The 53,746-nt window shown below is 61.7% G+C and carries 69 protein-coding genes and 1 riboswitch; of the genes, 19 read left to right on the top strand and 50 right to left on the bottom strand.

Annotation, left to right across the window (positions count from 1 at the left end; all coding sequences use genetic code 11):
* Positions 1-55: 55 nt before the first annotated feature.
* From folE2 to metZ, 3 genes are all read right to left on the bottom strand, one after another.
* The gene (folE2, locus tag BMY38_RS15445) at positions 56-1,096 is read right to left on the bottom strand and encodes a GTP cyclohydrolase FolE2 (protein ID WP_092764518.1); all 1,041 of its coding nucleotides are present in this window, start codon (positions 1,094-1,096) and stop codon (positions 56-58) included.
* Between the two features lie 96 nt (positions 1,097-1,192).
* Positions 1,193-1,672: a GNAT family N-acetyltransferase gene (locus BMY38_RS15440; RefSeq protein WP_092764493.1), complete on the bottom strand. Its 480-nt coding sequence runs from the start codon at positions 1,670-1,672 to the stop codon at positions 1,193-1,195.
* Complete coding sequence (gene metZ / locus BMY38_RS15435; RefSeq protein WP_092764491.1) at positions 1,669-2,874, bottom strand: O-succinylhomoserine sulfhydrylase; 1,206 nt, start codon at positions 2,872-2,874, stop codon at positions 1,669-1,671. Before metZ ends, BMY38_RS15440 begins: the two co-directional genes overlap by 4 nt.
* A 59-nt stretch (positions 2,875-2,933) precedes the next feature.
* Positions 2,934-3,010: riboswitch (SAM riboswitch) on the bottom strand.
* Between the two features lie 103 nt (positions 3,011-3,113).
* Between metZ and BMY38_RS15430 the strand changes: the two genes are divergently transcribed.
* The 9 genes from BMY38_RS15430 (at position 3,114) to dtd (ending at position 11,499) form a co-directional block, all read left to right on the top strand.
* Positions 3,114-3,821 carry a glutathione S-transferase N-terminal domain-containing protein gene (locus BMY38_RS15430; RefSeq protein WP_092764489.1) on the top strand — a complete coding sequence of 236 codons (708 nt, stop codon included), beginning with the start codon at positions 3,114-3,116 and terminating at the stop codon, positions 3,819-3,821.
* A gap of 199 nt (positions 3,822-4,020) precedes the next feature.
* Complete coding sequence (locus BMY38_RS15425; RefSeq protein WP_092764487.1) at positions 4,021-4,920, top strand: 5-bromo-4-chloroindolyl phosphate hydrolysis family protein; 900 nt, start codon at positions 4,021-4,023, stop codon at positions 4,918-4,920.
* A 3-nt stretch (positions 4,921-4,923) separates the two neighbouring features.
* The gene (locus BMY38_RS15420) at positions 4,924-6,117 is read left to right on the top strand and encodes a toxic anion resistance protein (RefSeq protein WP_092764484.1); all 1,194 of its coding nucleotides are present in this window, start codon (positions 4,924-4,926) and stop codon (positions 6,115-6,117) included.
* Positions 6,117-7,073, top strand: coding sequence for a DUF2927 domain-containing protein (locus BMY38_RS15415; protein WP_092764482.1), 957 nt, complete (start codon positions 6,117-6,119; stop codon positions 7,071-7,073). Before BMY38_RS15420 ends, BMY38_RS15415 begins: the two co-directional genes overlap by 1 nt.
* 164 nt (positions 7,074-7,237) lie before the next feature.
* A complete protein-coding gene (locus tag BMY38_RS15410) occupies positions 7,238-8,347 on the top strand; it encodes an SPFH domain-containing protein (RefSeq protein WP_092764480.1) in 1,110 nt (369 codons plus the stop codon).
* A gap of 129 nt (positions 8,348-8,476) precedes the next feature.
* Positions 8,477-9,022, top strand: a complete 546-nt coding sequence (locus BMY38_RS15405) for a cytochrome b/b6 domain-containing protein (protein ID WP_092764477.1) — start codon at positions 8,477-8,479, stop codon at positions 9,020-9,022.
* Complete coding sequence (locus BMY38_RS15400; protein ID WP_424337805.1) at positions 9,019-10,143, top strand: TFIIB-type zinc ribbon-containing protein; 1,125 nt, start codon at positions 9,019-9,021, stop codon at positions 10,141-10,143. Before BMY38_RS15405 ends, BMY38_RS15400 begins: the two co-directional genes overlap by 4 nt.
* 26 nt (positions 10,144-10,169) lie before the next feature.
* Positions 10,170-11,051 carry a carbohydrate kinase family protein gene (locus tag BMY38_RS15395; protein ID WP_092764475.1) on the top strand — a complete coding sequence of 294 codons (882 nt, stop codon included), beginning with the start codon at positions 10,170-10,172 and terminating at the stop codon, positions 11,049-11,051.
* 10 nt (positions 11,052-11,061) lie between these two features.
* On the top strand, positions 11,062-11,499 hold the full coding sequence (gene dtd / locus BMY38_RS15390) for a D-aminoacyl-tRNA deacylase (RefSeq protein ID WP_092764473.1): 438 nt from the start codon (positions 11,062-11,064) through the stop codon (positions 11,497-11,499).
* A gap of 128 nt (positions 11,500-11,627) precedes the next feature.
* Here dtd and otnK read toward each other — a convergent pair whose 3' ends face one another.
* Entirely contained in the window at positions 11,628-12,899 is a 1,272-nt protein-coding gene (gene otnK / locus BMY38_RS15385; RefSeq protein WP_092764470.1) for a 3-oxo-tetronate kinase, read from the bottom strand.
* A 207-nt stretch (positions 12,900-13,106) separates the two neighbouring features.
* Between otnK and BMY38_RS15380 the strand changes: the two genes are divergently transcribed.
* Both BMY38_RS15380 and BMY38_RS15375 read left to right on the top strand, forming a co-directional pair.
* Entirely contained in the window at positions 13,107-14,477 is a 1,371-nt protein-coding gene (locus BMY38_RS15380; protein ID WP_092764468.1) for an aminotransferase, read from the top strand.
* Positions 14,478-14,543: 66 nt separating this feature from the next.
* A complete protein-coding gene (locus BMY38_RS15375) occupies positions 14,544-15,773 on the top strand; it encodes a hypothetical protein (protein ID WP_092764465.1) in 1,230 nt (409 codons plus the stop codon).
* 62 nt (positions 15,774-15,835) lie between these two features.
* On the opposite strand, the gene phaR is transcribed toward BMY38_RS15375, so the two are convergent.
* The 3 genes from phaR to BMY38_RS15360 form a co-directional block, all read right to left on the bottom strand.
* Positions 15,836-16,408 carry a polyhydroxyalkanoate synthesis repressor PhaR gene (phaR, locus tag BMY38_RS15370; protein WP_092764463.1) on the bottom strand — a complete coding sequence of 191 codons (573 nt, stop codon included), beginning with the start codon at positions 16,406-16,408 and terminating at the stop codon, positions 15,836-15,838.
* 124 nt (positions 16,409-16,532) lie between these two features.
* A complete protein-coding gene (locus tag BMY38_RS15365) occupies positions 16,533-16,976 on the bottom strand; it encodes a phasin family protein (RefSeq protein ID WP_092764461.1) in 444 nt (147 codons plus the stop codon).
* Between the two features lie 152 nt (positions 16,977-17,128).
* The gene (locus BMY38_RS15360; RefSeq protein WP_092764459.1) at positions 17,129-18,970 is read right to left on the bottom strand and encodes a PHA/PHB synthase family protein; all 1,842 of its coding nucleotides are present in this window, start codon (positions 18,968-18,970) and stop codon (positions 17,129-17,131) included.
* Between the two features lie 124 nt (positions 18,971-19,094).
* On the opposite strand from BMY38_RS15360, the gene phaZ reads away from it, so the two are divergent.
* Together phaZ and BMY38_RS15350 are read left to right on the top strand one after the other, a co-directional pair.
* The gene (gene phaZ / locus BMY38_RS15355; protein WP_092764457.1) at positions 19,095-20,426 is read left to right on the top strand and encodes a polyhydroxyalkanoate depolymerase; all 1,332 of its coding nucleotides are present in this window, start codon (positions 19,095-19,097) and stop codon (positions 20,424-20,426) included.
* Positions 20,426-21,010: a DUF6151 family protein gene (locus BMY38_RS15350; protein ID WP_092764455.1), complete on the top strand. Its 585-nt coding sequence runs from the start codon at positions 20,426-20,428 to the stop codon at positions 21,008-21,010. The genes phaZ and BMY38_RS15350 overlap by 1 nt, the downstream gene beginning before the upstream one ends.
* 479 nt (positions 21,011-21,489) lie before the next feature.
* Here BMY38_RS15350 and BMY38_RS15340 read toward each other — a convergent pair whose 3' ends face one another.
* The 11 genes from BMY38_RS15340 to BMY38_RS15290 form a co-directional block, all read right to left on the bottom strand.
* Positions 21,490-22,239 (bottom strand): amino acid ABC transporter ATP-binding protein, encoded by a 750-nt coding sequence (locus tag BMY38_RS15340; protein ID WP_092764740.1) that lies wholly within the window; start codon positions 22,237-22,239, stop codon positions 21,490-21,492.
* Between the two features lie 41 nt (positions 22,240-22,280).
* Positions 22,281-23,579 (bottom strand): amino acid ABC transporter permease, encoded by a 1,299-nt coding sequence (locus BMY38_RS15335; RefSeq protein ID WP_092764450.1) that lies wholly within the window; start codon positions 23,577-23,579, stop codon positions 22,281-22,283.
* A 1-nt stretch (position 23,580) separates the two neighbouring features.
* Positions 23,581-24,801, bottom strand: coding sequence for an amino acid ABC transporter permease (locus BMY38_RS15330; RefSeq protein ID WP_092764448.1), 1,221 nt, complete (start codon positions 24,799-24,801; stop codon positions 23,581-23,583).
* A gap of 150 nt (positions 24,802-24,951) precedes the next feature.
* Positions 24,952-25,971, bottom strand: coding sequence for an amino acid ABC transporter substrate-binding protein (locus tag BMY38_RS15325; RefSeq protein ID WP_092764446.1), 1,020 nt, complete (start codon positions 25,969-25,971; stop codon positions 24,952-24,954).
* A 225-nt stretch (positions 25,972-26,196) separates the two neighbouring features.
* Positions 26,197-26,907: an ATP12 family chaperone protein gene (locus BMY38_RS15320; RefSeq protein WP_092764444.1), complete on the bottom strand. Its 711-nt coding sequence runs from the start codon at positions 26,905-26,907 to the stop codon at positions 26,197-26,199.
* A complete protein-coding gene (locus BMY38_RS15315) occupies positions 26,904-27,569 on the bottom strand; it encodes an HAD-IA family hydrolase (protein WP_175495912.1) in 666 nt (221 codons plus the stop codon). The genes BMY38_RS15320 and BMY38_RS15315 overlap by 4 nt, the downstream gene beginning before the upstream one ends.
* A 1-nt stretch (position 27,570) precedes the next feature.
* Complete coding sequence (locus tag BMY38_RS15310; protein ID WP_092764440.1) at positions 27,571-28,611, bottom strand: RluA family pseudouridine synthase; 1,041 nt, start codon at positions 28,609-28,611, stop codon at positions 27,571-27,573.
* Complete coding sequence (gene crcB, locus BMY38_RS15305; protein WP_092764438.1) at positions 28,608-28,973, bottom strand: fluoride efflux transporter CrcB; 366 nt, start codon at positions 28,971-28,973, stop codon at positions 28,608-28,610. The genes BMY38_RS15310 and crcB overlap by 4 nt, the downstream gene beginning before the upstream one ends.
* Positions 28,974-29,004: 31 nt before the next feature.
* Complete coding sequence (locus tag BMY38_RS15300) at positions 29,005-30,333, bottom strand: replication-associated recombination protein A (RefSeq protein ID WP_092764436.1); 1,329 nt, start codon at positions 30,331-30,333, stop codon at positions 29,005-29,007.
* Positions 30,334-30,405: 72 nt separating this feature from the next.
* Positions 30,406-30,993, bottom strand: coding sequence for an acyl-homoserine-lactone synthase (locus BMY38_RS15295; protein WP_092764434.1), 588 nt, complete (start codon positions 30,991-30,993; stop codon positions 30,406-30,408).
* Between the two features lie 74 nt (positions 30,994-31,067).
* The gene (locus BMY38_RS15290) at positions 31,068-31,661 is read right to left on the bottom strand and encodes an autoinducer binding domain-containing protein (RefSeq protein ID WP_092764432.1); all 594 of its coding nucleotides are present in this window, start codon (positions 31,659-31,661) and stop codon (positions 31,068-31,070) included.
* Between the two features lie 111 nt (positions 31,662-31,772).
* Here BMY38_RS15290 and BMY38_RS18220 point away from each other — a divergent pair, with 111 nt between their 5' ends.
* Positions 31,773-31,946 (top strand): hypothetical protein, encoded by a 174-nt coding sequence (locus BMY38_RS18220; protein WP_175495911.1) that lies wholly within the window; start codon positions 31,773-31,775, stop codon positions 31,944-31,946.
* A gap of 68 nt (positions 31,947-32,014) precedes the next feature.
* On the opposite strand, the gene rplQ is transcribed toward BMY38_RS18220, so the two are convergent.
* The 7 genes from rplQ to rplO all read right to left on the bottom strand — a co-directional run bounded on the left by rplQ (position 32,015) and on the right by rplO (position 37,268).
* The gene (gene rplQ / locus BMY38_RS15280) at positions 32,015-32,434 is read right to left on the bottom strand and encodes a 50S ribosomal protein L17 (RefSeq protein ID WP_092764428.1); all 420 of its coding nucleotides are present in this window, start codon (positions 32,432-32,434) and stop codon (positions 32,015-32,017) included.
* A gap of 138 nt (positions 32,435-32,572) precedes the next feature.
* Positions 32,573-33,589, bottom strand: a complete 1,017-nt coding sequence (locus tag BMY38_RS15275) for a DNA-directed RNA polymerase subunit alpha (RefSeq protein WP_092764426.1) — start codon at positions 33,587-33,589, stop codon at positions 32,573-32,575.
* Between the two features lie 118 nt (positions 33,590-33,707).
* Entirely contained in the window at positions 33,708-34,103 is a 396-nt protein-coding gene (rpsK, locus tag BMY38_RS15270) for a 30S ribosomal protein S11 (protein ID WP_092764424.1), read from the bottom strand.
* Positions 34,104-34,118: 15 nt separating this feature from the next.
* A complete protein-coding gene (rpsM, locus tag BMY38_RS15265; protein ID WP_092764421.1) occupies positions 34,119-34,487 on the bottom strand; it encodes a 30S ribosomal protein S13 in 369 nt (122 codons plus the stop codon).
* Between the two features lie 166 nt (positions 34,488-34,653).
* On the bottom strand, positions 34,654-35,328 hold the full coding sequence (locus BMY38_RS15260) for an adenylate kinase (protein ID WP_092764419.1): 675 nt from the start codon (positions 35,326-35,328) through the stop codon (positions 34,654-34,656).
* Positions 35,325-36,683, bottom strand: a complete 1,359-nt coding sequence (secY, locus tag BMY38_RS15255) for a preprotein translocase subunit SecY (protein ID WP_092764417.1) — start codon at positions 36,681-36,683, stop codon at positions 35,325-35,327. The genes BMY38_RS15260 and secY overlap by 4 nt, the downstream gene beginning before the upstream one ends.
* Before the next feature lie 117 nt (positions 36,684-36,800).
* Complete coding sequence (gene rplO, locus BMY38_RS15250; protein WP_092764414.1) at positions 36,801-37,268, bottom strand: 50S ribosomal protein L15; 468 nt, start codon at positions 37,266-37,268, stop codon at positions 36,801-36,803.
* A 129-nt stretch (positions 37,269-37,397) separates the two neighbouring features.
* Here rplO and BMY38_RS15245 point away from each other — a divergent pair, with 129 nt between their 5' ends.
* On the top strand, positions 37,398-38,186 hold the full coding sequence (locus BMY38_RS15245) for a vWA domain-containing protein (protein ID WP_245737644.1): 789 nt from the start codon (positions 37,398-37,400) through the stop codon (positions 38,184-38,186).
* Here the strand turns inward: BMY38_RS15245 and BMY38_RS15240 are convergent.
* A complete protein-coding gene (locus tag BMY38_RS15240; protein WP_092764410.1) occupies positions 38,183-38,629 on the bottom strand; it encodes an RrF2 family transcriptional regulator in 447 nt (148 codons plus the stop codon). The genes BMY38_RS15245 and BMY38_RS15240 overlap by 4 nt on opposite strands.
* An 81-nt stretch (positions 38,630-38,710) precedes the next feature.
* On the opposite strand from BMY38_RS15240, the gene BMY38_RS18215 reads away from it, so the two are divergent.
* The 3 genes from BMY38_RS18215 to BMY38_RS15230 all read left to right on the top strand — a co-directional run bounded on the left by BMY38_RS18215 (position 38,711) and on the right by BMY38_RS15230 (position 40,120).
* Positions 38,711-38,866 (top strand): hypothetical protein, encoded by a 156-nt coding sequence (locus BMY38_RS18215; RefSeq protein WP_175495910.1) that lies wholly within the window; start codon positions 38,711-38,713, stop codon positions 38,864-38,866.
* A complete protein-coding gene (locus tag BMY38_RS15235; RefSeq protein WP_092764408.1) occupies positions 38,863-39,255 on the top strand; it encodes a group III truncated hemoglobin in 393 nt (130 codons plus the stop codon). The genes BMY38_RS18215 and BMY38_RS15235 overlap by 4 nt, the downstream gene beginning before the upstream one ends.
* Positions 39,256-39,454: 199 nt before the next feature.
* On the top strand, positions 39,455-40,120 hold the full coding sequence (locus BMY38_RS15230; RefSeq protein WP_092764406.1) for a hypothetical protein: 666 nt from the start codon (positions 39,455-39,457) through the stop codon (positions 40,118-40,120).
* Between the two features lie 104 nt (positions 40,121-40,224).
* On the opposite strand, the gene rpmD is transcribed toward BMY38_RS15230, so the two are convergent.
* The 11 genes from rpmD to rpmC all read right to left on the bottom strand — a co-directional run bounded on the left by rpmD (position 40,225) and on the right by rpmC (position 44,563).
* Positions 40,225-40,413: a 50S ribosomal protein L30 gene (gene rpmD, locus BMY38_RS15225; RefSeq protein ID WP_092764404.1), complete on the bottom strand. Its 189-nt coding sequence runs from the start codon at positions 40,411-40,413 to the stop codon at positions 40,225-40,227.
* A 3-nt stretch (positions 40,414-40,416) separates the two neighbouring features.
* Positions 40,417-41,013, bottom strand: a complete 597-nt coding sequence (gene rpsE / locus BMY38_RS15220; RefSeq protein ID WP_092764402.1) for a 30S ribosomal protein S5 — start codon at positions 41,011-41,013, stop codon at positions 40,417-40,419.
* 105 nt (positions 41,014-41,118) lie between these two features.
* Positions 41,119-41,478, bottom strand: coding sequence for a 50S ribosomal protein L18 (gene rplR, locus BMY38_RS15215; protein ID WP_092764400.1), 360 nt, complete (start codon positions 41,476-41,478; stop codon positions 41,119-41,121).
* 11 nt (positions 41,479-41,489) lie between these two features.
* Positions 41,490-42,023, bottom strand: a complete 534-nt coding sequence (rplF, locus tag BMY38_RS15210) for a 50S ribosomal protein L6 (RefSeq protein WP_092764398.1) — start codon at positions 42,021-42,023, stop codon at positions 41,490-41,492.
* 10 nt (positions 42,024-42,033) lie between these two features.
* Positions 42,034-42,426 (bottom strand): 30S ribosomal protein S8, encoded by a 393-nt coding sequence (gene rpsH, locus BMY38_RS15205; protein WP_092764396.1) that lies wholly within the window; start codon positions 42,424-42,426, stop codon positions 42,034-42,036.
* A 12-nt stretch (positions 42,427-42,438) separates the two neighbouring features.
* Positions 42,439-42,744: a 30S ribosomal protein S14 gene (gene rpsN / locus BMY38_RS15200; RefSeq protein WP_092764394.1), complete on the bottom strand. Its 306-nt coding sequence runs from the start codon at positions 42,742-42,744 to the stop codon at positions 42,439-42,441.
* 10 nt (positions 42,745-42,754) lie between these two features.
* Positions 42,755-43,318 carry a 50S ribosomal protein L5 gene (gene rplE, locus BMY38_RS15195; protein ID WP_092764392.1) on the bottom strand — a complete coding sequence of 188 codons (564 nt, stop codon included), beginning with the start codon at positions 43,316-43,318 and terminating at the stop codon, positions 42,755-42,757.
* On the bottom strand, positions 43,318-43,623 hold the full coding sequence (gene rplX / locus BMY38_RS15190) for a 50S ribosomal protein L24 (protein WP_092764390.1): 306 nt from the start codon (positions 43,621-43,623) through the stop codon (positions 43,318-43,320). The genes rplE and rplX overlap by 1 nt, the downstream gene beginning before the upstream one ends.
* On the bottom strand, positions 43,623-43,991 hold the full coding sequence (gene rplN, locus BMY38_RS15185) for a 50S ribosomal protein L14 (protein ID WP_092764388.1): 369 nt from the start codon (positions 43,989-43,991) through the stop codon (positions 43,623-43,625). The genes rplX and rplN overlap by 1 nt, the downstream gene beginning before the upstream one ends.
* 127 nt (positions 43,992-44,118) lie before the next feature.
* Positions 44,119-44,349: a 30S ribosomal protein S17 gene (gene rpsQ / locus BMY38_RS15180; RefSeq protein ID WP_092764386.1), complete on the bottom strand. Its 231-nt coding sequence runs from the start codon at positions 44,347-44,349 to the stop codon at positions 44,119-44,121.
* A 4-nt stretch (positions 44,350-44,353) separates the two neighbouring features.
* Positions 44,354-44,563: a 50S ribosomal protein L29 gene (gene rpmC, locus BMY38_RS15175; protein ID WP_092764384.1), complete on the bottom strand. Its 210-nt coding sequence runs from the start codon at positions 44,561-44,563 to the stop codon at positions 44,354-44,356.
* A gap of 168 nt (positions 44,564-44,731) precedes the next feature.
* On the opposite strand from rpmC, the gene BMY38_RS15170 reads away from it, so the two are divergent.
* The gene (locus BMY38_RS15170; protein ID WP_092764381.1) at positions 44,732-44,959 is read left to right on the top strand and encodes a hypothetical protein; all 228 of its coding nucleotides are present in this window, start codon (positions 44,732-44,734) and stop codon (positions 44,957-44,959) included.
* Positions 44,960-45,020: 61 nt separating this feature from the next.
* Here BMY38_RS15170 and BMY38_RS15165 read toward each other — a convergent pair whose 3' ends face one another.
* The 13 genes from BMY38_RS15165 to BMY38_RS15105 form a co-directional block, all read right to left on the bottom strand.
* On the bottom strand, positions 45,021-45,641 hold the full coding sequence (locus tag BMY38_RS15165) for a TIGR02466 family protein (RefSeq protein ID WP_092764379.1): 621 nt from the start codon (positions 45,639-45,641) through the stop codon (positions 45,021-45,023).
* A 158-nt stretch (positions 45,642-45,799) separates the two neighbouring features.
* The gene (gene rplP, locus BMY38_RS15160) at positions 45,800-46,213 is read right to left on the bottom strand and encodes a 50S ribosomal protein L16 (protein ID WP_092764377.1); all 414 of its coding nucleotides are present in this window, start codon (positions 46,211-46,213) and stop codon (positions 45,800-45,802) included.
* A gap of 12 nt (positions 46,214-46,225) precedes the next feature.
* Positions 46,226-46,963 carry a 30S ribosomal protein S3 gene (gene rpsC, locus BMY38_RS15155; protein WP_092764374.1) on the bottom strand — a complete coding sequence of 246 codons (738 nt, stop codon included), beginning with the start codon at positions 46,961-46,963 and terminating at the stop codon, positions 46,226-46,228.
* A complete protein-coding gene (gene rplV, locus BMY38_RS15150; RefSeq protein WP_092764372.1) occupies positions 46,963-47,343 on the bottom strand; it encodes a 50S ribosomal protein L22 in 381 nt (126 codons plus the stop codon). The genes rpsC and rplV overlap by 1 nt, the downstream gene beginning before the upstream one ends.
* Positions 47,344-47,346: 3 nt before the next feature.
* Positions 47,347-47,625 (bottom strand): 30S ribosomal protein S19, encoded by a 279-nt coding sequence (gene rpsS / locus BMY38_RS15145; protein ID WP_092764370.1) that lies wholly within the window; start codon positions 47,623-47,625, stop codon positions 47,347-47,349.
* Position 47,626: 1 nt separating this feature from the next.
* The gene (gene rplB, locus BMY38_RS15140; RefSeq protein ID WP_092764367.1) at positions 47,627-48,469 is read right to left on the bottom strand and encodes a 50S ribosomal protein L2; all 843 of its coding nucleotides are present in this window, start codon (positions 48,467-48,469) and stop codon (positions 47,627-47,629) included.
* 305 nt (positions 48,470-48,774) lie between these two features.
* A complete protein-coding gene (locus tag BMY38_RS15135; protein WP_175495909.1) occupies positions 48,775-49,422 on the bottom strand; it encodes a DUF2059 domain-containing protein in 648 nt (215 codons plus the stop codon).
* Positions 49,423-49,759: 337 nt separating this feature from the next.
* Positions 49,760-50,044, bottom strand: coding sequence for a 50S ribosomal protein L23 (locus BMY38_RS15130; protein ID WP_092764363.1), 285 nt, complete (start codon positions 50,042-50,044; stop codon positions 49,760-49,762).
* Positions 50,041-50,661 carry a 50S ribosomal protein L4 gene (gene rplD, locus BMY38_RS15125; protein ID WP_092764361.1) on the bottom strand — a complete coding sequence of 207 codons (621 nt, stop codon included), beginning with the start codon at positions 50,659-50,661 and terminating at the stop codon, positions 50,041-50,043. The genes BMY38_RS15130 and rplD overlap by 4 nt, the downstream gene beginning before the upstream one ends.
* Entirely contained in the window at positions 50,658-51,530 is an 873-nt protein-coding gene (gene rplC / locus BMY38_RS15120) for a 50S ribosomal protein L3 (protein ID WP_092764359.1), read from the bottom strand. The genes rplD and rplC overlap by 4 nt, the downstream gene beginning before the upstream one ends.
* A gap of 13 nt (positions 51,531-51,543) precedes the next feature.
* Positions 51,544-51,852, bottom strand: coding sequence for a 30S ribosomal protein S10 (gene rpsJ, locus BMY38_RS15115; protein WP_055681395.1), 309 nt, complete (start codon positions 51,850-51,852; stop codon positions 51,544-51,546).
* A 191-nt stretch (positions 51,853-52,043) separates the two neighbouring features.
* Positions 52,044-53,015, bottom strand: coding sequence for a CorA family divalent cation transporter (locus tag BMY38_RS15110; RefSeq protein ID WP_092764357.1), 972 nt, complete (start codon positions 53,013-53,015; stop codon positions 52,044-52,046).
* Between the two features lie 131 nt (positions 53,016-53,146).
* The coding region (locus BMY38_RS15105; protein WP_245737643.1) for an EF-Tu C-terminal domain-related protein at positions 53,147-53,746 on the bottom strand (600 nt) is incomplete at its 5' end.

The raw sequence follows: 53,746 nt of genomic DNA, 5'->3' as shown, positions 1-53,746 counted from the left end.
TGCGCGGCCCCTGTCTGGATTCAAACCATGCACAGGGCGCGTGCGTCAAGCGGGGCTAACCCGCGTGGATCAGCGTTCCGAACAGGTGCGGGTCCAGGGTATCGGCGGCGAACATTTCACCCTGGGTCAGAACCGACACGGCGTCATGGCTGTGAAGGCTCTCCTGATGGCTGGCGGCAATGCGGAAGTCTCCGACGCCAGGCAGCTCGGTCAGCCCTTCGGAAAACAGCCGGACCGCGTCTTCGACGAAAATCGGGTTGGCGGCGTTCAGTTCGGCAAAGGCCTGTTCGTCCTCGCGCTTGACCATCACCTGCGTTTCAGTGGGCACCTGACGACGGCACATCTCGATAAGGTCTTCGACGCTTGTATCGCCTGTGACTTCGACGGAAAGCCGGGCGACGGAGCGTTGCGAATGCGGCGTCGCAAGCTGATTGCGGGTGCGGCGGGCGTGTTCCGACAACTCCAGCGAACAGGGGCAAGTCGAGGAATAAACGTAATCGAGGTGCAGCACACGACGACGGGTCCCGCCCGTCTGAGCGACTTCCATGGATACATTGTAATACTGCCAACCGGTCAAGCCGGACCGCAGACTTTCGACCTTCAGCGGCAGGTCGAACGTCAGCAACAGGCGGGCATCGAGGCTGTCCAGATCGTCGCGGTAGCCGGCCAGCACCGCGTCCACGACATCGAACCCTACCTGCGTTTCCGCATGGGCATAGAACGACCGCATGATGCGCGACATATTGATGCCCTTGCGCCCTGCCTCCAGCGACACCGTGCCGGTGACCGAGACCTGCGCCAGATGTGGGCCGTCGCGAGTCGCGATCTGCATCGGCAGGCGGAAGTTCGAGATGCCGACATGCTGTATCCGGCGATCCGAACCCCGGATCAGCGTGGCGGGACCATTCTGCAAATCCGGCAAGGTCGCGCGATAGGCGTCATCCGTTACAATCTGCGGATAGCTGGTCGAGAGATGCGGATGATCGTCGATATCGGGCTTCTGCCCGCTTGCAGCGTATCGTTTCAGCAAGGCCATTGCGGCCTGGGCTTCAGCTTCGGTCGGCTGGCGTTCAATATCCGGTGCGTGGACAGTCATATGCCCCTCCCTTCGGTTCGCGCTCAGACGGCTATGTGGGTATTTTATGCAGGATAGCAAGGCTTGTCTGCCCTGAGGAAGCCACCCTGCGGGCGATCATGCCGCAAGTGGCAGGGTCATATCGGTCGCGGGGGTCATCACGCCATCGCGCACCTGAGGGGCAGATGCGATGGCCGTCCAGCCGTGGCGCGCAAAGAACGGGCGGGCCATGTCGCTTGCACGCGCCGTCAGTGTGCCGATGCCACTGATGCGCGCATGGTTCACCAGCATCGCCAAAAGCGCGTCGGCGGTGCCTGTTCCCCGCGCCTCGGGCACGACATAGGCAAAGTCGACGCAGCCATCCCCGCGCAACGTCATGAACCCGGTCGGCACGCCGTCCAGTTCGGCCACGAATACCGCCTGCCCGGCCAGCCGGATGGCATAGCTTTCGGGCGTCTGCCGAACCGGCATCCAGGCTCTGCACTGTTGCGCTGAATACCGAGGCACGGCACCCTCGTGCATGCCGCGCCAGAGGATGTCGATCAGCGCGGGGATGTCGTCCGCCCGGCCCCGGCGAATTTCGCGCACGGCCATCATGCCGCGTCCAATGCGTCCAGAATGTCGGCAATCAGGTCGCCGCTGTCCTCCAGCCCACACGACAGGCGGATCAGGCCGGGCGTGATGCCCAGCGCGGCCTTCTGGTCGTCGGGCAATCGTTGGTGCGTGGTCGTCGCGGGCGGTGTAGCGATGGATTTCGCATCGCCCAGATTGTTCGAAATGATGATGATATCGAGCGCGTTCAGAAACCGGTAGGCCGCATCCTTGCCGCCGGTCAGATCGAACGCCACCATGGTGCCGCCTTCGTCCATCTGGCGCAGGGCGACGTCGTATTGCGGATGCGACGGCAGGTGCGGATAGATCACACGGGACAATTTGGGATGACCCTCCAGCGCTGTGGCGATTTGCGTCGCCGTCCCGGTCTGGGCGCGGACCCGCAGGTCAAGGTGCTCCAGCCCCTTCAGCATCACCCAGGCGGTGAAGGGCGACATGCTTCCGCCCGTATGCTTCATATAGGGTTCGGCCACACCGCGCACGAAATCGCGCGTGCCGCAGATCACTCCGCCCAGACAACGGCCCTGCCCGTCGATATGCTTTGTGGTTGAATACACGATCACGTCGGCACCCAGCTCCATCGCCCGCGAATAGGTCGGCGTGGCAAACACGTTGTCGACCACGACCAGCGCGCCGACGGCATGGGCCAGGTCGGCGACGGCGGCGATGTCGATGACCTCCAGCGTCGGGTTGGAAATGGTCTCGAAGAAAGCGACCCTTGTGTCCGGGCGGATGGCCGCAGCCCAGGCGTCAATATCGGTGCCGTCGATCAGCGTCACCTCCACCCCGAAGCGCCGCAGCACATCGTCGAGGATATACAGGCAAGATCCGAACAAGGCGCGGGCCGCGACGACATGGTCGCCCGCCTTCAGAATAGCCATCATCGCACCGTTTACGGCGGCCATGCCGGAGGCGCAGGCGAAAGCATCTTCCGTTCCTTCCAGAGCGGCGATCCGGTCCTCGAACATGGCGACGGTCGGGTTTCCATAGCGCGCGTAGATGAACTCCTCACGCCCGGCGTCCAGAAAACGCGCTTCGGCATCTTCGGCTGTGTCGTAGACAAACCCCTGGGTCAGGAAGATCGCTTCGGAGACCTCTCCATACTGGCTGCGACGGGTCCCGGCGTGGACGGCATTGGTGCGTGATTTGCGCTTGCGCGTATTTGGCACGGGCGGAGTATCTTTCATGGCGGCCTCCTTCGGGGGCGTGGACAGGCACCAGATATTCGGAGGGGGGCGCTTCGCACGCGCATGCGCCCCGGACCTCTTTAGCGGAATATTTCGCGAGGGCCGCAAGCTGGTTCAAATCCCCTCCGGGACGGATTACCGCAATATCGCCGATGGTTTCAAGACGGCTTGGCACAGGGAGGGCTTGCAAACACCGTATATCGGACAGAACCTGTCACGAACCGTTGAAGGACGCGCCAATGACCGCACCCATCGAATTGTATTTCTGGCCGACGCCCAACGGCTGGAAAGTATCTATCGCGCTGCACGAATTCGACCTGCCGTATATTCTGAACCTCGTGAATATCGGTGCGGGCGACCAGTTCAAGCCGGAATTCCTTGCCATAAGCCCGAACAACCGGATGCCCGCCATCATCGACCCGGATGGCCCGGATGGCGCGCCGATCCCGATCTTCGAGAGTGGCGCGATCCTGCAGTATCTGGCCCGCAAGCACGGCAGGTTCTGCGGCGAGACGGAGCGCGAGCGCATCGCCGTCGATCAGTGGCTGATGTGGCAGATGGGCGGCGTCGGCCCGATGGCCGGTCAGGCGCATCACTTCCTGAAATACGCGCCCGCGATGGACCCGCCAAATGACCTGCCCTATGCCAAGGACCGGTATCGCAGCGAAGTCGCGCGATTGTATCGGGTGCTGGATACGCAGTTATCGGACAACCGCTATGTCGCCGGAGATTTCTACTCCATTGCCGACATGAGCCTCTGGGGCTGGGTCTCGCTTTGGGAGGGTCAACAACAGACGCTGGACGACAAGCCGCATCTGGCGCGCTGGCTGGCCGAGGTCGGCGACCGCCCCGCGGTACAGGCCGGTCGCGCGCTTCGTGCCGATCTGAGGAGCGATCTGCGCAAGCACAGGGCATCTCACGATGTTCTTTTCAGACAAAAAGGCTGACGGCGGACATTCGCCGGATGTGGCACTGGCACAGGTGGGGTCACTTGTCATACTGTGATACTGCCTCATTTTTTGTCGGCAGGGGTTGGGGGAAGACGCGAATGGGTTCGCCGGGACTGCAGAAGATTGCCTTCGCCGCGCTTGCGGTTCTGGTCGCCCTGGCGGGCGTCGGGATGCTCGACGGCGGGGGGCTTTAGGTATGGCGCAACGGTTTGGCGGTGAATTCAGTCCCACGGGGCAAAAGACGGATGCACGTGGCAAAATCACGACGTCACCCGCACCGACCCTGAAATCGCCGCTGAGGGGACGTGCCCGCACGACCATTTTGATGGCCTTGTCCGTGATACCCGTGATTTTTGCGTTTGGACAACCCGGACCGGTTGGCCTGGCGATGAACCTTGCCGCGGCCGCCGCGATCTTCGGCGGTGCCGTGCTGACCCGCGAAGGCCTGAAGGCCGAGGCCGCCTGGGCCGAACGCCGCATCGCCCGCCGCCCCGCGGTGCCACGCAAGATTTTCGGCGCAGTGGTCTTGGGCATCGGCGTCGCATTGGCCACCGCGTCCGGCCTGTCGGGGCTGTTGTCCGGACTGGTGTATGGCGTCGTGGCGGGTGTCTTGCACATCGTATCGTTCGGTTTGGACCCGATGTCCGACAAGGGGATGGAAGGCGTCGATACGTTCCAGACTGAACGGGTCGCCCGTTCCATTGCCGAGGCGGAAAAGCACCTGACCGCGATGAACGACGCCGTGTTGCGCGCCCGCGACCGCGAGGCGACGGCGCGTGTCGCCAGCCTGTCGGCCAAGGCCCGCGAGATGTTCCGCACGGTCGAGGACGACCCCCGCGATCTGACCTCGGCACGCAAATTCCTGGGCGTCTACCTGATGGGTGCGCGTGACGCGACGGTGAAGTTCGCCGACCTTTATGCCGCCCGCAAGGATGCCGATGTGAAAGCGGATTATTTCAACCTGCTCGACGACCTGGAGCGCGGGATCGAGGCCAAGCGCGAAACGCTGCTGATCTCGGATCGCACCGATCTGGATGTCGAGATCGAAGTTCTGCGGGACCGTCTGAAAGCGGACGGCCTGCCAACCGGAGACTGATACATGGATACCGTTACGCGCCAGAAGGCCGCTGAAATCACAGCCGAAATCGATCAGGTTGCTGCCGTCGCCCTGCCCGAGCCGGGTACGGAGATCGTGCCGCTGGAGAAGGCCGACGCGCCGGTTGCCGCCGAAATCCGTCGTCGCATGGACGAGTTGGACATGACCAACACCCAGTCGATCATCAGCTTCGGGTCGAACGCGCAGGCCGAGTTGCAGCAGATTTCGCAGGCCATGCTGACGGATGTGAAGAACAAGGACGTCGGCCCGGCGGGCGACAGTCTGCGCAACATCGTGTCCACAATTCGCGGATTTTCCGTGTCGGAGCTGGACGTGCGCCGCAAGCGGTCGTGGTGGGAGAAGCTGTTGGGCCGGGCTGCACCGTTCTCGAATTTCATCGCCAAGTTCGAGAACGTGCAAGGCCAGATCGACAAGGTGACCGATGACCTGCTCAAGCACGAGCATGTACTGCTCAAGGACATCAAATCCCTGGACAAGCTCTATGAAAAGACGCTCGATTTCTATGAGGAGCTGGGGCTGTATATCAGCGCGGGCGAAGCCAAGCTCGCCGATCTGGACGCCACAACCATCCCGGCAAAGGAAACCCAGGTCGAGGCCCTGCACGAGGATGACAAGATGATCGGGTCGCAGGAACTGCGCGACCTGCGTGCCGCGCGCGACGATCTCGAACGCCGGGTGCACGACCTGAAACTGACCCGGCAGGTGACGATGCAATCGCTGCCGTCGATCCGGCTGGTGCAGGAAAACGACAAAAGCCTTGTCACCAAGATCAATTCCACCCTCGTGAATACCGTGCCGCTTTGGGAAACTCAGCTGGCGCAGGCGGTCACGATCCAACGCTCCCGCGAGGCGGCCGAAGCCGTCCGCGATGCAAACGACCTTACCAACGAGTTGCTGACCGCGAACGCCCGGAACCTGCGCGATGCCAACAAGGTCGTCCGCACCGAGATGGAGCGCGGCGTCTTCGACATTGCCGCCGTCCGTCAGGCCAACGAGGATCTGGTCGCTACCATCGAGGAAAGCCTGCAGATTGCCGACGAAGGCAAGGCCCGCCGCGCCGAGGCCGAAAAAGAGCTGGAGCAGATGGAAAAGGAACTTCGCACGACGCTCGCTTCTGCCAGCGCGCGCAAGGACAAGGTCGGCGACACCGCAGGCTCTGCGGTTCCGAACTCCTGATGAACGGTCTTCGCCTCTTGCCGGCCCTGATGATGGTCCTTGCAGTGACCGCCTGCGAGTCTTCGCTCGATACATCCGCCGGGCCGGAAACGTCGATCCGACCGCCCGCGGCACCTGTTGCGGTCGCTGCAATGACTGTTGGCCAATCGGAAGAAAGCAGGGCACTGTCCCTGTTTTATGCGCGGCTGGAACAGCGGCTCGTTGCACAAGGCCTGCTGCGTCAGGACGGCGGTGCCGGGACCGCGTTCAGTGCTGCGGACCTGGCCCGCAACTTCGAACGGATCGCCCTGTTTTCCGAATATACCCAGATGGGCGGGCGGTATGTGGCGCAGCAAAGCCGCGCGCAATTGCGACGGTGGGAAAAGCCCGTTCGCATTGAACTGCACTTCGGAGCCTCGGTTCCGGACGCCGTGAAAGAGGCGGATCGCAGACGGATCGAAGCCTATGTCCGCCGCTTGCGCCGGGCGGCCGGGCACCCCATCGATGTCGTGGCCAGCAACGGGAACTTTCACGTCTTCGTCGCCTCGATCGACGAACAGCGCAAGCTCGGGCCGCAGATCATGGCCGCAGAACCGGGCCTGTCGCGACAGACCGTGCGGGACATCACATCGCTGAACCGCAATACCTATTGCGCGGTCTATGCCTCGTCGTCCTCAGATCAGCCGAATGCATATGTCTCGGCCATTGCCCTGGTGCGATCCGAACATCCCAACCTGTTCCGGCAGTCGTGCTATCAGGAGGAAATCGTCCAGGGCCTGGGCCTCGCAAACGACAACCCACAGGTGCGCCCGTCGATCTTCAACGACGACGAGGAATTTGCGCTTCTCACACGGCACGACGAACTGCTGCTCAAGATTTTGTATGATCGTCGGTTGCGCGTCGGCATGACGGCCGAGGAAGCACGCCCCATCGTCCAGCGAATCGCGGCGCAGCTTGTCGGCTCGGACCCGGTCTGATGTCCGGAAGGCTTTTCGCATACCTCCCGGTTTCGGTCATGCGGTCGGGTCATATGGTCCTGTCGCGGATTTTATCGCGCCGCTCTGCCCGAAGTCGGGTATGGAACCAGAGACCATAATCCCCATCTGGATCATACAGACCGACCCTTCCGAAGGAACACTTCATGTCCATCCTCGATTTCCTCTCCGGCCAGTTCATCGACGTCATCGAATGGACGGACGACACCCGTGACACCCTCGTCTATCGGTTCGAGCGGCAGGGCAATGAAATCAAGTACGGTGCCAAACTGACGGTCCGCGAAGGTCAGGCCGCCGTCTTTGTCCACGAAGGTCAGCTGGCCGACGTGTTCCTGCCCGGTCTGTATATGTTGGAAACCAACAACATGCCGGTCATGACGTCGTTGCAGCATTGGGATCACGGTTTCAAATCGCCCTTCAAATCCGAGATCTATTTCGTCTCGACCACGCGGATGACGGACCTGAAATGGGGCACCAAGAACCCGATTACCCTGCGCGACCCGGAATTCGGTCCCGTCCGCCTGCGCGCCTTCGGCACCTATGCAATCAAGATCGCCGATCCGGGCCGCTTCCTGACCGAAATCGTCGGCACTGACGGTGAGTTCACCCGCGACGAGATCCAGTTCCAGATCCGCAACATGATCGTACAGTCCGCATCGCGCGCGCTGGCCGGCAGTCGCATTCCCGTCCTCGACATGGCGGCGAACACCGACGATCTGGGCCGCATCATCGCCGAACAGATCAGCGCGACCACAGCAGAATACGGATTGGTCGTGCCGGAACTCTATGTCGAGAACATCTCGCTTCCGCCCGCGGTCGAGGAGGCCCTGGACAAGCGCACCTCGATGGGCGTGCTGGGCGATCTGAACAAGTATCAGCAATATGCCACCGCCGAGGCGATGCAGGACGCCGCGACGACGCCGAATTCGGGGATGGGCATGGGTCTTGGTGCCGGAATGGGCATGGCGATGGGTAATATGATGCAATCGGGCCCCTGGGGCGCGCGACCGGCGCAGGCCCCGGCCGCTCCGCCGCCGCCACCGCCGCCCGTAGAACATGTCTGGCATATCGCCGAAGGCGGAAAGAGCAAGGGCCCGTTCAGCAAGGCACGACTGGGCCGCATGGTCGCCGAGGGTGAGGTCAAGCGCGAAACGATGGTCTGGACCCAGGGTCAGGACGGCTGGAAAACGGCCGATGACGTGGACGAGCTGGCGCAGCTTTTCACGGTCATGCCCCCACCCCCGCCCGGTGCGTGATGACGATACAGGACCGACGTTCTCGCTTCACTGTCATACAGAACCTGTCTCCAGTCTTTGCTCTGAAAATATTCCGGGGAGCGCGAGGGGCTGGCCCCTCGCCCCTCTGAAGTCAGTGCGGCAACCGCGATGAAACGCATATCCCTCCCCGCCCGGCGCACATGGCTGAAGGTTCTTCATTGGTCCGTTCTGCCGTTCTTGATTTGGTTCTTGCTGGTGCAACCTCGCGATGTGGCGCGGTGGGGCGATTGGGCCGTGACCCTGCATTCCGTATTCGGGCTGGTGTTCGTGACGATATGCCTGATCTGGACTGCGTCTTTTCTGGTACAGGGTCTCGCCTCCCGTCCCGGACCCAAACTACGGGGGGCAGCGCGGCGGATTCATAGACCATTGCATCTGACTCTCATATGGGGCCTGTTCGGGGTTGCCTTCACCGGGTTTCTGCTGGGCCTGACCGCCAGTCGTGTATTGTTCGCCGGGACCATTCTGCCGATTGCGCCGCCTTTGGGCCTGCCGGACGCGAATGCCTGGGTCGGAACGCTGCATTCGCTGGAATTCTACGCGCTCGCTGTCGTTGTCGGCTTCCACGCGCTCTATCATATCTGGCGCCACTATGCGCTGCACGACAATGCGCTGCGGATCATGGTGCCCAAAATGATGCAGAGGTTTCTGTGAAAATCCCGACCGTTCGTCGCGACACCCCACCGCGGCCGCCCGAAGTTCCAAAGACCGAGGAACATCGCTTCCCCTGCGATAATTGCGGCAGCGACATGCGGTTCGATCCCGGTAACAACCAGATGATCTGCGACTATTGTGGCAACACGACACCCCTGCCCCAGTTACGAGACACGATCCGCGAGATCGCCATCGAACGCGGTCTGAATGCGGACGGTGCCGAACAGGAGGAGACGCGCGTCCTCGATTGTCCCAACTGCGGCGCGCAGATCGAATTCGACCCCGCCATCCATGCCGCCGAGTGTCCGTTCTGCGCAACTCCCATAGTGACCGGCACAGGGATCAACCGCCATATCAAACCCGCCGCCGTGATCCCCTTTGCATTCGAGGAACGACAGGCGCATGTCGCGATGAATGACTGGCTGGGCAGCCTGTGGTTTGCGCCCAACGGTTTGCAGAAATACGCCCGCAAGGGACGCAGGATGACAGGCGTCTATGTCCCCTTCTGGACGTTCGATGCCCAGACCGAGAGCAGCTATTCCGGGCAACGCGGCGACACCTATTACGTCACGCAGACGGTGATGCGGGATGGCAAGCCGACCCGCGTTCAGGTGCCCAGGATCCGTTGGAGCCCGCGCCGGGGACGGGTTGCACGGTTTTTCGACGACGTCGTCATCCTCGCCTCATCATCGCTGCCAAAGAGTCATACCGACGGCCTGCAGCCCTGGGACATGTCCGCCCTCTCGCCCTATGCGCCGCAATACCTGGCCGGGTTCCGGGCCGAAGCCTATCGCATAACGCTGGAAGACGGATTGACCGAGGCCCGCGCCCATATGGATGCTGTCATCGCCCGTGACGTAAGAATGGACATCGGCGGCGACCAGCAGCGAATTGACCGGATTGACACACGCATGTCGGACGTCACCTTCAAGCATGTCCTGCTGCCGGTCTGGGTCGCAGCCTATAAATACAGCGGCCAATCCTATCGCTTCGTGGTCAACGGCCAGACCGGGCGGGTGCAGGGCGAACGGCCCTATTCCAAATGGAAGATCGCATTCGCCACCATTGCCGCGTTGATCGTGGCGGCAATCGTGGGCTACATCGCGGCCCAGTCCAAGTAGGCAACCCCAACAGGAAGACCAAGCCGATGATCCTTTGTGCGGGCGAAGCCCTGATCGACATGCTGCCCCGCGAAACCTCCGATGGACCGGGGTTCTACCCTGCGACCGGGGGCGCGGTCTTCAATACCGCGATCGCATTGGGTCGTCTTGGTGCGCCGGTCGCCCTGCACACCGGCCTGTCGTCGGACCTGTTCGGCGTGCGTCTGTCTGACGCGCTGTCGGCGTCCAACGTCCAAAACCGCGCCGCGATCAGCGACCGGCCCACGACACTGGCTTTCGTGACGCTGACCGATGGCCACGCCGAATACGCGTTCTATGACGAAGGCACTGCGGGCCGCATGCTATCGCCCGAGAATGCGCCGGACATGGGCGGCATCACCGCGCTGTTCATCGGCGGCATCAGCCTTGCGGTGGAACCCTGCGCGCGGGCGTATGAAGCGTTGACCCTCACGAATGCGCATCTTCCGGTCATGATCGACCCGAACATCCGCCCCGGCTTCATCCGCGATGCCCAGGTCTTCCGCGCCCGTCTCGACCGGCTTCTGGCCGTGGCGGATGTGGTCAAGCTGTCGGATGTCGACATCGACTGGCTGGGCATGACGCCCGACGAGGTTCTGGACGCGGGGGCACGCATCCTGTGCCTGACAGAAGGCGCGGCGGGCGTGCGTGCGATCACCCGCGAGGCAGAGGTCCGTGTCCCCGCCCACAGGGTGGAGGTCGTCGATACCGTCGGTGCGGGTGATACGTTCAATGCGGGCTTCCTCGCCGGGCTGCATCGTGCGGGTGTTTTGGGCAAGCAGGCCCCGTCGGACGGCGACCTGCGCGCCGCGCTGGAACTGGGCGTCGCCGCCGCCGCGATTACCGTGTCTCGGGCCGGGGCCAACCCGCCCTGGGCATCGGAATTGTGAAGCCGCCCCGATGAAAGCAATCGTCCAGCGTGTCACCGAAGCCCGCGTCGACATTGCAGGTGACACCGTTGGTCGCATCGGACCGGGCGTGTTGGTTCTGGTCTGCGCAATGCAGGGCGATGCCGAGCCAAATGCCAAGGCTCTGGCCGATCGTGTCGCCAAACTGCGGATCTTTCGTGACGACAACGGCCGCATGAACCGCTCGCTGCTCGAAACCGGCGGCGGCGCGCTGGTTGTCAGTCAGTTCACTCTGGCCGCCGATACCTCACGCGGCAATCGCCCCGGTTTCTCCGCCGCAGCCCCGCCGGACGAAGGTGAACGGCTCTACGAGCATTTCGTTTCCGCCCTGCGCGCCACGGGCATTCATGTCGAGACCGGACGTTTCGGGGCGGATATGGCGGTGCATCTGGTCAATGACGGTCCCGTTACCGTTCCGATGGAACGCTAGAATGCCCGGCGCCGCCACGCCCTGAATTTCGAAGCGATCGGAGGCGCAGGCGGTCAAACACAGAACTGACGCGGCATCACCGGCATTCTGTGGCGCGTGGAATCGCATATCGTATGGGAAGCTTCTCGTCAGCCCGTCGCAGACGCAACTCCATGCTCCAGCATTTCGAAGGCGTCGTTGAAAAACGTCTCGGCCCCGAAGTTTCCGGACTTCAGTGCCAGTGCCAGTCCATTGCCGGTAAAGCACCAGGGCACGCCCGGCGCGACCTCTGGCCCGATGGTCAGGCGGTCGACATTCAGCGCGCGCGTCACCGCACCGCTTGTTTCACCGCCTGCGACCACGATCCGGGACACGCCCATATTGCGGGCGTCGATAGCCAGTTGCGCCAGTGCGTCCTCGACCAAGGCCCCCGCCCTCGCCACGCCCAGCCGGTCTTGCGCCGCCGCCACGGATTTTGGCTCGGCCGTGGCGAAGACGATCTTGGGCGCATTCGGGTCCTGCATCTTGAGCCAGGCACGTGCATCGGCCAGATTGCCCTGGGCCAATTCCAGCGGGTCCAGACGATACCCGGCCGCGCCCTTCAGATAAACGCCGACCTGCGCCCGCGTCATCGCCGAACATGACCCCGACAGCACGATCTGCCCACCTGTCACTTTGGGCAATGGCGCGGTCGCCGTCTGTCCAATGGTTCCGGTGTTTCGCCACAGGGCTGGCAGCGGCTGCGCGATGGCAGATCCACCGCAGATCAACGGAATATCGTGAAGCGCCTCGGCCAGAGTGGCCAAATCGCAATCCTCCACCGCATCCAGAACGACATGGCCGGACAGCGTCGCCATGGCATCGCGAACGGCTTCGGCGCCCCGGCGGACGGTCGGAAAGGTCACCAGTCCGGTTTGGCGTTTTATCTGCGGCGCAAGCAGACGCATCAGATTTGAGTCGCGCATCGGCGTCAGCGGATGATCCTTCATCGGGCTTTCGCTCAACAGCATGTCATTCACGAACAGATTGCCCATGAATACCCGCCTCCCGTTTTCCGGAAAGGCAGGACAGTGCACCGTCCGGTCGATTTTCAAATCCGACATCAGCGCATCGGCAACCGGACCGATGTTGCCGCGTGGCGTGCTGTCGAAGGTCGAACAGTACTTCCAGAAAATGCGCTTCGCCCCCCGCGCCCGCAGCCAGCGCAATGCGGCGCGCGCCTCGGCCACGGCATCCTCGGGCGGCACGGTGCGAATCTTGAGGGCGATGACTTCGAATGCGGTCGCGGTCTCGTTTGCCACGGGACCCTCTGGCAAGCCGATCCGCAGGGTGACCGGAACACCGGCACGCGACAGCATCGCGGCCAGATCGGTGGCCCCGGTGAAATCGTCCGCAATTGCGCCGAAAAACGTGTTGCTCATGATCGGATCGCCCCCTGCGTGCACAGTGCCCCGCAGGGACAAGGTATTGAAAGGACGGGGCAGGACCGCCCGGTATTTTTGCCCGGCATGTGATGCAGGAAGGTCGCGCCCGTTCGTCGCGACACACCCTGCGGTCGCGGCCCAAGTCCCCGATGGACGGCGCATCGGGACAAGCGTAGCGTCGCCGCGACACGCACGAGGTTTATCATGTCCGATACCACACGCCCCAATTCCTGGGACGCCCGCGCCAAGCAGAACAGCTTCTTCGGGTTTACCGACCTGCCGTCCATCGAAGCGCGCGGCACCACAGTTCTGACCCATGGCGAAGGGCCGTATGTCTTCGATACCCAAGGCCGGCGATATCTGGATGCGAATTCCGGTCTGTGGAACATGATCGCGGGCTTCGACGACCCCGGATTGATCAAGGCCGCGCAGGACCAGTACGCCCGGTTTCCCGGATACCATGCATTTTTCGGACGGATATCCGACCAGGCGGTGATGCTTTCGGAAACGCTGGTCGAGGTTTCACCCTTCGAGAGCGGCAAGGTATTCTATACCAATTCCGGATCCGAGGCGAACGACACCATGGTCAAGATGCTGTGGTTCATGCATGCCAGCGAAGGCCGCCCGAACGCGCGCAAGATCATCACCCGCGTCAACGCCTATCACGGCGTAACGGCGGTCAGCGCGTCGATGACCGGCAAGCCCTATAACTCCGTTTTCGGCCTGCCCATGCCCGGCTTCCTGCACCTGACCTGCCCGCACTACTGGCGCGAAGGTCAGTCGGGTGAGAGCGAGGCCGACTTCCTCGCCCGGCTGGTGGCCGAACTGGAAGAACTGATCGCGAACGAAGGGGCCGATACCATCGCCGGGTTCTTTGCCGAACCCGTGCAGGGTGCAGGCGGCGTGATCCCCCCGGTGGAGGGCTATTTCGACGCGATCCTGCCGGTGCTGCGGACGCACAATATTCCCATCATCGCGGACGAGGTCATTACCGGATTCGGGCGCACCGGGTCGGTCTGGGGCTGCGAAAGCTACGGGTTTGTGCCAGATGCCATCATATCCTCCAAGGCGCTGACGGCAGGTTATTTTCCGATGGGGGCCGTGATCCTTGGCCCTGACCTGTCCGACCGTCTGCAACGCGCGACCGACATCATTGAGGAGTTTCCGCACGGCTTCACCGCATCGGGCCATCCGGTCGGCTGCGCCATTGCGCTAGCGTCCATCGACCTCGTGCTGAACGGCGGGCTACTCGAAAACGTCCAGCGCCTGATCCCCCGGTTCGAGACCGGGTTGGCCAGGCTGGCGCAACACGATCACATCGGCGAATGGCGGGGCCGCGGGTTGATGGGCGCACTGGAAGCGGTGCGCGACAAGTCCAGCAAGACGCCGTTTGAATCGGAACTGTCGGTGTCGGAACGCATCGCCAATACCTGCGGCGATCACGGCCTGTTGTGCCGTCCACTGGGTCAATCCATCGTGCTGTGCCCGCCCTTCATCATGACCGACGCGCAGATGGACGAAATGTTCGACAAGCTCTCTGCCGCGCTGGATCAGGTGTTCGCCGACGTGGCGTGATCGCCGTTGCCCTTGTGGCAGCGGCCCCCTACCGTTGCGGAACGTCATAATTTTCGGAGGGATTTCATGAAACGCATTCTCGCAGGCATCACCCTTCTGATTGTCTTCTCCGGACCCGCGCTGGCCCAGTCGCCGATCTGCGGCGGGATATCACTGGTGGGCGAATGGGTCGGCGGAGAGGAAGCCGCGTCTGACCTGGCCACCGCGGACGACATTTTCGATACCGAAGGTCAGGTGCCCATTGCGGGCCATCTGGTGCGGATGTTCACCCTCTCGCAGGACACCGACGTGCGGATCGATGTCAGCGCCATCCCGGCAGGCGATCCCTATATCTCGGTCTATGATGCCGCCGGGGTCGAAGTCGCCGCCGACGACGATTCCGCCGGCGATTTCGGCGCATCGGTGCAGACAACACTTGCCGAGGGCACCTATTGCCTTGCCGCGCGCAGCTATGAATCGGGCGTCACGGATGTTTCGGTCAAACTGGGCCGCGGCGATCAGGACTTTGGCACGCCCGCCATTCCTTCAGCCGCTGCGCCGATCGATTCCGGCGGCACCGGTGCGGGGTGCTTCGAACCCGACACTGCATCGTTGGGCACTGATCTCGACATCCCAGGCCTGACGGAAGGCCTGTCCGCATCGAACACGGCAGGGTCCACACCCGCCTATGGCTTCACCTTGGCTGAGGCGACGCCGATATCTGTCACCGCAAGCAGCGAATACGGCGACCCCCTGATCCGCCTGCTTGATGCCCGGCACAACGTCTTGGCCGAGAACGACGATTTCGATGGACTGAACTCCCGAATCGACCTGACCCAGAGGCTGGAGCCTGGTGACTATTGCATCGAAATCGAGGATCTGAACGGCAACGAAAACCTGATCACTGTCGGGCTGGAAACCTTTGATCCCGCCGCCGATCGCCTGCGCCGTCTGAACGCCGCCGAATTCGCACCGACGGCGGGTGACAGCGTGACGATCACAGATCTGGGCACGCTCGACACAGCTATCCTGCAAGAGGTCCAGACTTCGTCTGACGCGACGTGGTACCGGCTCGAGCTGCCTGCAGGCGGCCTTCTGCTGACCGAAGTCATCGGCAACGGCCTCGACCCCGAAGTCGTTCTGTTCGACCGTGTCGGGAGGCGCATCGGAGAAAACGACGACGGGCCGGACGGTCTGGACAGCTTCCTCGTCTCGCGGCTTTTGCCCGGCAGCTATACCGTGGCGATCCGACTGGTCGGCGACGGCGAGACCGGCCCAGTGCGGTTGCTGATGGAACGCTACGTCCTGGCGCAATAAAGCCCGCTGTCAGGCACGAACAAGGGGGCGCCAGCCCCCTTCCGATACTGTCAGGTATCCGGTTACTTGTTCATCTTGGCCAGCGTCGCCTGCATGTCAGCCAACTGCTTTCGGATGGCGTCCAGCTCTTCCTTGGATTGACTTTCCGCATCCGCATCGGGGGCAGCGGCTGCCTGATCGGTCGGGCCTTCGCCTTCAGCCCAGCGTCCGGTCATCGCCTTGAAGAAGGCTGCCTGCTGTTCCTGCATGGCCTTGAAGCCCGGCATCTGTGCCATCGGATTGATCGTGGTCATATTCTCGATCAGCTTGGACTGACCGGACCGCAACATCTCGAAACTGGAAGCCAGAAACTCGGGCACAACGCTTTGGGCGGTGCCGGTATAACTGCGCACGAGATCGGTCAGAACGCCCAGTGGCAACACCGATTCGCCCTTGCTCTCATGTTCCGCAATGATCTGGAGCAGATAGGATCGCGTTAGTTCTGCGCCCGATTTCAGGTCAACGATCTTGACCTCGCGCCCCGCCCGGATGAACCCGGCGATGTCTTCAAGCGTCACATAGTCGCTGGTCTCGGTGTTATACAGCCGACGGCTGGCGTAGCGCTTGATCAGCAGCGGCTTCGATTCGTCCGCCATGTCCGACCCCCCATTGTTGCAGTGCAGAACAGCCTACGCCGCACCACGCCGAAAGGGCAAACAAAAAGGGGGAAGCCCTATGGCTCCCCCCTAATATCGTCCAGTTTCCCGGTCGATCGACCTCTTACTTCGAGGTGGCTTTCTTCGTGGCAGTCGTCACGTCGGCCGAGGCCTTCTTGACGGCGGCGGTCGCGTCTTCCTGGGCTTCCTTACCGGCGGCCATCATCAGTTCGACGGTTTCCATCTGAACCTTCTTGGCGATCTCGGCGAAGGCAGCCATGTTCTCGGCAGCGACTTCAGCAGAGGCAGAAGCGAAGTCGGTGACCGACTTGGCGTAATCGGCAGGCTCGTCCTTGATCGAAGCGACGGGCGCCATCTTGTTCAGGGTCTCGCGGGTCCACTTGTGGCTGATCTCGGCGGACTGCTCGGCAGCCTGAAGTGCAACCTTGGACATTTTCTCGGCGAAAGCGGCCTGGGTCTTGAAGGCTTCGCTCATGGCCGAAGTGTCAACGGGGAACGACCCCATCATGTCAGTCATGTACTTGGTGAAATCTTGCGTCTTGGTCATGATATAATCCTCATCCCTATGTCGAGAGGTCTGCCCGACCATCGGGCCGGTTCCTCATCGGCTGAGAGACAGATAGATGCTGCAGTGCGGCATTGCAAGTTTTTTTCTGCACCGCAGCATGATTTTTTCACGCCTGCGCCAATTTCCGCTGATTAAGCAGATTTGCGTTCGGGCAGAACGTATTTTCCGGGGGCCGCGTCCAGCACCGGGTGATCCTCGCCACCGGGGGCACGGGCCGCGATCTTCTTGCCGGACCTGCCTCGCAGCCACTTCTCCCAGCGCGGCCACCAGCTGCCTTCGTGGAAGGTCGCGCCCTCTAGCCATTCGTCGGGGGTATCGGCCGCAACTTCGTTCACGTAATGGCCATATTTGTTACGCGCAGGCGGGTTCACGATGCCTGCGATATGCCCCGATTGCGACAGGATGAATGTCTTGTCCTCGGACCCGAACTGCGCCGCCGTCTGCCAGGCACCACGCCAATGCGCGATGTGATCCGTTTCGCAGGCAATGTCGCACAGCGGCACCGATACGTCGCCCAGCGTCAGGCCGGTCTGGCCCAGCAGGTCGAAGCCCGTGCTGGCCAGTTCGTTCCGTACGCAGAGCTTGCGCAGATATTCCGTTACGAAGGGGCCCGGAAGGTTGGTGCCGTCGCCGTTCCAGTACAGCAGATCAAAGGCCGGTGGCGCCTCGCCCAGCATGTAGCTCTTGATAGCGGGGCCATAGACCAGATCGCGCGACCGCAGATAACTGAACGTCCGCCCCATGAAAAACTTGTCGAGATAGCCCTTGGCCCTGGACTCCCGCTCGATCCCGTCGATGAAATCGGAATCCAGAAAGACTCCCATCTCGCCCGGATCGGAAAAGTCGGCCAGCGTCGTCAGGAAAGTCGCGGACTTGATGGAGGTATCGCCGCGCCGCGACATCAGCGCCAGCGTGGCTGCTAGCGTAGTGCCCGCGATGCAATACCCGATGGCGTTGACTGCTGCTTCACCCGTGATTTCTTTTGCGACGTCGACGGCCGTGAGGAACCCCTCATCGACATATGCATCGAAACCGACGTCCGAATAACTCTCGTCCGGATTCACCCAGCTGACCACGAACAGCGTATACCCCTGATCCACGATCCATTTGATCAGCGAATTCGCCGGTTTCAGGTCAAGAATGTAGAATTTATTGATCCACGGCGGAAACAGGACAATCGGCGTCTTGTGCACCGTCTCGGTGGTCGGTGCATATTGGATCAGCTCGAACATCCGGTTGCGGAAGACGACGCTGCCCTCGCTGGTGGCGATGTTGGCCCCGACCTGAAACGCTTCCGGGTCCGACAGGGTGACCAGCCAGTCGCCCTCGTTCGCCTCGATGTCCCGGACCAGGTTCTCCAGCCCCTTGACCAGTGAATCGCCCTCGGTATCGACGGCCTTCTGCATGGCTTCGGGGTTCGTCGCCAGAAAGTTGGTGGGCGCGAACAGGTCGACAATTTGCTGGCTGAAGAACTCCACCCGTTGCTTGTCGGCCCGGTCCAGCCCTTCCAGATCGTGAACGGTGTCCTTTATGGCGGCGGCGCTGATCTGATACTGCTGCTTGACGAAATTGAAATACGGATGCTCGGACCACATCCTGTTGGCGAACCGACGGTCCTCGGGCTGGCCATCGGGCGCGGGCACGGGCTTGCCCGACGTCAGCGCTGTTTGGGCTTCGAACGCATGGCGCAATGCCTGCCCCCAATAGCCGACCTGCCGTTCGATCAGCTTGCCGGGATTCGACGCCATTTCGGCCCAGTAGGCCGCCATCGCCTTGGCATAAAGCTCGGGCCCCGGACCCTGCAGACCCTGGTCCGATTTGCGCTTGGCCGCGAGCGCGCCGACCAGCCTTTTGGTCAATTCATCAATTCGTTCCAGATTCGCGTTCAGCCGCGACAGGGCTTCAGTCTGTGCGTCCGCACCCGTGTCGGTCTCGTCACGTCCGTGCGCATTCGCGCGATCGCCATCCGACATTGCTTGCCTTCCCGTCGCCATGCTGCAACTGCTAAGTAATATATGGGTTCACTATACCTGAAAAACCCAGGTTCTAAAGCGAATGGCACGGCCTGTCCCGGCCCGCCAGACAGGAGTTCCACGAATGCGCTACATGGCTGCCTACGACATGATGGAAACGCTCCGAAACACGAATGCCTGGCTGGGTGCGACGGCCCGGACCATGGGCAGCTATCCTGCGACCGCGCTTATGCCGCTTCCGATGTTCAAGATGCTCGCCGCCTGGGGCGAAGTGACCGAGCGCAGCTTCGGACGCATGAATGTAAAACCCGACTGGAACCTTGCCGCCATTCCGGGTGACGATCAGCTCGACCATCCGGTCGAGGTGGAAACAACGGTCAAGGGCGATTTCGGCGACCTGATCCATTTCAAGGTTCAGGGCCGCGATGCGATGCAGCGCAGAATTCTGCTTGTGGCACCGATGTCCGGCCACTACGCCACGCTGCTGCGCTCTACCGTCACCTCGCTCTTGCCCGACGCCGACGTCTGGATCACCGACTGGCACAATGCCCGCGACATCCCTGTCAGCGCCGGCAAGTTCGACGTCGAGGATTATACTCTCTACCTCGTGGATTTCATGAAGGCGCTCGGCCCGGATATCAACGTTATCGCCGTTTGCCAGCCCGCCCCCCTGACGCTGGCCGCGACCGCGCTGCTGGCAGAACAGGACCCGGATGCCCAGCCCCGCACCCTGACACTGATCGGCGGGCCGATCGACCCGGACGCCGCCGCCACCGACGTCACCGACTTCGGCCGCCGCGTGACGATGGGCCAGTTGGAACATAGCATGATTCAGCGTGTCGGCTTCCTGTATGCGGGCGTCGGTCGCAAGGTCTATCCGGGTCTGCTGCAACTCTCGTCCTTCATCTCGATGAACGCTGAAAAGCACGGGCAGGCGATGCGCGATCAGATCATCGCCGTCGCGAACGGCACGGCGTCGGACCACGACAAGCACAACAAGTTCTATGACGAATATCTCTCGGTCATGGACATGACCGCCGAATTCTATCTCTCCACGGTCGAACGTATCTTCAAGGGACTGGAGATCGCGCAGAACCGTTTCGTGGTCGACGGCCATCAGGTCGACATCGGCAAGATCACATCCGTCGCCGTGAAAACGGTCGAAGGCGGCAAGGACGACATCTCGGCCCCGGGCCAATGCGTCGCCGCGCTCGATATGCTGACCGGCCTGCCGGACGACAAGAAGGCCAGCTACATCGAACCCGAAGCCGGGCACTACGGCATCTTCGCGGGGGGCAGCTGGCGGCGAAACATCCGGCCCCTGGTCCTGGACTTCATCGACGCCAACTCGGGCATCAACAAACCTGTCCGTCGCAAGCCGAAGCTCAAGGCCGTCAAGGCGATCAAAGACGACATGCCCGAAGCGCTCGACACCAACGGAACAATCGCCATCTGATGGCGGCGGGCGGCAAAACCCTCGGTTTCGCCTGCATATGCGGACAGCTCCGGGGCGAATTGCGCGACATGTCTCCCGCCGCTTACACGCATATCCTCTGTCACTGCGCCGATTGCCGTTCGGCCTATACCCACCTTGGGCTGGCCGACCCGGAAAAGGTCAACATTCTGCAAACCACGCAGGATCGCGTGCACATTACGCAGGGCGGCGAAAATCTCCGCGTCTTCCGCCACACTCCAAGGGGCGCGTTGCGCTGGTATGCGACCTGCTGCGGCACTCCGTTGTTCCACACGCCGCTCAAGCAGCGGCTGGTGCATGTCGGCATGAACGCCGACCGGCTGGATCAGCCCGATGACGCCGGCAGGATCATGGCCGAGGCGTTCATTCCCGGCCCCGGTGGAAAACAGACCCACAAGGGCATGGTCCGCATGGTCAGTCGCATGGTGTCGCGCATGGCGGCCAAGAACCTTTCGGGTGAATGGCGCGGGACGCCGTTTTTCGGAGACGACGGCGCGCCCACCCGCGAGCCGAAGCTCCTGACCCGCGAAGAACGCGCCGCGGCGCTGATGGCGGTCAGGAAGTAGCCGGACATACAATCCGGCAACGAGCGGACTTACGCACTCCAGAATGCCACTCTTCTCCGGGGGACTCAGATCGCAACTGCCGATACCCTTCCTCAGTGCCGCACAACCGATAACGTCACGATCTTCGACGAAGTGGCCGGATTGACGATCTACCGGATCAAACTTGTCATCGAGGCGATCCCACCGGAGCGATATTGGGCAACTTTCTCGGACAAGTTCCTTGATCGCATGCGTGAGGAAGGGATCACTGTCCCTGCCCCCCGGACCCCGGACCCCGGCGGAAAAGAAGATGGCTCAAAAGATCGAAGCGAAAAAGAACGCACCTGCGGAAACGCTGCCTGAAACAGAATAATCTGTTTCCTTCAGATGGAAAACACCCCGACCGAATGACCGGGGTGTTCAATACCTGACAGAAAGACCTGTAATACGCAGGTAATACGCTCTGCCATACGGTCGTAATACATCCGATATTACACGGATCAGTGACCCAGGATCTGGCTCAGGAACAGCTTGGTGCGCTCGTTCTGCGGGTTCAGGAAGAAGCTCTCCGGCTCGTTCTGCTCCACGATCTGACCGGCATCCATGAAGATAACGCGGTTCGCGACCTGCCGGGCAAAGCCCATCTCGTGTGTCACGCACAGCATCGTCATCCCCTCCTCGGCAAGCTGGATCATCGTGTCCAGAACTTCCTTGATCATCTCGGGGTCCAGCGCCGATGTCGGCTCGTCGAACAGCATGATGCGGGGCTTCATGCACAGGCTTCGCGCGATCGCGACCCGCTGCTGCTGACCGCCCGACAACTGACCGGGATACTTGTTCGCCTGATCGGGAATCTTCACCTTTTCAAGGAAATACATCGCCGTCTCTTCGGCTTCCTTCTTGGGCGTCTTGCGAACCCAGATCGGCGCGAGCGTACAGTTTTCCAGGATCGTCAGATGCGGAAACAGGTTGAAGTGCTGGAAGCACATGCCGACCTCGGACCGGATCTTGTCGATATTCTTCAGGTCCGACGACAGCGGCGTGCCATCGACGATGATACTGCCCTGCTGATGTTCCTCCAGCGCGTTGATGCACCGGATCAGCGTCGACTTTCCCGAACCGGACGGCCCGCAGATCACGATCCGCTCGCCGCGTTGCACGGTCAGGTCAATATCGCGCAGCACATGAAAACTGCCGTACCACTTGTTCATGTTCTTGATTTCAATGGCCACCTCGTCGGAGACGGTCATGGCGCTCGGGTTGGTATCTGTCATAGCCATGTCGGAAATCCTCAGTGATGATCGGTCCGCAGCTGGCGCTCGAGCCACTGCGAATATTGCGAAATGCCGTAGCAGACGGTGAAGAACAGGATACAGGCCGCGGCCCACAGTTCCCAATAGACACCGGCCCAGTCGGTGGACGACAGGATCGGTCCGCGGATCATGCCGACCAGGTCGAACATCGAAATGACCGAGACGAGTGTCGTGTCCTTGAACAGGCCGACCGCGACATTGACGATGCCCGGAATGGAGATCTTCATCGCCTGTGGCAGGATGATCAGCCGCATCGACTGAGCATAGTCCAGCCCCAGACTGTCGCCAGCCTCGTATTGTCCCTTGGGCAAGGCGGCCAGGCCGCCCCGGATCACTTCGGCGATATAGGCCGATGAGAACATCGTGATCATGATGATCACCCGCAGGATCAGGTCGAAGTTCGCATTGGGCGGCAGGAAGTATGCCAGCACGACGTTCGCCACGAACAACAGCGTGATCAGTGGCACACCGCGCACGAACTCGATGAAGACAACGCAGAAGCCTTTGACGATCGGCAGACGCGATTGCCGCCCGAGAGCCAGCAGAATGCCGAATGGGATCGAGAGCGACACGCAGACGATGCCCAGTATCAGGTTGAGCATGAAGCCCCCCATCGCTCGGCTTTCCACTGCTTCCAGACGACCGAACCGCGAAAATTCGCCAGCCACCAGGCCTCCGACCCAGATGATCGCGGCGGCCACGACGATACCGGCCAGCAACCCTGTCACGAAGCCACGCTTTTCGATTTTGGCAAATGTGAAATAGCCGAAAAGCACCGCGAGCGCGATGAAGATCGGTGTCAGGATCGTACCGCCCCAGATCAGCCAATAGGCCAGGAATGGATAGACCGCTGACAATGCCAACGTCCAGCGCGGCAGGAACATGATGAAAAGCATCGGCGGCACGGCCAGGAACAACAGGACGAACGCCAGCGATGGGCGCCACCGCAGATAGTCGGGGTATTGGAACCCGAACAGCAATTGCGGCCAACGTTCGGCAACGACAGCAAAGCACCCCCCGCCCGACCCTTGCAGGATCTCGCGGCATTCCCGGATATCGTTGCCCGTCCATGTGCCATTCACGACCCATGGGATCAGGCCTGACAGCAGCCAGAAGGCGATCAGCAACCCCAGAATGGTCAGAATCGAGTTCATCGGCCCCGAGAACAGGTTTTCGCGCACCCATTTGATAGCCCCCGTTTCGCGCGCGGGTGGCGGGGACGGCGGGATTTCAGTGTCGCGCACGAAGGCGACGGATTGGGCGTGGGTATCGCTCATGTCATCGCTCCTTCAGTTTGACGGAATTGTTGTAGACGTTCATCACCGCCGAAATAATCAGGCTGAAGCTGAGGTAGAAAGCCATCAGCAGCAGGATGCTTTCCAGCGCCCGTCCGGTCTGGTTCAGCGTGATGCCGCCCAATGTGCCGGTCAGGTCCATATAGCCGACCGCAATCGCCAGCGACGTGTTCTTGGTGATGTTCAGATACTGCGAGATCAGCGGCGGGATGATGACGCGCAGCGCCTGCGGCAGAACGACCAGTGACATGATGCGGCCGGGTCGCAGCCCCAGCGCCGCGGCGGCTTCCGTCTGGCCGCTGGAGATGGCGAGGATGCCTGCGCGGACGTTCTCGGCGATGAATGCGCCGGTATAGATCGACAGGGCGAACCACAGTGCGATCAGCGATGGGCGCAGCAGGAAACCCCCTTCAAAGCGGAAGCGACCCATGACCGGGTTTTCCACCGAGATGGGCTGCCCCAGCAGGAAATAGGCCAGCGCCACCGGCACGAGCAGCAATGCGATGGACGGCCATAGGATCTTGACCAACTTGCCTTCGTCGTACAGCTTTTTCCGGGCATAACCACGCAGCGCAAAAATTCCCAGGATCGATGCGGCAAGCACGGCAAAGACAATCCAGCCCCCTGCGCCATCGAAGACGAGACTGGGTATGAAAACGCCTTGGTTGGTAAAGGCGAACATTCCCAGAAGCGGCGTATTGGTGGGGTTGTCACCACGGTAATCCTGAATCGCGGGGAAAGTGTTCGCCGCGACGGTAAAGATGATGATGATCCAGATCAGCACCGGGATGTTCCGGAACATCTCGACGTATATCGCCATCAGCTTGGAGATGATCCAGTTGTTCGACAGGCGCAGAACACCCGCGATAACACCGAATATAGTCGCCGTGATACAGGCAAGCACGGCCACGATCAGCGTATTGATGCCCCCGACCAGTGCGGCGCGCAGGTGCGTGCTCTGACTGGTGTATTCGATCGGCTTCTGATTGATGTCATATCCGGCCGGATCCGCCAGGAAGCCGAAGTCGATGCCGACCTGTTGCAGCACCGGGTTGTTCATCGCGTTGTTGATCAGCCAGCCGAAGAACAGGAACAGAAGAACGATGGCGATAAACTGGAACGTGTAGGACCGGTATCGCGTGTCATTGATCAGCTGCCCAAAGCGGAAGCCGTCCGCCTTGGGCGGGTCCGTCATCGTGGTCATTAGCTTTCCCCGTGTCCCGTCGGGCATCAGGACAGGGCGATTTCGCCTTCTTGCCCCGGACCGGACCCGAAAAGGCCGCTCCTTACCCGTGAGATTATTGTTGTTGATGGAAGAAGGGCGCGGATCGCTCCGCGCCCTTCCCCGATGTTTTTAGCGGAAGGGCGGCGAATAAATCAGGCCGCCGTCCTTGTACTGCGCGTTCAGGCCGCGCTGCAGGCCGATCGGCGTAGACTCACCGATGTTCTCATCGAACACTTCGCCGTAGTTGCCGACGGCCGCGATCGCGTCCTTCGCCCAGGAGCTGCTCAGACCGATCATTGCGCCCAGTTCACCTTCGGTGCCTAGCATGCGGTTGATTTCCGGGTTGTCGCCAGGGGCCGAGGCCATCTGCTCGACGTTCTCCTTGGTGACGCCCAGCTCTTCGGCCGAAATCAGCGCGTTCAGCGTCCAGCGGACGATGTCCGCCCACTCGCTGTCGCCGTGACGCACGAGAGGGCCGAGCGGCTCTTTCGAAACGATCTCGGGCAGCACGACATAATCGTCCGGATTCGCGAAACCGGCACGCTGGGCGGCAAGCGCCGAGGCGTCGGTCGTATAGACGTCGCAGGCACCGGCCAGGAACTGCTGGACGGCTTCTGCCCCGGTTTCGATCGGAACAGGCTCATAGGACATGCCATTAACCCGGAAATAGTCGGCCAGGTTCAATTCAGTCGTGGTGCCGGTCTGAATGCAGACGGTCGCGCCGTCCAGTTCTTTGGCCGACGCTACACCCAATGCGGTCGGAACCATGAAACCCTGGCCGTCGTAGTAGTTCACACCGACGAAGTCGAACTTCAGGTCAGTATCGCGCGAGAAGGTCCAGGTCGTGTTCCGGGCCAGCACGTCGATTTCGCCCGAGGCCAGCGCGGTGAAGCGCGTCTTGCCGGTCGTGGGAACGAAGGTAACGGCCTCGGCGTCGCCCAGGACGGCGGCAGCGACGGCGCGGCAGACGGCCACATCGAAACCTTGCCACACACCATTGGCATCCGGCTCGGCAAAGCCGGGAACGCCGGTGGTGACGCCGCAGTTCAGCGTACCGCGAGCCTTGACGTCATCCAGCGTTGCAGCCGAAGCGCCGGCTGCGGCCAGACCGGCGACAGCCAGCGTGCCGAGAATTACGGAATTCTTCATGAGTTAAACCTCTTCCTGATGAACCGAGCGGCCTAAAACCCGCCCGGCACCGCACCGTTTCATCGGCGCGGCTGGTTTTGATGTGAGGATGTTCACCCTCCCCACTAGCGCAATTGAGACTAGATGAAGGGTCAAACGTCAAGGGAGGATGCCGCGAAAGGATGCATTTGCTCAAGGAATGAACGTTTCCCTAAGGTCAACGCCCGATGACACGCCAACAAGAGTTTAACCGGCCCGAAGAAGCCCGAGGTATTCACCGGCTTGCAGGAACGCCGCACGTTTGACGGCGATACGGGTCGCCTCTTCTTCGTCCGCACCCCATTGCTCGGCTTGCCAGTCCTCGTCGACGCGACTGCGTGGCCAGATATCGTCCGCTGTGTGTCCGTCCATCGCGGCAAGTCCGAGAATCAGGCTGCCGGTCAGGGTCACGAATTCCGACAGGGCCGTCAGCTCCCAAGGGGTGAGCGCCGCGACGTGCGCCCGCAATGCCTCGGTCGCATTGGCGGGCTGATCGACCGGGATAACGCCTTGTGTTACGATCAACCTGGCACCGAAGCGTTCGTCAGCCCAGTCCAGCATCGGGTCCCAAGCCGCCGCTTGCCGTGCCACCAGCGACTCGGGTCCGGCGGCACGGTAGCACAACAAGTCCGATCCGCCGTAATCGCCAAGGTTCTGCGCCACTTCGGCCTGCTGCGGCACGACCTTGTCCAGCGTTGCGTTCACTGCGCGCATCAATGGCATCGACAAAGGGTCGATGACATCGCCCTGCGCCTGCCATTCCTGTGCGACACCCTGCGCCAGCGCGCGGGTCGGCATCGTGATCTGCGTCTTGAGCGGGGTCCGCACCGGACGACCGTCGAGCCGGACAGTGAACCCACCGTCCAGGACCTCGACCTCGGCAGTTTTCCAGAATCGTTTCGCCTTCCATTCGCTCATCTGTTCGACTCCAGCAACAGGGTCCCGAGTGTCTCGAAATCGTCCACGACAGTCTCTGCCCCGGCCGACAGCAGACGCTCCGGTCGGTGGTACCCCCATGCGACACCGATCGCCCGAACGCCGCAGGCCGCAGCCATTTCCATGTCGAACGATGTATCGCCGACCAGAACGGCCTGGGTCCGGTCGGTGCCGGTTGCGGCCAGGGCCTTCTCCACCATCGTCGGATCGGGCTTGGAGGGATTGTCGTCTGCGCATTGCACCGTTTGAAAATGCCCGCGCCAGTCCATCGCGTCCAGAACATAGTCCACACCGAGCCGCGACTTTCCGGTGGCGATGCCAAGCGTCATGCCAGCCCGCCTCAGCCGCAGGAGCGTTGTCTCCGTATTGGGAAATACCGGCGGTTCTTCCTTGCGGGCCAGCGCGTCGGCAAAGCGCAACCGATACCCGGCGACGATCTTCGCACAGCAATCGATCGTGATCGTGACTGTGGATTGCGCCGCCAGGTGTTCTACCATTTCGGGCAGCGACAAGCCGATAGTTTCGACGACCTGCGCCAGGCTGGGCGGTGGCAATCCCGCCGCCTCGAAAGCGGAAATCATGATGCCGCCGATCTGCGCATCGGTGTCGACAAGCGTTCCGTCCACGTCGAACAGGACGAGCATGTCAGGCCTCTTCGTCGGCAAAGGGATCGAGCGGCACATCCAGGCCGTCCCAGCCCATCATCTTCCACGTCCGCTCCATGTGATCGGGCAGCGGGGCCGTAAGGCTCAGCCGGGCACCCGTGATCGGATGGGTCAGCGACAGATGACGGGCGTGCAGGTGCAGTTTCTTGCTGATCTCGCCGCCGAAACTTGCCCCCCAGCCATCGCCCTGGTTCTCTTGCCCGGATCCGCCGTATTTGCCGTCGCCGACGATGGGATGCCCCATCTCGGCCATATGGACGCGCAACTGGTGGGTGCGCCCGGTGACCGGCACCAGCGCCAGCCACGCGCCCCGCGACCCCAAAGTGTCGAGCACGGCATAGTCCGTCACCGCACGTTTCGCGCCGGGGATGTCGTCGACCTCGTCCGGGTGGACCGTCCGCATCTTTTCACCGCCGTCGCCCCCGCCGCCCGCCTTGACCAGCGCATACCGTACTGTGCCCATCCTTGGATGCGGGGTGCCCGCGACCGCGGCCCAGTAGATCTTGCGCGTCTCGCGGTCGCGGAACGCCTCGGAGAGTTGTGCCGCGGTCAACCGGTTACGCGCCATCAGCATGATGCCGGACGTATCCTTGTCCAGTCGATGCACCAGCCGGGGCTGTTCTTCGCTGTCGAAACGCAGGGCATCGCCCAGCCCGTCGACATGCCGCGTCTGACCCGAGCCACCCTGCGACGCCAGACCGGGCGGCTTGTTCAGGGCGATGATATGATCGTCGCGGTAGATTACGCAGGAGCGGATCATCTCGGCATCGGCTGCCGTCACCTTGTCGCGGCGGGGTGCTGCAGGCGCACGGTCCTCGGGCAACGGCGGCACCCGCACCTCCTGACCTTCCTGCACACGGCTGTTGGCCTTGACCCGTCCGCCATCCACGCGGATTTCGCCCTTGCGACACGCCTTTTCGACATTGCCCTGATTGAGCTGCGGAAAGCGTCGCTTGAGCCAGCGGTCCAGCCGTTGATCCCCCTCGCCCGCGGCCACAGTAATAGTCTGGACGCCGCTCATGTCAGGCTCCTTGCAATGATGAGGCCCGTCATCAGGGCCAGAAGCGAAAAGCCAACCGACAGCAGGACGTAAAGTAGGGCCTGCCCCGGCAGGCCGCGCTCGATCAGAATGATCGTCTCCAGAGAAAACGCCGAAAACGTCGTGAAACCGCCCAGGACGCCGATCAGCAGGAACGGCTGCCAGCTCGTCAGGCCAAGCCGATCGAGCACGATAACCGCCAGACCCATCAGAAGGCTGCCCAGAACGTTCACCGACAGGATGGCGACCGGAAACCCGTCGCGGATCAGCGCAGTGGCGACGAGAAAGCGCAACGACGCGCCAAGCGCGCCCCCGAGCGCGACAGAGAAAAGCGAGAAAGTCATCGCGGTCCTGTCTGCCCCCGGCGCACGACTGTCAACCTTTGCCACGCTTGGCGCGCTGGTCGACCAGCCAATCGACGCGACGTCCCAGCTCCCGCTCGAACCCGCGATCCACGGGCACGTAGTACACGGGTCGCTTCATGCCATCGGGGAAATAGTTCTGGCCCGAAAACCCATCCGCCTGATCGTGGTCATAAGCATAGCCCGCGCCATATCCCTGTTCCTTCATCATCCGGGTCGGCGCGTTCAGGATGTGTTTGGGCGGCGGCTCGGACCCGGTTTCTCCGGCCTGTTTCATCGCAGCCTTGAACGCGGCGTATCCCGCATTCGATTTCGGTGCGAGCGCCAGATACACGACTGCGTTGCCCAGCGATTGCTCGCCCTCCGGCGATCCCAGCCGCTCGTATGTCTCCCACGCCTGCAAGCAGAACGCCTGCGCCTGCGGGTCGGCAAGCCCGACATCCTCGACCGCCATGCGAGTGATCCGGCGCATCAGGTAGCGCGGATCCTCGCCGCCCTTCAGCATCCGTGCCAGCCAATAGAGTGCCGCATCGGGGTCGGACCCGCGAACTGATTTGTGCAGCGCGGAAATCAGGTTGTAGTGGCTGTCGCCCGATTTGTCATATTGCGCCGCACGCCGTTGCAGCCGCTTTGCAAGCGTATCGCGGTCGATGGGCGTTTTCGCCCCCCATGCGGCCACCTGCTCTAACAGGTTCAACAACGCGCGCCCGTCGCCGTCGGCCATTTCCTGGAGCGCCTCACGGGCGGGCCCATCCAGCGGCAGTTTTGTGCCCAACTCCGCCTCGGCGCGTTGGGTCATCAGCTCCATGTCGCGCAGGGTCAGCCTTTGCAGCGTCAGAACCTGCGCCCGCGACATAAGCGCGGCGTTCAATTCGAATGACGGGTTTTCGGTGGTGGCCCCGACCAGCGTGATCGTCCCGTCTTCCATATGCGGCAGAAAACCGTCCTGCTGCGCCTTGTTGAAACGATGGATCTCATCGACAAACAGAAGCGTGCCGGTGCCGTTGGCACGGCGGTTCCGCGCCGTCTCGAACACCTTCCGCAGATCGGCCACACCGGTGAAGATCGCGCTGATCTGTACAAAGTGAAGGCCGGTCCGGTCGGCCAGCAGTCGCGCGATCGTGGTCTTGCCGACACCCGGCGGCCCCCAGAGGATCAGGCTGGGCATCGCGCCGTTCAGCATTACGCTCAACGCTCCGTCTGGCCCCAGCAGATGGTCCTGCCCTATCACGTCATCCAGCGTTGCAGGCCGCAAACGGTCGGCCAGCGGCGCGGGGTGGGCGGGCTTGGCCGTGGATTGCACGGCGGATTTGTCCGAAGGGCTGTCGAAAAGGTCGGTCATGACGATGATGTAGTCTGTCGAGCGCGGCGGATAAAGCCGCCGCGCTTCACGTTCGGTGCAGCAAGACGTCGGTCAGTGCATCTTGGTCGCCATCGAGATGTTGACGCAGACGGATTCCGACCCGCCGATGTCCAGCACCGGCCCCGCCGCCACGCAATCCAGCCCGACGCGCCGGGCCAGCCGCGGCGACGTCGCCGGGATCAGTCCAAGAACCGACGTCGCACCGAGTTCCCGGCCCGCGCGGACCATTTCGGCGATTAGCTGCATCTGCACGCGCACCCTGAGCTTGGCGGGAACATCGTCGCAGACGAATACCCGACTGGACTCCCAGACATTATCAGCGACCGGTGCCTCGTCATAAAGAAGGTCTGTCGGAATGGTGTCGAGCAGCCCGTTCTGGGCATCGCGGATCATGTAGCTGTAGATGCCGCAGCGATGCGTCGTCGGCGTCAGGCGGACACCCGCAAGGATGCGACCGTATTCATGGACCGCGACCCAACGGCTGGCTGGCGTGTCGTATTGATCGAATTCCATTCCGTCTGCCTGCGGCAGGTCCCATTGGGCCTGCTCGATGAAGGTCCTGTGGCGCGCGCGCAGCAAGTCGGCGAACAGCGGGCCGTAAGTGTGGAGGTTCTGGAACGAGAGAGTGGTAACTTGCATGGACAATATCTTCCTCTGCCGGGTTGTCGTTGACACCAGGGGACCGTGGAATGCTCGCTCTGTGGGATGGGCTGCTAGATCAGCCTGAACTCTCTCGCCATTCTTAGTGCCTCGGCCGTGGTCTTTACGCCCAGTTTATCCCGGGCGGACGAAAGGCGTGCCGTCAGCGCGCTTTCCGAAATTCCGATCTCCGCGGCGGCGGTCGTGTGGCGGACGCCCGCACCCACAAGGCGCAGCGCCTCGATCATGGCGGGGGTCAGGTCCTCGGGCGGCTCTGTGACTTCGTGGAGGGCGTCGGCAATGGACGCGATCTCGGTGATTTCGGCGTCGGTAAACTCCCGATCCGAACGAGCCACCCCCACGATCGTGCGGGATGTGATCTTGCCGCAGCTGCACACCGCGCCAAAGGTCAACCCGTGCTCGGCTGCCAGTTTCATGACGCCGAAGGGGTCGGGCAAATTGATCTCGCTCCAACGAATCTGCCCGGACTTGCTGACACCCCAGAACACAAGGGGGTCGCGAAGCGAGTAGTTGTTGGCGGCATAAAGATCCTGCCACGCTTTGGGGTATGTGCTGCGGAGATACAGTGGCGATGCAAAGCGGATATGGATACCGGCAGTGTACCCCATGGGGGCAAGCTGTTCCAATCTCTGCAAATAGCGAACCATGAGGCGTCGTCTCTCGAGCATGTCTTTTTAGAATGGTTGAGAAATTCATCGTCAACTGTATCTTGAACCCATTTAAACGGTGAAATTGGTTAATGTATTATGAACAAACAGATGAATCCCCGTCTTTTCGTGCGTGTTCTAAAACTCAACGCAAAAGCTCGCGTCGATCTGTTGGAATTTCTGGGAACGACACGGATCGATGAAGACGAGCTTGAGCGTCTGATCTCCGACCTGCAAAACGGAGCGGATATCGAAACGGCAGCCGGAGGGCTGCGCACCTCGTGATGAGGGCGGCAAACGCAAAAGGCCCCGCCGGATCGGGCGGGGCCTTCAGGATGTCATATCGGTCAGGATCAGGCCCCGGCGGAGTCTTCCGCTTCGACGCGGGCGCGATCTGCGGCGCCCTTGGCATCGACGTCACGTTCGACGAATTCGATGATGGCCATGGGGGCCATGTCGCCATACCGGAAACCGGCCTTCAGAATGCGGACGTATCCACCCTGGCGATCTTTGTAGCGCGGTCCGAGGATATCCATCAGCTTGGCCAGATGACGGTCTTCCTTGAGGCGCGAGCGCAGCAGACGACGGGCGTGCAAATCGCCACGTCCGGCCAGCGTCACCATCTTTTCGATGATGGGGCGCAATTCCTTGGCTTTCGGCAGGGTCGTCTTGATCTGCTCGTGCTCGATCAACGATCCGGCCATGTTGGCGAACATCGCCTTGCGGTGTTCATGGGTACGGTTAAGGCGGCGGTATCCGCGGGCGTGGCGCATGGGTTTTCTCCGTAGCTAGTCTTTATACTTTGTCCGGGGTCCCCTGCGTGGCGGGTCCCTCACCTTGGGGCATTTGCCCGATCTTCCCCGCCAATTGCGGGCATTTGTCGTAGACGCCCCCTTTCGGGGGCATCGAACTCAAAACTCGTTTTCGAACTTCTTGGCCAGGTCCTCGATATTCTCTGGCGGCCAATCGACGATATCCATTCCCAGATGCAGCCCCATGCCCGACAGCACTTCCTTGATCTCGTTCAAGGATTTGCGGCCGAAGTTCGGCGTGCGCAACATTTCGGCTTCGGTCTTCTGGATCAGATCGCCGATGTAGACGATATTGTCGTTCTTCAGGCAGTTGGCGGACCGGACCGAAAGCTCCAGTTCGTCGACCTTCTTCAGCAGAAGCGGGTTGAACTCCAGATCGTCGGCGGCCTCGGCGCCGCGGGCGGCCTCGGGCTCGTCGAAGTTCACGAAGATCTGCAACTGGTCCTGAAGAATGCGGGCCGCATATGCGACCGCATCGTCGGGAGCCAGCGAGCCATCGGTTTCCAGCTTCAGAGTCAGCTTGTCATAGTCGAGCACCTGACCTTCGCGGGTCGGCTGCACTTCGTAGGACACCTTCTTGACCGGCGAATAGATCGCATCGATCGGGATCAGACCGATGGGCGCGTCTTCCGGCTTGTTCTTGTCGGCGGACACGTAGCCTTTTCCGGTATTCACCGTCAGCTCCATGTAGAGGTCCGCGCCATCGTCGAGGTGACAGATGACGTGATCGCGGTTCAGAACCTCGATACCGTTGGTCTCGCTGATGTCACCGGCGGTGACGACCATCGGGCCTTTGGCCGAGATCGAGACGCGCTTGGGCCCCTCGACGTCCATCTTCAGGCTGACGCCCTTCAGGTTCAGGACGATATCGGTAACATCCTCACGGACGCCCGATACCGACGAAAACTCGTGCAGGACGTTGTCGATCTGGACCGACGTGATGGCTGCGCCCTGCAGCGACGACATCAGGACGCGCCGCAGCGCGTTGCCCATCGTCAGACCGAAACCACGCTCGAGCGGTTCGGCCACGACGGTGGCCTGACGGGCGGGGTTGTTCCCCGGACGAACGTCAAGCTGCGACGGCTTGATGAGTTCTTGCCAATTCTTGTGGATCATGTGCCCTGTCCCTCCAATTCCGTCCTGCGCCGGGGCGGTTGGCGCAGAAACCCCGAGGTAAATATACGGCGAAACAGGGACCGCGCCGTGCGACCCCTGCCCTGTTCGTTAAATCGCGTCAGACGCGGCGGCGCTTCGGCGGACGTACACCGTTGTGCGCCATGGGCGTGACGTCGCGGATCGCAGTGATCTGCAGGCCGGCAGCCGCCAGCGCACGCAGCGCGGATTCGCGACCGCCACCGGGGCCCTGAACCTCGACTTCGAGGGTCTTCAGCCCGTGTTCCTGCGCCTTGCGGGCAGCATCTTCGGCGGCCATCTGAGCGGCATAGGGCGTCGACTTGCGCGAACCCTTGAAGCCACAGGTGCCAGCCGACGACCAGCTGATGGCATTACCCTGAACGTCGGAGATCAGGATCTTGGTGTTATTGAACGACGAATTCACATGCGCCACACCAGCGGCGATGTTCTTGCGTTCCTTGCGCTTGGGGGCGCGACGAGTTGCTTCACGTGCCATTGTCTATGCGCTCCCTTACTTCTTCTTGCCGGCGATGGCCTTTGCGGGGCCTTTGCGCGTGCGTGCGTTTGTGTGGGTGCGCTGACCGCGAACGGGCAGGTTCCGGCGATGACGCAGGCCGCGGTAGCAGCCCAGGTCCATCAGACGCTTGATGTTCATCTGGGTGTCGCGGCGCAGATCGCCTTCGACGGTCAGGTTGGCGTCGATATATTCACGGATGGACAGCACTTCAGCGTCCGACAACTCGTTGATGCGGCGGGAAGCGTCGATGCCGGTGGCCTCGATGATTTCACGCGCCTTGGACGGGCCGATGCCCGTGATGTATGTCAGCGCGACAGGAACGCGCTTCCCCGTGGGGATGTTGACGCCAGCGATACGAGCCAAGTAAATATTCCTTCATCGTTGCGGTTCCGTGCTGCCAGAACCTTTTTTCACAACGGCCGCCGCTGTTTTGCGGGGCCAAACAGAAAACCGGGAATCACGGGATTCCCGGTGGAAGTTGCGCTTTAGGGAGTCTTGACGGGCGCGTCAAGCGATGCATGCCCGCCTGTCAAGAAGTTTTTGCAAGGTCGGCAGGTCTGGCCTCGGTCAGCGCCTGCGCGACCTCTGCGGCGACCGCGTCGATCTCGCCCAACCCGTCCACCGACGCCAGGTTGCCCTTGGCATAATAGTAACCAATCAGGGGCGACGTCTTCTTGTAGTATTCCATCAAACGGGTCCGCAGGCTTTCGGCATTGTCGTCCGCCCGGCGTCTGAAATCGGACGCCCCGCAATTCGTGCATTTGCCATCCGCAGGAATCGGCTTGGTGATGTCGTTATAGACTTCGCCGCACTTGCCGCAGGTGGCACGCGCCGTGATCCGCTGGACCAGCGCTTCGTCATCGACGCGCATTTCGATCACTGTATCCAGCGTGGTTCCATGCTTCGCAAGCAGTTCGCCCAGGGCATCGGCCTGTGGTAATGTCCGGGGAAAGCCGTCGAAGATAAATCCACCACCCTGGTCACCTTCAAGTCTTTCCTCGATCAGACCGATGACAATCTCGTCCGTGACCAACTCGCCAGCGTCCATGATGGCGGCGACCTTACGGCCCATCGGGGTGCCTGACGACCGGGCCGCCCGAAGCATGTCACCGGTAGACAACTGGATCATGCCCCGTTCGGCCTCCAGCATGCGGGCCTGCGTGCCCTTGCCCGCGCCCGGCGGTCCCAGAAGAACGATATTCATCGACGCGCAGCCCCCTTGTTGCGACCACGCTTTTTCCCGCGCAGCTGACTCTTTTCAATCAGCCCTTCATATTGATGGGCCAGAAGATGGGACTGCACCTGCTGGATCGTGTCCATGCCCACCGACACGATGATCAGGATCGAGGTGCCGCCGAAATATGCCGTGATCGCCAACTGACTGCGCACCATTTCCGGGATCAGGACGACAAGCGTCAGATAACCTGCACCCAGCACCAGCACGCGGTTGACGACATATTCAAGATATTCCGCCGTCCGCTGCCCTGGTCGGATGCCGGGGATGAACCCGTTCTGGTTCTTCAGGTTGTCGGCCACGTCATCGGTCTTGAAGGCGACATTGTGAGTATAAAAGTAGGTGAAAAAGATGACCATACCCCCGAAAAACAGCAGATAGAGCGGCTGCCCCGGCCCGAAGTAGGCCAGGATCGTAGACATGATCGGGCCAGACTGCTGACCCGAGAAGGTACTGATCGTCGTTGGCAGCAACAGCAGCGACGACGCAAAGATCGCCGGGATCACGCCCGCCGGGTTGACCTTGATCGGCAAGTGGCTGGAGCCGCCGTCATAGACCTTCATCCCGACCTGTCGGCGCGGATATTGAATGTGGATCTTTCGCAGGCTGCGCTCCATGAACACTACGAACAGAAGCGTCGCGATCAGCATCACGATCACGCCCAGAACCACCGGTGTCGACAGCGCGCCGGACTGACCGGAGGCGAAAAACTGGGCGAAGGCTGCCGGCAATTCCGCCACAATGCCCACGAAAATGATCAGCGAGATGCCGTTGCCGATGCCGCGTGCAGTGATCTGCTCGCCCAGCCACATCAGGAACATCGTGCCACCCACCAGCGTGATGACGCTGGATGCGATGAAGAACCAGCCCGGCGTGTGCACCAGATTGCCCGATTGCAACGATACCGCCAGCCCATACCCCTGCAATGTCGCCAGCACGACGGTGCCGTAGCGGGTATACTGGTTGATCTTCTTGCGACCCTGCTCGCCTTCTTTCTTCAGCTGCTCCAGCTGCGGAACCATCGCCGTCATCAGCTGAATGATGATCGATGCGCTGATGTAGGGCATGATCCCGAGTGCGAAGACCCCCATCCGTCCGATCGCGCCGCCGGTGAACATGTTCAGCACGCCCCCCAGACCCTGAGACGCCTGCTCGACAAAGTCGCGCAGCGCTACGGCGTCGATGCCCGGAACCGGAATATAGGTTCCGAAACGATAGATGATCAGCAGGCCGATCGTGAACAGGATACGTTGGCGAAGCTCTTTGGCTTTACCGAACGCGCCCCAGCTCATGTTGGCGGCCATTTGCTCTGCGGCTGAAGCCATGCGAGCCCCTCTTGGATAGCAGAACGCCGCCTGTCGGGTCTTCCCTCAGGCGGCGTTCAAGGAAAACTTGAATTCATGTAAGCGGACCTGCGCCCGCCTACAAGCAATCTTAGGACATCACTCGGCAGCGACTGCCGGAAGCGTGACCGATCCGCCCGCCTTTTCGACCGCTTCGACCGCGCCCTTGGACGCACCGGTGACTGTGATGACGGCCTTGGCGGTCAGCTCGCCCTTGCCCAGCAGGCGGATACCATCCAGCTTGCGGCGCACCACACCCGAAGTGACCAGCGTCTCTTCAGTGATGTTGGCAGCGTCCAGCTTGCCGTTGTCGATGAATTCCTGAAGCTTGGACAGGTTCACGACGGCAAATTCCTTGCGATTCGGCTTGGTGAAGCCGCGCTTGGGCAGACGTTGATAGAGCGGCATCTGACCGCCCTCGTAGCCCTTGATGGCCACACCCGAACGGGATTTCTGGCCCTTGATACCACGGCCACCCATCTTACCGGTGCCCGAACCGGGGCCACGGGCGACGCGCTTGCGCGCCTTGGTTGCGCCGGGGTTGTCGCGCAGATCGTTGAGTTTCATATCGCTTCTCCTTGGCCGGAAGCGCCCCCGAAGCGATGTAGGACGAACACGGCGTTTCTTGATTCTCGGATGTGTCTCAGGACACCGCGCGGCCCTACACCCCACCGGGCCTTCATGCAAGCGTCTGACATGATGCAAACGCTTGCCGGATGCGCCGGACCACGCCACACTCGTCCCATGCGTGCCGCCTTCCTGTTCCTCGCCCTGACCATGCCAGCCGCAGCACAAGCCCCGTGCGCGACCGATGCGATGGTGGTCTTCGACGGTTCCGCCTCCATGGCCGAGATCGGATTCGACACCGGAGCGACCAACCGCATCACCGACGCCCGCGCCGCCATGGCCCGCGTCATGCCCGATGTCGAAAAGGTCCGCCGCATCGGTCTCGTCACCTATGGCCCCGGCCCCGAAGGCTCCTGCGACGGCATCCGTCTGCGTTTTCCCCCCATCAACGCCGCCGCAGCCCAGATGAAAGCCGAACTCGACGCGCTCGAACCCAATGGCCTGACGCCGCTGGCAGCGGCCGTACAGCGCGCGGCGGAGGTTCTGAACTATCGACTGCAACCGGCCATTGTCGTGCTGGTGACGGACGGAAACGAAACCTGCGGCGGCCGCCCCTGCGCCTTGGGTCGCACTCTCGCCGCGACCGCCGCCGATCTGACAATCCACGTCATAGGCTATAAGGCGGAAAGCGACTTCTTCAGCTGGAACAATCCCGAAGCCTCGCAAATTCCCAAGGGCGACACCGTGGCGAAATGCCTGTCAGATGCGACCGGCGGGCGCTTCGTCTCGACGCAGACGGTGGAGGAGTTGGTCGAGGCATTGCAGGAAACGCTTGGGTGCGCGTTGATCGGACAAATACAACCCGCACCAAGGACGAAAAGCGGATCGACCCCGGCAGTAATGCTGGCCCCCAGCTAGCTCGCAACCCCCGCCTCCGGCCACAACTGAAACCGGATGGTGCTGCGGCGAACCGTGATATCCTCAAGCGTATAAGGATCGAGCGCGGCAAAAAACGCCTCCCGCGCTTCTTGCAAAGGCGTGCGCAGCCCACAAGCTGGCAAGATGCGACAGGATTTGTCGCTGCCCATGCATTCCACCACCGGCGTGTCGGCCTTCAGCGCGCGAACCACCTGCCCGACCGTAATTTCCGACGGCTCCCGGGCCAATTGCAGGCCCCCGGATCGACCCCGTTCCGACACCGCGAACCCCGCCTTGACCAGAGCCGACGCGACCTTGGCAATGTGATGCTCCGACAGGCCATAGACCGCCGCGATCTCTGATGCAGGCACCCGGTCCGGCGCACGAACGGTAAGAGCCATCAGGACACGCAACGCATAATCGGTAAATTTATCTAACTGCATGCCCCCTTATTTAGCATTTGTAATGCGTATTAAAAGAGCGCATATAATACGCATAATCTTTACGCAATAAGGGGGCCCGTCATGGTCATCGTCAATGCACTGCTCTGGCCCGGAACGAAAATCTGCGAAGCCATGGGCATCGACCCCGAAAGCGACCAAGGTCTGTTGCGGTCGATGTTCAACATGTTGATCTATCTCACCGTTGCACTGGCGGTCCTGTGGCTCGTCCTGGCATGACCCAGTCGCTGACGCCTGCGGATGTGGACCGGGTGCTGCAGCGGTTCTATGGAGATGTCCGTGCTGACCCCCTGCTCGGCCCGGTATTTGCCAGCCATGTCACCGATTGGGACACACATATCGCCAAGATCGCGGCCTTCTGGCGCAACGCGATTTTCAAGGAGCGCGGCTATTCCGGCAACCCGATGCAGGTTCATATGGCGGCAGGCAACATCGAGCCCCACCATTTCGACCGCTGGCTGGAACTGTTCGACGCCACCCTTGTCGCCACTCTCCCCGCCGATATGGCCGCCGCCTGGAGCCGCCTTGCCCATCGAATTGGGCGTGGCCTGCGATCCGGCATCCTGCTGCAACGCAACCAGAATGGCCCGCCGATCCTGACCGACTAATCGGGGCGCTCAGATCTCCAAAGCGATCCGTGTCGATGCAGACACTCGTCGAACCGCTGCGCTACGCGGTAACGCCTCATAACGTTGGGCGCATTCCCGCCCGCCCATTCTCATCTACATCCAGGCAGGCTGAAAACGCTGCGACATCGGTCTATGTATCCTCCGAACCTTCATTCCACACACTGTCCCGAGGATGCCCATGCAGAAATCACTCGCCGCTGCCGTAACGGTCGCGCTGATCGCGATCGCCCCATCCATCGGCCATGCCGCAGTCTGCGACTACAAGCCCAGCAAACTTTTCGGCAGGGTTGCATCAACGATGACTGACACAGGCGCGGGCACGGTGAGCGCCGATGTGACAAATGCAACGGTCGGGTCCTACTCGCTCATCCATGCCCAGTCCGGGTCGTCGCTGCTGAATCGGGCGGTCACCGGCAGATCGGTTACCGAAACTGTTACGATAGCGTCCGGCGCGTCTGGCATACTCGCAACCCTCGCCTCGATCGCGACGGCACCGGTCACGCTCATCGCGGGTGCCGTCACCGCGGTTGCACTCGGCAGCTATGAAGGAGCCTGCTACTTTTCCGTGGATCGGGTAACCGACAGCGACAAGATTTTGGCCATCCTTCAGGACATGGAACGGACCGCCAACCCGGACTACTTCTGGATGGAAACGCCGGAGGATGCGGACGGACCCATGATTTATGTCCGCGACCTTGAAGACGCCAACAAGCTCAGATCCTACGAAGTGTCGCGCCTCTATATTGCCGACGGCCTGCTGAAGCATAGGGACCTCGCTCTGAACACGACAATCGGCAAAGTCATCTATACCGAACCCGTGCCGGTCGAGGCTCCTGCTGACTGACATGCTGCGGTCCGCTCAATAGACGTAAAAACGCCCCGGACATACCTGGCCGGGGCGTTTCATTCTAACGAGCGGTTCATGCCGAAGCACAGACCAGAAAGGCCTCAGCCCTTCTCCTCGATGATCTTCACCATGTGCGAGATCTTGTTGACCATGCCGCGCACGGAAGGCGTATCTTCCAGTTCGCGTGTGCGGTGCATCTTGTTCAGGCCCAGACCGATCAGCGTTGCGCGCTGGTCGGCGGGGCGGCGGATCGGGGAGCCGACCTGCTTGACCACGATTGTTTTAGCCATGAATCAGGCCTCCTCTGCGACGGGCGCTTGATCGCCGTCGATCTTCGGGCCGTCGTCCTTGCGCAGGATTTCGGCGACCTTCTTGCCGCGACGCTGCGCGACCGACCGGGGGCTCGATTCCTTGGTCAGACCATCCAGCGTTGCCCGGATCATGTTGTAGGGGTTCTGCGAACCGATCGACTTGGACACCACGTCCTTGATGCCCAGCATCTCGAAAACGGCGCGCATCGGGCCACCCGAGATGATACCGGTGCCTTCCGGGGCGGTCCGCATCACGACGCGACCGGCACCGTGGCGACCTTCCATGTCGTGGTGCAGCGTGCGACCGTCGCGCAGGGCGACGCGGATCATCTGACGCTTGGCCTGCTCGGTGGCTTTACGGATGGCCTCGGGGACCTCCTTGGCCTTGCCCTTGCCGAATCCGACGCGGCCCTTTTGGTCACCGACGACGACGAGCGCGGCAAAACCGAAGCGCTTACCACCCTTGACGGTCTTGGAGACACGGTTGATCGCGACCAGACGGTCGGCGAATTCCGGGGTTTCTTCCCGGTCGCGGCCACGGCCTCGGCCGCCCCCACGGTTGTTGTCACGTTCTGCCATGTGGCAATTCCTTCAAGTTTGGGCGGGCGCCCGTAAATGTCGATCCAAGTGGGTAATAACCCCCGGATCATCGAGGGGGCCCATGAAAGGCCCCCTGCAACTGTCTTAGAACTTCAGGCCACCTTCGCGGGCGGCTTCGGCCAGAGCCTTCACCTTTCCGTGGAAAAGGAAGCCGCCACGATCGAAGTAGACGTCTTCGACGCCCGCCTTCTTGGCCCGTTCGGCAATCGCCGTGCCGACCTTGGTCGCCGCGTCGATGTTGTTCTTGCCGACCACGCCCAGGTCCTTTTCGAGCGTCGAGGCGGACGCAAGCGTCTTGCCCTGAACGTCGTCGATCACCTGCACCATGATGTTCTTGTTCGACCGATGAACCGAAAGGCGCGGACGCCCTGCAGCCATCTTGCGAAGCTTGTTCCGGACGCGCAGGCGGCGCTTGAGGAACAGATCCCGTTTGCTGTTTGCCATCTGACTGGTCCTTACTTCTTCTTGCCTTCCTTGCGGAAGATATACTCGCCTTTGTAGCGAATGCCCTTGCCCTTGTAGGGCTCGGGCTTCCGATACTCGCGGATGTTGGCCGCGACTTGACCGACGAGTTGCTGATCGATGCCTTCGACCGTGATTTCGGTCTGCTTGGGAGCAGTCACCGTCACGCCCTCGGGCACTTCATAATTGACGTCATGGCTGTAACCGAGGGCCAGCTTCAGGGTATTTCCCTGCATCTGGGCACGATAGCCGACGCCTGTGATTTCCAGCTCTTTCTTGAAGCCGTCCGAGACGCCGGTGACGAGGTTCGCCACCATGGTCCGGGACATGCCCCATTGCTGGCGGGCGCGTTTGGACTTGCCGCGCGGCTCCACCGAGACACCGTTGTCCGCGACCGAAAGGGTCACGTCATCGGTGGCGGTGAACGAGCGGGTGCCCTTGGGACCCTTGACCGAAATGGTCTGACCCGAGACCGAGGCTTCGACGCCCGAAGGCAGGTCGACGGGTCGTTTGCCGATACGAGACATTATACCCTCCTCAGAATACTGTGCAGAGCACTTCGCCGCCGACATTGGCGTTGCGTGCGTTTGCATCAGACATGACGCCACGGGACGTGGACACGATCGAAACGCCAAGGCCCTGGCGGACCGACGGCAGATCGCCGACGCCCAGATAGACCCGGCGGCCCGGCTTGGAGACCCGCTTCACTTCGCGGATAACCGGCACGCCCTCATAATACTTGAGCGAGATTTCCAGCGTCGGGTGACCGGCGCGGTCGCTCTTGCTCTCATATCCGCGAATATAGCCTTCTTCGGCCAGCACATCGAGGACGTGAGCGCGCAACTTGGACGCGGGGGTGATGACGGTGGACTTGCCACGCATCTGCGCATTGCGGATGCGGGTCAGCATATCACCAATGGGATCATTCATGTGTGTGCTCCCTTACCAGCTGGACTTGACCATGCCGGGGATTTTCCCCTGGCTGGCCAGATCGCGCAGCATGATGCGGCTGAGCTTCAGCTTGCGGTAGTATGCCCGAGGGCGACCGGTCAGCTGGCAGCGATTGTTGAGACGAACGGGCGAGGAGTTGCGGGGCAGTTCCGACAGTTTCAGCCGGGCCTTGAACCGCTCCTCCATGGGCTTGGATTCGTCGTTGGCGATCTCTTTCAGAGAGGCGCGCTTGCTGGCGTATTGCTTCACCAGCCGCTCGCGCTTCTTCTGACGCTCGATCATGGATACTTTTGCCATGTCTATGTCCTCAGCTGTTGAACGGCATGTTGAAGGCCTTGAGCAGCGCCTTCGCCTCTGCATCCGTCTTCGACGTCGTGCAGATGATGATGTCCATGCCCCAGACTTCGTCGACTTTGTCGAAGTTGATCTCGGGGAAGACGATATGCTCCTTCAGGCCCATGGCGTAGTTGCCACGTCCATCGAAGCTCTTGCCGTTCACGCCGCGGAAGTCCCGGATACGGGGCATTGCGACTGTGATCAGACGATCCAGGAATTCGTACATCCGGGCGCCGCGCAGCGTGACTTTCGTGCCCAAAGGCATGTCTTCACGAACGCGGAAACCGGCGATCGACTTCTTGGCCTTGGTGATGACAGCCTGCTGACCGGCGATCGTCGTCAGGTCGTCCTGCGCCGATTTGGCCTTCTTGCTGTCACGCACCGCTTCGGCACCGCAGCCGATGTTCAGGACGATCTTGTCCAGACGCGGGATCTGCATGTCGTTCTTGTAGCCGAACTCTTCCTTCATCGCGGGACGCACGGTCTCGCGATAAACGGAGAGAAGCCGGGGGGTGTAGTTGGCTTGGTCCAGCATCAGATCACGTCTCCCGTGGTCTTGGCGAAGCGCACCTTCTTGTCGTCTTCCATGCGGAAGCCGACGCGGGTGGCTTTGCCGTTTGCGTCCAGCAGGCCAAGGTTCGACAGGTCGATCGGAAGCGACTTGGGGATCCGGCCGCCCTGGGCCGCCTGGCTTTGACGGGTGTGGCGAATGGCCATGTTCACACCGTCCACGACGGCCTTGCCGGCCTTGGGGTCGACGGAGACGATCTCGCCTTCCTTGCCCTTGTCACGGCCCGACAACACGATGACCTTGTCACCCTTGCGGAGTTTGGCAGCCATTACAGCACCTCCGGCGCGAGCGAGATGATCTTCATGAAGTTCTTCGCGCGCAGCTCGCGAACCACCGGCCCGAAGATACGGGTGCCGATCGGCTCGTTGTTGTTGTTGAGGATCACGGCCGCGTTGCGGTCGAAGCGGATGGCGGTGCCGTCGTCACGACGGACTTCCTTGGCGGTGCGAACGACGACGGCCTTGCGGACGTCCCCCTTCTTGACGCGACCGCGCGGGATGGCTTCCTTGACCGACACCACGATGATGTCGCCCACGGAGGCATACCGGCGATGCGACCCGCCCAGGACCTTGATGCACTGAACACGGCGAGCGCCGCTGTTGTCAGCTACATCCAGGTTGGTTTGCATCTGGATCATTGGTTTCTCCCGACCTTTGGGGCGGCGATGCGTGCCGTGCTCCCCAGGGTTTCGTTATGTCTCGGCACGCCCATCATCGGGCGGACCGCGGATCACTGCCCGTCATTTGTCCCGTATGGGAAAATGACTATTCGGCAATGACTTCCCACCGCTTGGTCTTGGACCGGGGCGGGCATTCCTGAATGCGCACGACGTCACCGACCTTGTACTGGTTGGTCTCGTCATGGGCACGGTACTTCTTCGACTTCCGGACCGTCTTGTGCAGCAGCGGGTGCTTGAAGCGACGCTCGATCGAAACCGTGACGGTCTGCTCGTTCTGCGAGGACGTCACGACGCCCGAGAGGATGCGTTTGGGCATGGGCTCAGGCCTCCGATTTGGCGGCGTCTGCCGCTTTCTGGTTCAGAATGGTATTCACACGGGCAATGGACCGCTTGACGGTCCGCACGCGCGCGGTGTTCTCAAGCTGGCTGGTCGCAGCCTGAAAGCGGAGGTTGAACGCCTCTTTCTTTAGGTTGGTCAGTTCGGTGCGCAGCTCATCGGGGGTCTTGCCCCGCAGTTCAGTGGCGTTCATCGCCTGTTCCTTTGCAACATCACCGGAGGGCCCCTCGCGGGTAACCCTGATTCCGGTGGAGATCATCGGTAGAAGGGGCCGCATAGACGAGGAGTCGGGGGTTGGCAAGGGGGTTAGTGTCAGCAAGCTGCTAAGCGAGCATCACTGATCGGAAGTACGGAGCATCCAATGAGTTCGGAAGAACCTCATGACGTTTGGCTTAACTTTCTTAACCCTTTGGGGATGAAACAGAAGTTAACGAAAGCTAGCCTCTTCATCGCGGCCTATGAAATGTTTGCTGATGACACCGTGGAGCGTCTCAAAGCATTCTTCTCCACAACATGGGAGGCAGAGAAAGGATGGCAGGAGTCTGAGAGATACCAGAGTAACGTCCGTAACCTTGATCCGTTACCCTGAGCTCCGCCCGTTCGGCCCTCAAACGCTCCCCCGGAGCGTTTGCCACTTCGCGGATCGGGCCTCACACCCACCCGTAATTGAAACTCACCGATACCCGGTCCTCCTCGGACATGTTCATCGGCACCTCATGCCGCAGCCACGACTCCCACAGCAGCACCTCCCCCACCTCCGGCTTTTCATAGGCAAACGTCCGCAGCTTGCGCCGCGCGTCCGTCTTCCGGACCGGAGCCGCCATCATCATCGGCAGGCGCGGGTCCTCGAACTTGATGGCGCTCGTGTCACTGGGCATCGCCACATAGGTCGTGCCCGAGATCACCGAATGCGGGTGCAGGTGCCCGGTGTGGATGCCGCCATAGGGCAGGATGTTGATCCACATCGAGTCGAGCGTCAGCTTCTTGCCCGCCAGATCGAACTCCAGATCCTCGGCGAAGGCGGCGACATGCCTGTCCAGCGATTTGACCAGCGTTTTGAAGATCGGGAACCGCCAGCCGAGGTCGGTCAGCGATGCGTAGCTGGTATAGCCGGGAAAGTCGTTCTCTTCGCACCACGCCTGCCCGGCCGCGTCGTCCTCGGCGATCGACAGGCAAGATGTTTCCAACTCCTGCGGATCGATCTTTGGGGCATGTTCTGAAAGTGCCGCGCGGTAGATGCGCGTGACGAAAAGGGAGGAGATATCGGGCAACGGAAAACCTCGTGGGAACGGGCGGACACCGGGTGTCAGATTGAAAAAACCCCCGCCGGTTGTCCAGCGGGGGTTCTGTAAGTTGCGAGGGCTTGGGGTCCGGAAAGTTTGCGAGCGAACTGCCTACACCCCGCAGGAAAGATCGTTAGCGCAAAGCGCTACCAATCCTCCCGCACCACGGTCCGTGTCTTGATCGGCAGTTTCATCGCCGCCAGACGCAGGGCTTCCCGCGCCGTGGCTTCGTTTACGCCGTCGATCTCGAACATGATCCGGCCAGGCTTGACCTTGCAGGCCCAGTAATCGACCGAACCCTTACCCTTACCCATCCGGACTTCGGTGGGTTTGGACGTGACGGGCACGTCCGGGAAGATCCGGATCCAGACCCGGCCCTGACGCTTCATGTGACGCGTCATGGCCCGGCGGGCGGCTTCGATCTGGCGCGCGGTGACACGCTCCGGCTGGATCGCTTTCAGGCCGTAGGTGCCGAAGTTCAGGTCAGACCCGCCCTTCGCTTCACCCTTGATCGAGCCTTTGAACTGCTTGCGGAACTTCGTCCGTTTCGGTTGCAACATGGGTTCTACTCCTTACCGGCGCGGACCGCGGGGACCGCGATCGTCACGACGGCCTCCGGCGCCACGGGGGGCAGGACCGTCCTGCAGTTCCTGGGCTTTGCGATCACGAGCCGACGGGTCGTGCTCCATGATCTCGCCTTTAAAGATCCACACCTTGATCCCGATAATACCATAGGGGGTCACGGCTTCGATGCCGGCATAGTCGATGTCGGCGCGCAGTGTGTGCAGAGGCACGCGACCTTCACGGTACCACTCGGTCCGTGCGATTTCCGCACCACCGAGACGACCGGCCAGATTCACACGGATGCCCAGGGCCCCCATGCGCATGGCGTTCTGCACCGAACGCTTCATGGCGCGGCGGAACGAAACCCGGCGCTCCAGCTGCTGGGCGATGCTTTCGCCAACCAAAGCCGCGTCCAGTTCCGGCTTGCGGACCTCGACGATGTTCAGGTGCAGTTCCGAGTCGGTCAACGCGGCCAGCTTCTTGCGAAGCACCTCGATGTCCGCACCCTTCTTGCCGATGATCACACCCGGACGGGCCGTATGGATCGTCACGCGGCACTTCTTGTGCGGACGCTCGATGATGACGCGGCTGATGCCGGCCTGCTTGCACTCTTCCTCGATGAACTCGCGCATACGCAGGTCCTCAAGCAGAAGATTGCCGTAGTCCTTCGTGTCGGCGTACCAACGGCTGTCCCAGGTGCGATTGACCTGAAGCCGCATGCCGATCGGGTTGACTTTGTTACCCATCAGGCTTGCTCCTCTACCTGGCGAACGATGATCGTAAGTTCCGCGAACGGCTTGGTGATCTTGCCGAACCGGCCACGGGCCCGCGGACGGCCCCGCTTCATCGTCAGGTTCTTGCCGACCCAGGACTCGGCTACGATCAGCGCATCAACATCCAGGTTATGGTTGTTTTCCGCGTTGGCGATGGCCGACTGGAGGCACTTGCGCACGTCGATGGCGATCCGCTTCTTGGAGAAGGTCAGATCGGCGATTGCCTTCTCGACCTTCTTGCCACGGATCATCGAGGCAACGAGGTTCAGCTTCTGCGGGCTGGTGCGCAGCGACCGCAACTTGGCCATGGCTTCGTTGTCAGCCACGCGGCGGGGATTTTTTTCCTTGCCCATGACTTATTTCCTCTTGGCTTTTTTGTCGGCGGCGTGACCGTAGTAGGTGCGCGTCGGTGAATACTCACCGAACTTCTGACCGATCATGTCCTCGGTGATGTTCACCGGGATATGCTTGTGGCCATTGTAGACGCCAAAGGTGAGGCCGACGAATTGCGGCAGGATGGTGGACCGGCGCGACCAGATCTTGATCACGTCGTTGCGGCCGCCTTCGCGGGCAACTTCGGCCTTCTTCAGGACGTGGGCGTCGACAAACGGCCCTTTCCATACGGAACGGCTCATATCAGCGGCCTTTCTTCTTGGCGTGACGCGATCTCAGGATCAGCTTCGACGACGCCTTGTTCTTGTTGCGGGTGCGCGCACCCTTTGTCGGCTTGCCCCAGGGCGTGACCGGGTGACGACCACCCGAGGTCCGGCCTTCGCCACCACCATGCGGGTGGTCGATCGGGTTCATGACCACACCGCGCACGGACGGGCGGATGCCCTTGTGACGGTTGCGGCCCGCTTTACCGAGGTTCTGGTTCGAGTTGTCGGGGTTCGAGACCGCGCCAACCGTCGCCATGCATTCCTGACGCACCAGACGCAGCTCGCCCGAGGACAAACGGATCTGCGCATAGCCACCGTCACGACCGACGAACTGGGCATAGGTGCCCGCGGCGCGTGCGATCTGACCGCCCTTGCCGGGCTTCAGCTCGATGTTGTGGATGATCGTACCGATCGGCATGCCCTGAAACGGCATCGCGTTGCCGGGCTTGATGTCGGCCTTGGCCGAGGCCACGACGCGATCGCCGACCGCGAGACGCTGGGGCGCCAGGATATAGGCCTGCTCCCCGTCGGTGTAGCGGATCAGGGCGATGAAGGCGGTCCGGTTCGGATCGTATTCGATCCGTTCGACATTCGCCTGAACGTCCAGCTTGTTACGTTTGAAATCGACGATCCGATAGAGACGCTTGGCGCCCCCGCCCTTGCGGCGCATCGTGATCCGTCCGGTGTTGTTCCGTCCGCCATTCTTGGTCAATCCCTCGACGAGGGCCTTGACCGGGCGGCCTTTCCAGAGCTCCGAACGGTCGATCAGAACCAGCCCACGCTGGCCCGGCGTCGTCGGCTTATACGACTTGAGTGCCATGTTACCTGTCTTCCGTTTTGCATAACGGTGGGTTTCCCCACCGTAGGTATAGGGCCCCGAAGGTCCCCGGTGATCTGTCCGCGCAGGCCTGGGCCGGAGCGAACAACGTCAAAGCCCCGGACGAATCCGGGGCCTGCCGATGGGGCGGTTTAGGAGGGGTGGGGAGTGGGGTCAAGGGCTGGCGGGGGAGGTTTTAGGCGCGGCGGATTTCACGGGTGATGCGCGGGTGATCTACGGGTGATCTGGGTCGGACACAATTGTTGGAAAAATGTGTTGCGTGTTGACGTGGTCGGCGTGTGACGAGTTTAGCCGCAGGACAGTTCAGACACCGTCTGGCCGGAAGCGGAACGCAGGTCCTTGATGATTTCATCCCGCATGAAGAGGTTAGGAAACGCTACGAGATCCGGATCTTCGAGAATGCAAAGCAAAGCCTGAACCTCGATTTCCTGCGGTGACTGCGCCGCTCGAAAGTAAGTTCCAAAGATTGTAAATCCAAGCGCCATAGTCAACCCCCACACATCACTTTCCAAAGCCTGCCACGATGGACCAGCCTTGAATGCCTCGAAATTGGAGCGCTCGTTTGGTGTCAGAACAGCCGTGACGATCTCGGGCGGGATGACTGACAAGCTGGCCGGCGCGGTCATTTCTATCTCGCCGGGCTGGGCGAATGACTGGCCGGCATGGACGATTGAAAGCACCATCTCTCCGGCGGGTGATCGATAGAACTCGGCAAGTTCATCAAGCTGTTCCGGGGAAAGCTCCTCGACGTAAGTCTTCACGAGTCGATCGCGCAGATCTGCGAGGCTGGACTCTACCATGTCGTCAGGAATCGCCAAAGCGGCTGCGGCTTGGTCAACCATCGTGCCCCCCAACTCTCCGATACGTTTGCGATAATGTCGAACAAGGATAGATTTCTGTCCCACGAGAAATTGACGAACTTCAAGATCGCTCATTTGGACATTCACTAGGTAGCGCGCGTCTTCGAGGGGTGTCGCACCCGCGCCATGACCCGGCACAAGCATCATGAACCCTGCAATCAATCCAACTAGGAATCGGTCGGTTTGGGCAATCCTTGATATCTTCATGAAATGGTGTAACGGCACTCAGCTCGCCTTTCGTACATCGACAGTCTTCGGGTTCACCTTCTCAATGAAATTTGGCCATTCTTGGACCAGACCCACAACAACATCTGTCCAGTCGACCATCACCGAAGACGAAAAAGCCCCGCTGTCGCCAGCGGGGCCTCTCATTCTTTCGACCGATGGGCATATGATGCCCACCCACCAAACCTTACAGCCCGGTGGTCACATCGATGGTGTTGCCCGGCTCGAGCGTGACGTAGGCTTTCTTCACGTCCTTGCGGCGGCCCAACTGGCCCCGGAAACGCTTGGTCTTGCCCTTGGTGATGGACGTATTCACGGCCTTCACCTTCACGCCGAACAGTTCTTCGACCGCCGATTTGATCTGCGGCTTGTTCGCGTCGATGGACACTTCGAAGACCACTGCGCCCGCTTCGGACGCCATGGTGGCCTTTTCGGTGATGATCGGTTTGCGGATCACGTCATAGGTGTTCATTTCAACCGAGCCTCCAGAGCTTCGACACCCGCCTTGGTGATAACGAGCGTATCACGCTTGAGGATGTCCATGACGTTCGCGCCCATCGTCGGCAGAACGTCCACGTTGCCGAGGTTGCGCGCGGCCTGCGCGAAATCCTCGTTGACTGTCGCGCCGTCGATGATCAGCGCGCGCTTCCAGCCCAGATTGCCCATCTGCTTGGCCAGTGCCGAGGTCTTGGCATTGGCCAGCGTCAGATCGTCCAGGATGACCAGCTTGCCGGCCTGTGCCTTGGACGACAGGGCGTGCATCAGGCCCATGCGGCGGACCTTCTTGGTCAGCTCGTGGCCATGGCTACGGGGCGTCGGGCCTTTGTAGACACCGCCGCCGCGGAAGATCGGCGCCTTGCGGGAACCGTGGCGTGCGCCGCCGGACCCCTTCTGACGAACGATCTTCTTGGTTGAATACTTGACCTCGGTACGGGTTTTGACCTTGTGGGTTCCGGCCTGCGCCTTGTTCCGCTGCCAGCGGACGACCCGGTACAGGATGTCGCGGCGCGGCTCCTGACCGAAAATGTCGTCGCTCAGCTCGACGGAACCGGCTTTGCCGCCGTCCAGGGTGATGACATCGAGTTTCATGCGTCATCTTCCTTCTTCTCGGCGTCCGAATTGTCCGTATCTGCGGACTCGTCGGAGATTTCAGCTTCCGCGGCTTTCAGCGCGGCTTCCTCGGCGGCGGCCTGTTCGGCGGCCTGCGCCTCCTCGGCGGCCTTGGCTTCGGCTTCGGCGGCGGCAGCGGCTTCCTCAGCGGCTTTCTGTGCTTCCCGCTTGGAAGACAGAAGCGCAGCGGGAACGATGGCACTCTCGGGGAACGGCTTCTTCACAGCATCCTTGATCGTGACCCATCCGCCCTTGGAGCCGGGAACGGCGCCCTTGACCATGATCAGGCCACGGTCGGTGTCGGTCTTGATGACCTGCAGGTTCTGCGTGGTGACACGGGCGGCCCCCATGTGACCGGCCATCTTCTTGCCCTTGAACACCTTGCCGGGGTCCTGACACTGGCCGGTGGAGCCGTGCGACCGGTGGCTGATCGACACGCCGTGCGTGGCGCGCAAACCGCCGAAGTTCCAGCGCTTCATGGCACCGGCAAACCCCTTACCGATCGAGGTGCCCGACACGTCGACGAACTGACCTTCGAAGTAATGGTCGGCGATGATTTCCTCGCCCACTTCGATCATGGCGTCCGCATCGACGCGGAATTCCACGATCTTGCGCTTGGGTTCGACGTTGGCGGCCTTGAAGACGCCGCGCATCGCCTGGCTGGTGCGCTTGGCCTTGGCGGCGCCGGCACCCAGTTGCACGGCCGTATAGCCATGCGATGTATCCGTGCGTTGGCCGATGACCTGAAGGCCATCGAGTTGCAGCACTGTGACGGGGATCTGTTTCCCGTCTTCCTGGAAGATGCGGGTCATGCCCACCTTCTTCGCGATCACTCCGGAACGCAGCATAGTCGTGCCCTCCTCAGACCGAGATCTGGACGTCGACGCCAGCGGCCAGGTCGAGCTTCATCAGCGCGTCCACGGTCTGCGGGGTCGGGTCAACGATGTCGAGCATCCGCTTGTGCGTGCGGATTTCCCACTGGTCGCGCGACTTCTTGTCGATATGCGGGCCGCGCAGGACGGTGAACTTCTCGATCTTGTTCGGGAGCGGGATCGGGCCGCGCACCTGCGCGCCGGTCCGTTTGGCCGTGGCCACGATCTCGGCAGTGCTGGCATCCAGCACGCGATAATCGAACGCCTTGAGCCGGATACGGATATTCTGGCTTTTCATGTCATTCGCCTGACAAGCCGCCACGTCCCGGAGTCCGGGGGGCGGTCATTTGAGTTGAGAGGAGGAGATCGGACCACCCGGCCCCCTCGTCGAACCCATACGAACAGGGGGACGCATCGCATCCCCGTTCGTGGAGCGCGGCGAATAGCCCGAGTCGGGTCGCACCGCAACCCCCCGCGCCTGCCTATTTTCTAAAGCCAGCGCATCCGCCAGAGGATCAGACCGAGCCCGCCGAAGACCCCGGCAAGCAACCCGACGAATATCCAGAACGCCACGGGGCTTCCGGCCCCCGGAATGCCGCCCAGATTGACACCCATCAATCCGGTCAGGAACCCCAGCGGCAGAAACAGGACCGACACGATGGACAGGATGTAAAGCTGCCGGTTCAGGCGTTCGGCCTGCGCACCGGCGATGCCTTCGCGCGCCAGCACAAGCCGCTGGATCAGCAGGTCCAGTTCCTCGACCGCGCGGACGTGGCGGTCGTGCAACTCGGCCAGACGCCGCCGTTCGCCCTTGGGCACAAGGTCCAACAGGCGCAGCGCCTCCAGCGCGTCGCGTTGAGGGGAAACGTGACGGCGCAGACCCAGCACCGCACGGCGCAGCCGGGTCGCTTCCTGACGTTCGTCTTCGGTCGGGCGACCATCGTCCAGCGCATCTTCCAGAGTGTCTGTCGCGCGGGTCAGAATGTCGACGGTAGTATCAATCCGCTCGGCGATGATTTCGACAAGATCGTGCAGGAAGGCGCCCGTCGTGACGGCCCCCGTTCCCGAAGCGATCCTTTCGGACTGAACGGTCAGCGCGCCGACTGGCCGACGTGACAGGCTGATCACCATCCGTGCGTCGACATACAGGCGCAGCGACGGCATGTCGCCGCCATCCTCGATGGTGTCATCGGGGACATCGCGCAGCAGGATCATCGCGCCCTGCCCGACATGGACCGAACGCGGCCGTGTCCCGGCTCCCGTCAGGGCCTGCACCGTCGATGGGTCGAGTTCGGGAAGAACGCGGGCAAGCCAGGTCTGCGCGTCGGCGACATCTTCGGGTTCCGCGGACAGATGGGCCCAGGCCAGATCGCTGGACAGACAGGCGGATTCCAGCGCCGCGCCGGAAAGGCGTTCCCCGCGGCGGGGTGCGGAAAGAGTATATCCGTACAGGGCTGTCATGCGGGTGGATCGTTACCATCAGGGCTGCGCGACGCAAGTGTCATCGCCGTCAGCGAAAAACGGCCGCCTTTTGGGACGGCCGTTTGTTATCGGGTCGGTGACGCAATCGCGTTGTCCTGGTGTTCCGACGATTACTCGGTAATCTTCGACACCACGCCCGCGCCGACCGTGCGGCCGCCTTCGCGGATCGCGAAGCGCAGGCCCTGCTCCATCGCGATCGGCGCGATCAGCTCGACCCCGAAGGATACGTTGTCGCCCGGCATCACCATCTCCGTGCCCTCGGCCAGCTGAACCGTGCCGGTCACATCCGTCGTCCGGAAGTAGAACTGCGGCCGGTAGTTGGCGAAGAACGGCGTGTGACGGCCACCCTCTTCCTTGGTCAGGATATAGGCCTCGGCCTCGAACTTCGTGTGCGGCTTCACCGAGCCGGGCTTGCACAGCACCTGCCCGCGCTCGACACCTTCACGATCGACACCGCGCAAGAGCGCGCCGATGTTGTCGCCCGCCTCACCGCGATCCAGCAGCTTGCGGAACATCTCGACGCCCGTGCAGGTCGTCTTCTTGGTGTCGCGGATGCCGACGATCTCGATCTCGTCGCCGACGTTGATCACGCCGCGCTCGACACGCCCCGTGACAACCGTACCGCGACCCGAGATCGAGAACACGTCCTCGACCGGCATCAGGAACGGCTGGTCCACGGCACGCTCGGGCGTCGGGATGTACTCGTCGAC

The organism is Jannaschia helgolandensis, assembly GCF_900109285.1.
Taxonomy (GTDB): domain Bacteria; phylum Pseudomonadota; class Alphaproteobacteria; order Rhodobacterales; family Rhodobacteraceae; genus Jannaschia; species Jannaschia helgolandensis.
Note: the sequence above shows the minus strand (reverse complement) of the source record. Positions and strands in the feature narration are given on the sequence as shown.

Coding starts and splice junctions, on each gene's coding strand:
- rpmD (WP_092764404.1), bottom strand. CDS start 40,413: ATGGCTAAAACAATCGTGGTCAAGCAGGTCGGCTCCCCGATCCGCCGC.
- BMY38_RS15440 (WP_092764493.1), bottom strand. CDS start 1,672: ATGATGGCCGTGCGCGAAATTCGCCGGGGCCGGGCGGACGACATCCCC.
- rpsH (WP_092764396.1), bottom strand. CDS start 42,426: ATGAATGATCCCATTGGTGATATGCTGACCCGCATCCGCAATGCGCAG.
- rplQ (WP_092764428.1), bottom strand. CDS start 32,434: ATGCGCCACGCCCGCGGATACCGCCGCCTTAACCGTACCCATGAACAC.
- BMY38_RS15330 (WP_092764448.1), bottom strand. CDS start 24,801: ATGACCACGATGACGGACCCGCCCAAGGCGGACGGCTTCCGCTTTGGG.
- BMY38_RS15430 (WP_092764489.1), top strand. CDS start 3,114: ATGACCGCACCCATCGAATTGTATTTCTGGCCGACGCCCAACGGCTGG.
- rpsC (WP_092764374.1), bottom strand. CDS start 46,963: ATGGGTAACAAAGTCAACCCGATCGGCATGCGGCTTCAGGTCAATCGC.
- rpmC (WP_092764384.1), bottom strand. CDS start 44,563: ATGAACGCCACTGAACTGCGGGGCAAGACCCCCGATGAGCTGCGCACC.
- rplC (WP_092764359.1), bottom strand. CDS start 51,530: ATGCTGCGTTCCGGAGTGATCGCGAAGAAGGTGGGCATGACCCGCATC.
- secY (WP_092764417.1), bottom strand. CDS start 36,683: ATGGCTTCAGCCGCAGAGCAAATGGCCGCCAACATGAGCTGGGGCGCG.
- crcB (WP_092764438.1), bottom strand. CDS start 28,973: ATGACTTTCTCGCTTTTCTCTGTCGCGCTCGGGGGCGCGCTTGGCGCG.
- BMY38_RS15395 (WP_092764475.1), top strand. CDS start 10,170: ATGATCCTTTGTGCGGGCGAAGCCCTGATCGACATGCTGCCCCGCGAA.
- phaZ (WP_092764457.1), top strand. CDS start 19,095: ATGCGCTACATGGCTGCCTACGACATGATGGAAACGCTCCGAAACACG.
- BMY38_RS15420 (WP_092764484.1), top strand. CDS start 4,924: ATGGATACCGTTACGCGCCAGAAGGCCGCTGAAATCACAGCCGAAATC.
- BMY38_RS15135 (WP_175495909.1), bottom strand. CDS start 49,422: ATGAGCGATCTTGAAGTTCGTCAATTTCTCGTGGGACAGAAATCTATC.
- BMY38_RS15275 (WP_092764426.1), bottom strand. CDS start 33,589: ATGATCCACAAGAATTGGCAAGAACTCATCAAGCCGTCGCAGCTTGAC.
- BMY38_RS15405 (WP_092764477.1), top strand. CDS start 8,477: ATGAAACGCATATCCCTCCCCGCCCGGCGCACATGGCTGAAGGTTCTT.
- BMY38_RS18220 (WP_175495911.1), top strand. CDS start 31,773: ATGAATCCCCGTCTTTTCGTGCGTGTTCTAAAACTCAACGCAAAAGCT.
- rpsN (WP_092764394.1), bottom strand. CDS start 42,744: ATGGCAAAAGTATCCATGATCGAGCGTCAGAAGAAGCGCGAGCGGCTG.
- BMY38_RS15130 (WP_092764363.1), bottom strand. CDS start 50,044: ATGAACACCTATGACGTGATCCGCAAACCGATCATCACCGAAAAGGCC.
- rplF (WP_092764398.1), bottom strand. CDS start 42,023: ATGTCTCGTATCGGCAAACGACCCGTCGACCTGCCTTCGGGCGTCGAA.
- rplR (WP_092764400.1), bottom strand. CDS start 41,478: ATGGCAAACAGCAAACGGGATCTGTTCCTCAAGCGCCGCCTGCGCGTC.
- rpsJ (WP_055681395.1), bottom strand. CDS start 51,852: ATGAAAAGCCAGAATATCCGTATCCGGCTCAAGGCGTTCGATTATCGC.
- rpsS (WP_092764370.1), bottom strand. CDS start 47,625: ATGAGCCGTTCCGTATGGAAAGGGCCGTTTGTCGACGCCCACGTCCTG.
- BMY38_RS15410 (WP_092764480.1), top strand. CDS start 7,238: ATGTCCATCCTCGATTTCCTCTCCGGCCAGTTCATCGACGTCATCGAA.
- BMY38_RS15245 (WP_245737644.1), top strand. CDS start 37,398: ATGATGCAAACGCTTGCCGGATGCGCCGGACCACGCCACACTCGTCCC.
- BMY38_RS15335 (WP_092764450.1), bottom strand. CDS start 23,579: ATGAGCGATACCCACGCCCAATCCGTCGCCTTCGTGCGCGACACTGAA.
- BMY38_RS15295 (WP_092764434.1), bottom strand. CDS start 30,993: ATGCAAGTTACCACTCTCTCGTTCCAGAACCTCCACACTTACGGCCCG.
- BMY38_RS15365 (WP_092764461.1), bottom strand. CDS start 16,976: ATGACCAAGACGCAAGATTTCACCAAGTACATGACTGACATGATGGGG.
- rplX (WP_092764390.1), bottom strand. CDS start 43,623: ATGGCTGCCAAACTCCGCAAGGGTGACAAGGTCATCGTGTTGTCGGGC.
- rpsK (WP_092764424.1), bottom strand. CDS start 34,103: ATGGCACGTGAAGCAACTCGTCGCGCCCCCAAGCGCAAGGAACGCAAG.
- BMY38_RS15240 (WP_092764410.1), bottom strand. CDS start 38,629: ATGCAGTTAGATAAATTTACCGATTATGCGTTGCGTGTCCTGATGGCT.
- BMY38_RS15290 (WP_092764432.1), bottom strand. CDS start 31,661: ATGGTTCGCTATTTGCAGAGATTGGAACAGCTTGCCCCCATGGGGTAC.
- BMY38_RS15415 (WP_092764482.1), top strand. CDS start 6,117: ATGAACGGTCTTCGCCTCTTGCCGGCCCTGATGATGGTCCTTGCAGTG.
- phaR (WP_092764463.1), bottom strand. CDS start 16,408: ATGGCGGACGAATCGAAGCCGCTGCTGATCAAGCGCTACGCCAGCCGT.
- rplE (WP_092764392.1), bottom strand. CDS start 43,318: ATGCTGGACCAAGCCAACTACACCCCCCGGCTTCTCTCCGTTTATCGC.
- BMY38_RS15375 (WP_092764465.1), top strand. CDS start 14,544: ATGAAACGCATTCTCGCAGGCATCACCCTTCTGATTGTCTTCTCCGGA.
- metZ (WP_092764491.1), bottom strand. CDS start 2,874: ATGAAAGATACTCCGCCCGTGCCAAATACGCGCAAGCGCAAATCACGC.
- rplN (WP_092764388.1), bottom strand. CDS start 43,991: ATGATCCAGATGCAAACCAACCTGGATGTAGCTGACAACAGCGGCGCT.
- BMY38_RS15315 (WP_175495912.1), bottom strand. CDS start 27,569: ATGCTCGTCCTGTTCGACGTGGACGGAACGCTTGTCGACACCGATGCG.
- BMY38_RS15230 (WP_092764406.1), top strand. CDS start 39,455: ATGCAGAAATCACTCGCCGCTGCCGTAACGGTCGCGCTGATCGCGATC.
- BMY38_RS15340 (WP_092764740.1), bottom strand. CDS start 22,239: ATGACCGTCTCCGACGAGGTGGCCATTGAAATCAAGAACATGAACAAG.
- BMY38_RS15300 (WP_092764436.1), bottom strand. CDS start 30,333: ATGACCGACCTTTTCGACAGCCCTTCGGACAAATCCGCCGTGCAATCC.
- rplB (WP_092764367.1), bottom strand. CDS start 48,469: ATGGCACTCAAGTCGTATAAGCCGACGACGCCGGGCCAGCGTGGGCTG.
- BMY38_RS15325 (WP_092764446.1), bottom strand. CDS start 25,971: ATGAAGAATTCCGTAATTCTCGGCACGCTGGCTGTCGCCGGTCTGGCC.
- rplP (WP_092764377.1), bottom strand. CDS start 46,213: ATGTTGCAACCGAAACGGACGAAGTTCCGCAAGCAGTTCAAAGGCTCG.
- otnK (WP_092764470.1), bottom strand. CDS start 12,899: ATGAGCAACACGTTTTTCGGCGCAATTGCGGACGATTTCACCGGGGCC.
- BMY38_RS15425 (WP_092764487.1), top strand. CDS start 4,021: ATGGCGCAACGGTTTGGCGGTGAATTCAGTCCCACGGGGCAAAAGACG.
- BMY38_RS15380 (WP_092764468.1), top strand. CDS start 13,107: ATGTCCGATACCACACGCCCCAATTCCTGGGACGCCCGCGCCAAGCAG.
- rpsQ (WP_092764386.1), bottom strand. CDS start 44,349: ATGCCCAAACGCATCCTCTCGGGCGTCGTGACGTCCTCGCAGAACGAG.
- dtd (WP_092764473.1), top strand. CDS start 11,062: ATGAAAGCAATCGTCCAGCGTGTCACCGAAGCCCGCGTCGACATTGCA.
- BMY38_RS15360 (WP_092764459.1), bottom strand. CDS start 18,970: ATGTCGGATGGCGATCGCGCGAATGCGCACGGACGTGACGAGACCGAC.
- folE2 (WP_092764518.1), bottom strand. CDS start 1,096: ATGACTGTCCACGCACCGGATATTGAACGCCAGCCGACCGAAGCTGAA.
- BMY38_RS15235 (WP_092764408.1), top strand. CDS start 38,863: ATGACCCAGTCGCTGACGCCTGCGGATGTGGACCGGGTGCTGCAGCGG.
- BMY38_RS15170 (WP_092764381.1), top strand. CDS start 44,732: ATGAGTTCGGAAGAACCTCATGACGTTTGGCTTAACTTTCTTAACCCT.
- BMY38_RS15320 (WP_092764444.1), bottom strand. CDS start 26,907: ATGAGCGAATGGAAGGCGAAACGATTCTGGAAAACTGCCGAGGTCGAG.
- BMY38_RS18215 (WP_175495910.1), top strand. CDS start 38,711: ATGGTCATCGTCAATGCACTGCTCTGGCCCGGAACGAAAATCTGCGAA.
- rpsE (WP_092764402.1), bottom strand. CDS start 41,013: ATGGCAGAACGTGACAACAACCGTGGGGGCGGCCGAGGCCGTGGCCGC.
- rplO (WP_092764414.1), bottom strand. CDS start 37,268: ATGAAACTCAACGATCTGCGCGACAACCCCGGCGCAACCAAGGCGCGC.
- BMY38_RS15260 (WP_092764419.1), bottom strand. CDS start 35,328: ATGAATATCGTTCTTCTGGGACCGCCGGGCGCGGGCAAGGGCACGCAG.
- rplD (WP_092764361.1), bottom strand. CDS start 50,661: ATGAAACTCGATGTCATCACCCTGGACGGCGGCAAAGCCGGTTCCGTC.
- BMY38_RS15350 (WP_092764455.1), top strand. CDS start 20,426: ATGGCGGCGGGCGGCAAAACCCTCGGTTTCGCCTGCATATGCGGACAG.
- BMY38_RS15310 (WP_092764440.1), bottom strand. CDS start 28,611: ATGAGCGGCGTCCAGACTATTACTGTGGCCGCGGGCGAGGGGGATCAA.
- rplV (WP_092764372.1), bottom strand. CDS start 47,343: ATGGGCAAGGAAAAAAATCCCCGCCGCGTGGCTGACAACGAAGCCATG.
- BMY38_RS15110 (WP_092764357.1), bottom strand. CDS start 53,015: ATGACAGCCCTGTACGGATATACTCTTTCCGCACCCCGCCGCGGGGAA.